This window comes from Idiomarina sp. UBA4520, assembly GCF_002388365.1.
GTDB lineage: Bacteria > Pseudomonadota > Gammaproteobacteria > Enterobacterales > Alteromonadaceae > Idiomarina > Idiomarina zobellii.
The window spans coordinates 1-53,971 of sequence record NZ_DGMK01000012.1; the positions used below are offsets into that span (position 1 = coordinate 1).

Genomic DNA, 53,971 nt, shown 5'->3' on the forward strand with positions numbered 1-53,971 from the left:
TGTGCCCTTTCAAGATCTTTTTTAAGAAAAATGATCACTTGCCTAGATCATAATCAATTTGATGACTTATTCGTCTTTATCAGACTCTTTTTTCTGTTTCTTATCAACATCGCCGTCTTGGTTAAAGTCAGCATCATCATCGTCGTCATCTCCAACGACATGCTCTAACTTCAGTTTTTTCACATTTTTAATGGTGAATACTGGCCCAGACAAGGCGTATAAAAAGAAAATAGAGAACAAAACTAAAGATGGTTGAGTAGCAACGATAACGAAAGCCAATACAATCACTAATATAACTAAGAAAGAGACTTTACCCTTCCAGTCTACATCTTTAAAAGAGTGATAACGGAAGTTTGTTACCATCAATAAGCCAGCACAAATAGTAATAATGGCTGCAATGCCGCCAATATCAGAACCTTCAATACCGTATTCAGAGCCCACCCAAACTAAGCCGGAGACTATCGCGGCCGCGCTTGGAATAGCTAACCCCTGAAAGTAACGTTTATCCGAAGAGCCTAAATTAGTATTAAACCTTGCCAACCGTAACGCACCACCAGCCACAAAGATAAATGCAGCCAACCAGCCGAGCTTACCTAAGTCAGCAAGTGCGTAGTTGTACATCACGAGTGCTGGAGCCATACCAAAGGAAACGATATCTGCCATGCTGTCGAATTCAGCACCAAAATCACTTTCGGTATTGGTCATTCTGGCTACACGTCCGTCAAGCCCATCAAAAATCATCGCAATAAAAATTGCAACGGCTGCTTCGACAAAGCGCTCATTCATCGACGCAACAATGGCATAGAAACCAGAAAATAAACCCGCCGTTGTGAATAAGTTTGGCAGTAAGTAAATACCCCGGCGTTTGCCGTTAGTATTTGAACTATCGTTACTCATGCAAAAACACTCTTAGTTATTAATAGAAAGTGAACAGGTTATCACAACAAGGCTTCGGGTAGGAAATCCCCGAGCCTTGTTGCCTCTGTTACTGACTAATCACTAGCGCTTCATTCTCAACACTGACTTTTATCGGTTTAGCAGGTTGAATCTCTCCGGATAAGATTTTCTGCGCTAACGGATTCTCAAGTTCATGTTGAATCGCTCTTTTCAGAGGTCGCGCCCCAAATACCGGATCAAACCCTGTACGAGCCAGATGCGCTAACGCATCATCATCGACTTCAATCTCAAAGTCTTTCTCTTCCAGGCGCTTAAACAGCAGCTGTAACTGGAATTGAGCAATCGAGCGTATCTCAGCTTCACCCAATGGATGGAATACCACGGTGTCATCAACCCGGTTAATAAACTCAGGTCTGAAATGACGCCCCAATACTTCCATGACTTCCGCTTTCATTTGTTCGTACGTATGCTCTTTCGCATGCTCTTGTATGAGATCAGAGCCCAAGTTCGATGTCATAATAATCACGGTATTTTTAAAATCGACCGTGCGACCCTGTCCATCTGTTAGGCGACCGTCATCCAATACCTGAAGCAATATGTTGAATACATCCGGATGGGCTTTCTCTACTTCGTCAAGCAAGATGACAGAATATGGTTTGCGACGCACCGCTTCCGTTAAATACCCCCCTTCTTCATAACCTACATAACCCGGAGGTGCACCAACTAAGCGAGCTACGGAGTGCTTCTCCATAAACTCAGACATATCAATTCGAACCATCGCATCGTCTGTATCGAACATAAAATTCGCCAACGCTTTGGACAACTCAGTTTTCCCCACACCGGTTGGACCCAGGAATAAAAATGAGCCTATAGGTCTGTTTGGATCACCCAAGCCCGCGCGCGAACGACGAATGGCATTTGCGACTGCCTCGACCGCTTCGTTTTGTCCGACAACACGATTATGCAGGTTATCTTCCATATGAATGAGTTTTTCACGCTCACCCTCAAGCATTCTTGCAACAGGAATACCGGTCCAACGCGACAGTACATCGGCAATCTCTTCGTCGGTTACGCGGTTTTTCAGCAAGCTCATGTCCTGCATTTCGGCCTGCAATGCTAAGTCTAACTGACGTTCCAGTTCAGGAATACGCCCATACTGAAGTTCCGACATACGGTTCAAGTCCCCCGCTCGACGAGCAATATCCATGTCGGTGCGCGCTTGCTCAAGCTGCGCTTTGATATGCTGGGTGCCCTGCACGGCCGCTTTTTCAGTATTCCAGACTTCCTCTAACTCTTTGTATTTGCGTTCTTGGTCGTCTAACTCATCATGCAAGGTTTCCAAACGCTTTTTACTGGCATCGTCTTTTTCTTTCTGCAGCGCCTGACGCTCCAACTTAAGCTGAATAATGCGACGCTCTAACCGATCTAAATCTTCTGGTTTAGAGTCGATCTGCATACGGATACTCGATGCTGCTTCGTCAATTAAATCAATGGCTTTATCCGGCAGCTTGCGATCACTGATATAACGATGCGATAAAGATGCTGCTGCAACTATTGCAGGGTCAGTTATCTCTACCGAATGATGCAGCTCATAACGCTCTTTCAAGCCTCGCAAAATCGCAATAGTGTCTTCTACGGTTGGCTCATCGACCAAGACTTTCTGGAAGCGACGTTCTAAAGCGGCGTCTTTCTCAATATATTGGCGGTATTCATCTAATGTTGTTGCACCGACGCAATGAAGTTCGCCACGCGCAAGCGCCGGTTTCAGCATGTTGCCTGCGTCCATTGCACCTTCAGCTTTACCAGCACCGACCATGGTATGGAGCTCGTCGATAAAGAGAATAATTCGTCCCTCTTCTTTAGAGAGTTCATTTAATACCGCTTTGAGTCGTTCTTCAAATTCCCCACGAAACTTTGCGCCAGCTAACAGAGAGCCTAAATCGAGCGATAACACTCGCTTATGTTTTAAGCCTTCAGGCACTTCCCCATTAACAATGCGTTGCGCTAACCCCTCAACAATTGCCGTTTTACCGACACCAGGTTCACCAATCAGTACCGGGTTATTCTTGGTACGACGCTGCAACACCTGGATAGTCCGGCGGATTTCTTCGTCACGACCAATAACGGGATCGAGCTTCCCTTGTTCAGCGCGCTCTGTTAAATCAATCGTATATTTATCGAGAGCCTGGCGTTGCTCTTCAGCGTTCGGATCATCTACTTTTTGACCATCTCGAATATCATTAATCGCTTTTTCCAGCGCATCTCGCTTTATGCCCTGCGCTTTAAATATTTCGCCCAACTTGCCCTTGTCTTCCGTTGCGGCTAGCAAAAAGAGTTCAGAAGAAATATAAGAATCATTACGTTTCTGTGCGTATTTGTCGCACAAATTGAGTAACTGTGCAGTCGCCTGAGAAAGCTGGACGTCCCCACCGGTACCTTCCACTTGCGGCAATGCATCCAAGGCTTTGGACAAGCTTGCTCTGAATTGTGGGATATCGATACCCAACATCGTAAATAATGGACGGACTGAGCCGCCATTCTGGTCTAGCAATGCCTGCATTAAGTGCACAGGCTCAATAAATTGGTGATCACGACCCAGCGCTATAGATTGCGCATCGGCAATCGCCATTTGAAATTTACTGGTAAATTTATCGTGTCTCATGGTACTACCTCATTTAAATCTTTCGTTGAGTTAAATGTGGGTACTTTTTGGGCGTTTTCAAGTTTTTAGCCGTTATTTTCGCCAAATAATTGACGCAAATCGGGCTGCGGCTTTTTCCTTACGCCAGGAGTACCATAATTCAGAGTGGGTCACAGTACATTCATAGCTCTGAGTAATAGCAGTAATACCAAACTGGCGGCAAATCATTTCCGCAATACCGGGCAAGTCCGCTAACCATTTTGCTCCAGTCGCCTTGAAAAACGGTTTCGCGTCAGAGTTAATCGAGACAAACGCATCGAAAACATCCTGACCAACTTCAAACGCATCTGAGCTAATCGCTGGACCTATCCAAACACTTAAACTCGATGGATCTGCAGAGAACTTTTCTAATGCCTTTTGCAACACGCCATCTGCCAAACCTCGCCATCCAGCATGAATTGCCGCTATTTCTTTGCCGTCGGATGAACAAATAAGTATAGGTAAACAGTCTGCGGTCAATACCGCGCATACACTGCCGGGCTGAGAACTATAAGCAGCATCCGCTATGCTTGTTTTAAAAGGCCATGACAATACATTGCTCGTATGTTGTTGCTGCAACCACACCGCTGAATGGGGTAACGACAATTCACGCTCTAAACGCCGTCGTCTCAACAGCACAGCAGCGGGATCATCGCCCACATGAACCGCTAGGTTGCCAAACGCCCTTGTTGTAATTGCAACACCAACATTGTCAGGCAGCGTCCAATTAGGATGAAAAACGTTTTGCGTCACGCTTCAACTCTTCAATTAAATATTCAAAATCGTCCGGACGGTCAACGTGGAATTCAAGCCATTCACCTGTAATGGGATGATGTAACCCCAGAGATGCGGCGTGCAAAGCTTGTCGATTAAAGTTTCTCAGAGTTTGTAAGAATTGATCATCGGCTTGTTTCGGCGGGCGCGGACGGCCTCCATAGGTCAAGTCACCAACCAGCGGATGTTTGATATGTGCCATGTGCACACGAATTTGATGCGTTCGTCCAGATTCCAGACGCAAGCGCAACAAGGTGTGAGCTCGATAGCGGTCTAATACTCGATAATGAGTCACTGCGGGCTTTCCGGACTGAACCACGGCCATGTGCGTGCGCTTTGTCGGGTGTCGACCAATAGGCTCATCGACCATGCCACCTGCTGTCATGACACCATTACACACAGCTTCATACTCTCGTGTGATTTCCCGAGCCTGCATCATCGACACTAACTGTGTTTGCGCAGGGACATTACGGGCAACCACCATCAGGCCGGTGGTATCTTTATCCAAACGATGAATAATGCCGGCACGTGGCACCAAGTCTAGTTGTGGGTCATAGTGCAGCAGACCATTTAACAAAGTCCGGTCCGGAGCACCAGCGCCGGGGTGAACAACCAGACCTGCTGGCTTATTAATCACCAAAATGTCATCGTCCTGATAAACAATATCCAACTCTACCGGCTGCGGAATGTGACGCTCTTCACTTTCAATTTCCGCATCCACGGCCACTAACATGCCGGTCTCGACTTTCTCGCGGGGCTTCTTCACGACCTCGGCATCAACCGAAACCTTCTCCTCGGTTATCCACCCTTTTAAACGAGAGCGAGAATAGTCCGGGAACAACTCAGCAAGTGCCTGGTCTAATCGTTTTCCTGTTAATGACTCAGGAACAATAGCTTCTAATTCAATACGTTTATTCATATATTCGGTTTCGACTGTCAAAGCCTTAAAGGCTGCGTTAGAATGCAAGAATATGCTAGTGTAACGGTTTGCCCGTGCAGCGCCAAAAAAATATAGGGAATACTGCTAAATATGTTAAGTAAACAACTCGGCCGACACATTGTATTATCCACAGCTCTTTGCTTTATGGCTGTTGGTTGTTCGAGCCAACCTGACGAAGAACAACAAGTTGCTAAAACCCAAATTGAGTCACTTTACGAGCAAGCTCGTGAAAGTATGGCGGCAGGTAACTTTAATTTAGCTCAAGAGCAGCTGTCGAATCTGAACCGACGCTTCCCGTTTGGTCCTTACGCGCACCAGGTGCAACTCGACCTTATTTACTTGCACTACAAGTTAGATAACACAGAAGAAGCACTAGCCGCGATTGATCGCTTTATTAGTCTTAATCCGAATCATAAAGACATTGATTACGCCATGTATATGCGTGGTCTGGTCAACCAGCGCGCTGAGCACAACGGTATTCATGCAATGTTTGGCGTTGACCGCTCTGACCGCGACTCTTCAATGGCTGAAGAAGCGTTTAAGGACTTTGCAGAATTAGTTCGCAAATACCCGGACAGTGAATATGCGGCCGATGCAAAAAAACGGTTAGTCGCTATAAAGAGTCGTCTGGCGAAAAAAGAATTAGCTGTTGCTCAGTATTATATGGATCGCCAAGCTTATTTAGCAGCGGCCAATCGAGGACGCTACATTCTGGAGCACTTTTCTGATACGCCAGAAGTGGAAAATGCTCTGGCAATGATGGTAGAAAGTTACGATCAGTTAGATTTACCAGAGTTACGCGAAGACGCTTTGAAAGTGTTAAGAGCTAACTTCCCGGGGAATCAGTTAGTCAGCAATTAATGAGAAAGGCGCGGTTGTTTAAACCGCGTCTTCATTTTCCTCACCGGTTCGAATGCGAATGACTCGTTCAATATCGGTAATGAAGATTTTGCCATCACCTATTTTGCCGGTTTGAGCGGTTTCCATAATGGCCTCAATACACCGTTCGACATCATCATCGCCAACGACTACTTCTAATTTTACCTTCGGCAAAAAGTCGACCATATACTCTGCACCACGATACAGCTCAGTGTGGCCTTTCTGACGACCGAAGCCTTTAACCTCAGACACAGTCATGCCGGCAATACCGACTTCTGACAATGCTTCTCTCACATCATCAAGCTTGAAAGGTTTTATAATGGCTTCAACTTTTTTCATAACGCTTCCCTATTGCCCTTGTCGTTGCAATTCATAGCGATAATGACTGGTAATAGGATAACGGCGATCTTTGCCAAAGTTTCTTGGTGTCACTTTCGGACCCACCGCTGATTGTCGCCGTTTGTATTCGTTCAGGTCGACCAATCGAACTACCCGGCGAACATCTTCTTCGCTAAACCCTGCAGCAACAATATCTGTTACTGACCAGTCTCTCTCTACATACAATGCCAGAATTCGGTCTAAATCGCCATAGTCGGGCAGCGAGTCTGAATCGACTTGGTCCGGCGCTAACTCCGCTGAAGGCGGGCGATCTATCACTCGCTGAGGAATACAGTCGCCTAATGTGTTTCGATATTCAGCCAACTGATACACCAACAATTTAGGCACATCCTTTATCGGCGCAAAGCCTCCGCACATATCGCCATAAAGCGTTGCATAACCCACAGCCATTTCACTTTTATTACCCGTTGTCAGCACCAACGACCCAGTTTTATTCGACAGCGCCATAAGCAGTACACCACGACAACGTGATTGTAAGTTTTCTTCCGTTGTGTCGGTTTCCGCACCTTTAAAAAGCGGCGTTAATTGCTGCATGAATTGGTCGAACATTGGCTCAATAGGCACAGAGTCATATTGAACGCCAAGCGTATTCGCCTGCTTTTCAGCATCTTCAAGGCTCATGTCTGAGGTATACCGGAAGGGCATCATCACGGCCTGAACTTTATCAGCACCCAACGCATCAACAGCGATAGCCAGAGTTAATGCCGAATCAATACCGCCAGATAAGCCTAACACGACACCTGGGAATCCATTTTTCGTGACATAATCTCTAACCGCTAAAACCAGAGCGTCATACACATTGGCTAAGTCATTTTGCGACTTACGTGGAGGGAAGCTCTCGCATTGAAACCTGCTGCTTTTATAGCTCAAACTTGTCAATGCTGTCTGACAATGCGGCAGCTCGGCCAGCAATTGACCATCGTCATCCATCACAAGAGAATGTCCATCGAAAACCAGCTCGTCTTGTCCACCACAGTTATTTAGGTACACAATGGGCTTAGACGACTCCGATACGCGTTGTCTCAATACACCCAAACGTTGCTCATGCTTATTCAGCTCATAAGGCGACGCGTTTATCGATAAGACAAAATCAATATCGTCTTCAGCCAATCGTTGTAATGGCTCGGGATGCCACAAATCTTCACATATTTGTAGGCCAATGCGGACGCCATGCCACTCGAACACCTGACTTTCATGACCCGGAATAAAGTAACGCTGCTCGTCAAACACACCATGATTAGGTAAGCGCTGCTTGAAATAACGTAATAGGCACTCACCGCGATGCAGTACCGACATGGCATTAAAAAGCTCGCCACCAACATGCTGTGGGTGTCCGACAATAACCACACAGTCAGACGCTGCTGCGCTAATTTGCTCCACGGCGTTGTCGACAGCCTGACTTAAATCGTTTCTTAACAGTAAGTCTTCTGGCGGGTACCCCGTAATGGCCAACTCAGGGAACACGATAATGTCGTGTTGCTGACCCTGCTCACGAATGGTTTTTAAAATTAATGCGGTATTGTTGTGAATTGCGCCAACGGTAAAGTCCAGTTGCGCCAGGCACAAATTAAGTTCAGCCATAACTGCTTCCAATTTAACCACTGCCGACATCGGCACGAATGGTGGCGAATGATATAGCAGCGCTGTTAGTAGCGCAAATCTTCGGGAATTGGTGACTCGCTGTCAGGCTTTTTCGGACGTTTCGCCTGACCTTGCTTAAACAGGCGCAACTGATACACATAGGCAAGAATTTGTGCAACAGCAACGAACAGTCCTTGCGGGATTTCTTTCTCCAGCTCCGTAGTGTGGTAAACAGAACGCGCCAATGCGGGCGACTGCACCAATGGAATGTCATACTCCAAAGCAATTTCCCGAATTTTCGCCGCCGTCTCGTCGGTTCCTTTTGCCAGTAACACGGGGGCTTGTGAGCCACCATCTTCATATTTTAACGCCACCGCATAATGGGTCGGGTTGGTCACCACGACATCTGCTTTTGGCACTTCCTGCATCATACGGCGATTAGCCATTTCCATTTGCAAGCGACGAATACGACCTTTAACTTCCGGGCTACCCTCTGTATCTTTATGTTCGTCTTTGACTTCCTGTTTCGTCATGCGTAAGTCTTTGTTGTGTTTCCATAACTGGAAAGGCGCATCGATCACCACAATCAAAAAGATTGAACAGCAAAGTAGTAAGAACATCCATAGCAGAATATCAAGCGCATTCCCTATCATATTTGGCATTTGCCCCATCGACATTTGGAGAATATCGACAAACTGCCATTTCAACAAAAAGTACGCCGAAACAGCAACAACCGAAAACTTGGCAATGGCTTTAACAAGCTCGACTAAAGCTTGAATACCAAACATGCGTTTAAAGCCGTTAAGGGGGTTCATACGACTGAATTTAGGCGCCATGGCTTTGGTCGAGAAGGAAATACCACCCAACCAGCTATTACCGAAAAAGGTGGCCACTAAAACAAAAGCGAAAATAATGAGTACTGGCCACATGATAAAGCCGAAGGCAATACCAAAAGCTTCGTAAATTTTTGTGGTATCAAAGGCTTGCTGACGGTCGATAGTAAACATCGTTTGGAACACATTGCGAGCACCCTCATACAACCAATCACCAAACCACATAAACGCAATAGCAGCGCTCACCAATACAAACGCCGTTCCCATTTCTTTGGAGCGCGCAACCTGGCCCTTCTCGCGGGCCTGCTGTTTTCGTCGCTCCGTGGGGTCTTCTGTGCGTTCCTGATCAGTCTCTGCCATTACTCTCTACCTTATCCCCGAGTCTAGCTACACTGAGAGCCAATAACTGTGCACATCACTTCAATTGCACGCTGCCATTGATTTTCAAAATGGAAAATGAAGCCGCCCATTGTCAACCAAAGTACGACCAAACCACTCACCATAGTAATTGGGAAACCTATTGCGAAAATGTTCAGTTGTGGTGCTGCTCGTGTCATTACGCCGAAACCTAAATTAATGAGTAAAATAGCAATAACACCGGAGAGCATCGCGGCTAAAGCGGCTGAGAACATCACCGCACCATATTCAGCAATCGCCATAAAAGCATCAGCATCCAGCCCGGTCATGCCAACGGGCACAGCCTCAAAACTGGCCATTATCATGTGAATCATCAATAAATGACCATCAAAGGCTAGAAATACTAAACTGGCAAGCATTAGAAAAAATTGCGCAATAACCGGTACCTGCTGGCCATTCGTGGGGTCAACCATCGACGCAAACCCCAAACCAATCTGCATAGCTATAACCTGGCCGCCAAGTACAAATATTTGTAGGAAAAGCAGCGATACCAGCCCCAAGGCTACACCAATAACCACTTGTTGCGCGGTCACTAAAAAACCACCCACTGATGTCATTTCAACACCAGTTGACACCTCAGGTAATGCAGGGGAAACCGCCAGTATGATGGCTAACGACAGGAAAACTTTAATACGCGCGTTAACTAGAGTGCCGGAAAATAGCGCCATACTGCCTATCATGGCGGAGACCCGTGTTAACGGCCAGAGATGTTGCTCTAGCCACTCCAGGACAACAGAAGTGACCAAGTCCATTAGCCAACCACTTCAGGAATCCGATTAAACATTTCGATGGTAAAGTCCATCACCGTTTCGGTCAGGAAATGCCCCCCAAGACCGATAACAGCAAGCGTCACTAATAAACGAGGTAAGAAACTTAAGGTCTGTTCGTTAATTGAGGTGGCGGCCTGAAAAACAGCAACCACTAACCCGACCAACAACCCGGGCAAAATGATGAATGCCACCATAATCACAATAGTTTTCAGCGCTTCCTGAAAAATATCCAAAAACATTTCTGGTGACATACGTCCTCCTAGACCCCGAAACTTCCGGCCAGCGTACTCATGGTCAGACTCCAGCCATCCACTAACACAAATAACATCAGCTTAAAGGGAAGTGACACAATCATTGGCGATAACATCATCATACCCATGGCCATAAGAACACTGGCGACCACTAAGTCGATGATTAGGAATGGAATAAACAGCATAAAGCCAATTTGGAAGGCCGTTTTGAGCTCTGAGGTAATAAAAGACGGGATCAAAATAGACATCGGCACGTCTTCTGGCGCTTCAATGCCCTCTTCACCAGAAATATCAATAAAGGTTTCCAGATCAGTTAACCGTGTTTGCGCCAGCATAAAGGCTTTTAACGGTGCTTTGGCTCGGTCAACGGCTTCCAGTGACTGAATTTCTTCATTCATATAGGGCTGCAAAGCTTTGTCATTAATTTCATTCAGTACCGGCGACATAATGAAAAAACTCAAAAACAATGCAATACCCAATAACACCTGATTCGACGGTGACTGCTGTAAACCTATAGCCTGGCGCAGTATCGCCAAAACAATAATAATTCGAGTGAAAGACGTCATCATAATGACCATTGCCGGTATAAAGGTCAGCGCGGTCATTATCGCGAGAATTTGCAGTGTTACTGAGTACTCTTGAGTGCCGTCAGGATTAGTTTTGACGGTCACCGCGGAAAGATCCTGCCAGGCTAAAGCTTGCTCAGGTATCAGCAAAAACGCCGTAAATAATATGAGATACCACCAGCGGTTCATTGTTCTTGTTTTCCTTCCAGGTTGATATCGGACGGTAGTTCTTTTAAACAGTCAATGCGCTGCTGGGTAACACCTAACAACAGTTTTTCGCCCCCAACATCGACAATGACCAAGCGCTCTTTGGCGCCTAAGGACACGCTACTTAGCACTTTCATACCCGAAGCGCCCTGAAATTTCAGGTTAAACCGTTTTAACAGTGACGCCAATACAACAATGACCACTAAAACGGCAAAAAGCGCCAATACCATGGCGCCTATATCATTACCGGACACTATTGCTTTTTGCTCGGTTTGGGCAAGTGCCGTCACCGGCAGCGCCAGCAAACTAACGAAGCTTGCGAATACGCTCAATTTGACTAATAACATCGGTTAATCGTATCCCGAATTTATCATTAACAACAACCACTTCGCCGTGCGCAATCAAGGTACCATTCACCAAAACATCCAAGGGTTCCCCAGCAACACGTTCTAATTCAACAACAGAGCCCTGATTCAGCTGAAGTAAGTTACGAATGCTTATTTGGCTACGCCCTACTTCCATTGAAATAGTGACCGGAATATCAAGAATTGCATCCAGTTTACGCTTCTCTTCTTCACCAACCGGCGCATCTTCGTTAAGCTCTTCCAGCTCTGCGGTTTGCACGTTGTCCATGCCTGAATGACTGGCATTACTTGGCTTTTCGCTTTCCGATGCATCGCCTTCTGAAGACTCTTCATCTTCTGCAGCTGCCTGTTCAGCCATTGCTGCTTCCCAGTCATCCATATCTTTATCGTCGTTACTCATTTTGCAACCTCACTTTCTAAGCAGCAATTATTATAAATCAATGTCTTCTTCTAACTGTTGAAGCTCAGCATCTCCGCCTATTCGGCGACCACCACGCGTCAACATGTGAATATCGGATTTGACGGTTTCCGGACGTTTAATTTTATCCGAAATTTTCAACGCCACATTGTCTCTTGAGCGCCCCATTTTCGCATGGAACGTTGGTAAGTCCTCTATCAGAACGGTTAAATCATCCGGCACTTCCAGAGGAATAACGTCGCCTTCCTGCAAGTCCATGACTTCCCGTAGCGACATTTCGGTTTCCGCAAGTTTCGCAATCATTTCAACCGGAACGTCCATAATTTCATCACGCAGCGCTTTACTCCAGCGCATATCGGTATCTTCTTTGTCTGACTGAACACCGGCGTCTAGCAGCTCTCGGATAGGCTCAAGCATGGAGTACGGTAAGGCAATATGGAAGTCACCACCGCCACCATCAAGCTCAATATGGAACGAGCTTATGACAATAACTTCTGTCGGACTCACAATGTTAGCCATAGCCGGGTTTACTTCGGAATCCAGATACTCAAAGCCGACATCCATGACCGGAGCCCAGGCTTCTTTATAGTCCTCAAAGACCAACTTCAGCAGCATTTGAATAATACGGCGTTCAGTCGGCGTAAACTCACGACCTTCTATTTTTGCATGATAACGACCATCGCCACCGAAGAAATTGTCGACCAAAATAAAGACCAGACGAGCTTCCATAGTTATCAGCGCAGTACCTTTAAGCGGACGAAAACGCACCATGTTCAAACTCGTTGGAACAAACAGTGTATGCACATACTCGCCGAATTTAATCATTTGCACACCGTTAATGGAGACCTCGGCAGTACGACGCATCATATTGAATAAGCTTACGCGCATATGACGAGCGAACCGTTCATTAACGATTTCGAGAGTTGGCATACGCCCACGAACAATTCGGTCTTGCGACGAAAAGTCATAGTCGAGCGCATCCGCCGAGGCTTCTTGCCCCTCCGAATCCTCTTCTTCTACGTCGTCAACGCCGTGTAAGAGTGCGTCAATTTCGTCTTGTGATAGTAAGTCGCTCACAGCCATAGTTGCTCACTTATTGCATTACCAAACTGGTAAATAAAACTTGTTCGACGACGGGCTTCCCGGTCACTTCCTGAAGTGCACCTCGCACTTCCGTTAACGCTAATTCGCGCAATTGTCCTTTGCCTTCCGCCGTTTTTAATCGGTCTGCCGTCGATGATGAGAACACTTCATGTAACGTGCCTTCAATCAACGGGATATGTTTTTTCGCCAGCTCTTCGTTTTCCTCACCGCGTACCATTAATTGCGCTTTTATCTGCACCGTCCGCTCTCTTGAGTCTCCCGGCACGATAAACACAAATGGACGCGGCATACCAACATACAGCGCATTGCCAATTTCAGGAGCTGACGCGTTCTCAAAATCATTACTTGTCTGCTCCGACGCGCGCTCTGGCGCTTGTTCATTCGACGAAGTTCCGCCAAAGAGCCACAGGACCAATACAACTGTAGAAATCAGTACCAAGCCTATAACGCCGAACAGTATCAGCTTTTTCTTCTTACCGCCTTTGCCTTCCTGCTCTTCGTTTTGCTCTGTATTATTGTCTTCAGCCATCTTGCTTTCCTTGGGTCAACGCTATATCGGTCTTTATGTTGTTACTATAGCCTGAATAGGCCTCCAACGTCACCGTTATACGTAAAAATCCACGCGGCCATCGGTCACAACCTGACCATCCTGCAAGGCGATTTCAGATTCCTGCGTCCAGTGTTCAGCTTCCGATCCTGAGGCATTTTCACCGTCGCCTGTATCACTACCATCCCTAGCCTGCTCACCGACCTGAGTATCCGCTAAGTTCAGGCCTTGCTGCTCCATCATTTCCCGCAAACGCGGCATTGCCGATTCTATCGCTTCTCGGGCTTGCGCATTTTGCACCTGGAACTGAACCGTTGTCTGCTCACCGCTCACGTTCACTCGTATCTGTACGTTACCAAGTTCAGGCGGGTCAAGCCGTATATCAGCCCGCTGAATGTTTTTGCTCATCATAATATTGATGCGCTCTTGCAGTTTTTGTGACGCTTCGGTCTGCTGCAAATCTAACGGTCTTTGTAGTGCCTGCAAAGTATTCGCCGAGCTGCTTTCTGATGCTGCTACAGTGCCTTGAGCCGTCGACACCATTTGACCTTGTATTGCTTTGGCGGCTCCAGCATCAGACAATGCATCGACTGTGTTTCTGAACGCTTGATTCACCTGGGCATTTTCGGCCGTTTTAGTCGCCAACTCACCATCAGGTTTCAACGCTTTGTCGCCTTTTACCTGACCGTCAGCGGCAAGCTCAGCTTTAGTATTTTTATCCGCTTTCGCTAACTGCTCGGCCCTGGGTTCGCTTTGACCTTTGTTTGAGTCTGTCGCGCTTATCGCAAATTCCGCTTTACCAGACTTCGCATCAGTCGAAGCTCCTACCGCCGATGCCTTATCACTACTTTGTTTCAGTGTTTGTCTTAAATCGGCAATCAGTTGTTCTGCTTTAGTCGCCTGTTCTTTCGTCAGTGATTCTTTATTGTCAGACGCTCCTGCCATTAACTGACGAAGCTCTGCCATTAATTGTTCCAATTTGCCACGTTCTTTGCCCGTAAGCGCCTTAGCATCCGTATTGCCGTTCTCTTTCAGCGCCGCTAACTGGGCTTCCAGTTGTTTCATTAACTGCGCAGGATCAGAACTTTTTTGTGACTCCTGCTTTGATTCAGGTGCGACGTCTCGTAGCGCCGCCAACAATGCATGTGATACCTGCTTATTAGACTCTTTACCAACCAACAATTTATCCGCATCGGACTTAGGCATCATGGGTTCAAGCAATTGCACAATGAACTTTTGATCGGCTGCATCTGCCCCCCCTTTGGCAATCGCATTTAATTGCTCCATCAACTGCTGTTTCTGCTCGTCGGTCATTTTTGCCAACATACTTTCGGCAAGACTTTGCCGCTGTTCAGCCGAGAACTCTTTTTGCTCACCTTGTTGATGACTGAGTTTATCCACAAACACAGCCAGTAATTCTTCAAGGTCAGCGTCGCTTAGCTCGATATCACCGGTTTTCTCCAGCTGCGTTTCATCAATATTGACCACCGCAGCAACCTCATCGGCCGATAACTCTGCCTCTCCCTCTTCGCTAGACACTTCGGCCATCTGCTGCTGCATTTCCTGCAGTAACTCAAACAGATTACTTTCCACCGGCCCGCCAACATTCCGACGCCCTTCATCACCAATCGCTTTCTTGATACTGGTTTGCTCCGGTGTCAGCTTTACTTGCTGGAACTCTTTGCCTTTTTCGGTTTGTTGCATCATCAAACGAGAAAACTCGCCTTCAGCGCTATCACCTGCGCCAAGCGAAAGCTCTTTACCCAAAGCTTTGCCACCCGCCTTGCCGCCGGTGCGGACAAAGTTTTCCGTTGATTCTGTTAAATTCAGCAGCTGTTGCATAGTTTCATGTCCTGAATAACTGACTTGCTCAAAATAAAGCAAGAAGCGTTCCAACTATTTGCGTCAGGCTTTTTTATCCCGAATAAAGCGTTGGCTGGAAAAGTCGTCCAAATTCTTTTGCTCTTTACGTGCTTGCACCTTTTGCTCACGCTTTTCTTTTTCTTTAATCAGGTGCTCGATAGACTCTCGTTTTCGACGCTGCGCCAACCACCGCTCTTTACGCTGAGCCAACACCTGCTGCAACTTAACAACTTCGTGGTGCAATTGTTCAACACCCTCATCGAGTTTGCCGACAAACGCATGGTATTGGCTCACCTGCATCGACTGAATGCCGCCCTGACCCCGCTGTTGTAGCTGATTCAAGTAGTCGAGTCGGTATTTTGACATGCCGTCCAGTCGCATCTGGTTATCCTGAACCTGCTGTTGCACCTCAGCAAAGTCTTTTGCGGTCTTATCTTCACGCTGTTGTTCCAAGTCCAGCAGCATTTTTAGTTGGCTTAATTCGGCCATTTATCTAGCTACCGGCTGACTGTTGCTGATTCGGATGAATTAATTGATTCAGTTCCAACAAGCTCTCATCGTAGCTAACCACCTGTTTCATTGGCTGTTGAAGAAACTGAGCAACTTTTGGCTGCATTGCAATGGCTTGATCAATAGCCGGGTCACTTCCGCGGGTATAGGCGCCAATAGAGATAAGATCTCGGTTACGACGATAATTCGAATACCACTGACGCACCTGAATAGCTTGTTTCATGTGCTCTTCAGAAACCACTTGCGGCATCACCCGGCTAATGGAAGCTTCAACATCAATGGCCGGGTAGTGACCGGAATCTGCCAGCTCACGGTTTAAAACGATGTGTCCATCAAGAATGGCTCGCGCTGAGTCCGCAATCGGATCCTGTAAGTCATCACCTTCGGTTAAAACAGTATAAAACGCCGTGACAGAGCCTTGCCCGTCGCCGCCGTTACCCGCACGCTCGACAAGTGCCGGCAATTTGGCAAATACAGACGGTGGATAGCCCTTGGTTGCCGGGGGCTCACCAACCGCCAGGGCAATTTCACGTTGCGCCATGGCGTAACGAGTGAGCGAATCCATTAGCAGCAAAACGTTTAAGCCTTGGTCACGGAAATACTCCGCTACTTGTGCTGCCGTTTCACAACCGCGCAAACGAATAAGAGGAGACTGGTCAGCCGGAGCGGCGATAACCACGGCTTTTTCCAAACCTTCCTCACCCAGTATCTCTTCAATAAACTCTTTGACCTCACGACCCCGCTCACCAATCAGGCCAACAACAATGACATCAGCGTTAGTGCCTCGGGTCATCATGCCAAGCAACACACTTTTGCCAACACCACTGCCGGCAAACAGACCCATACGCTGCCCCTGCCCGACGGTTAAGCAGGCATTAATTGCTGTCACACCAACATCCAGTGGTTGTTTTACCTGGCGGCGATTCAATGGGTTCATGGGTTTACTGCGGTAGGTTTTACCGTCAGAAAAAATAGGGCCTTTGCCGTCGAGTGGCTCTCCACGCGCGTCAATAACCCGTCCGAGTAACTCCATGCCTAACGGCAGTTGGTTCTTCCGGCTTAAGGGGCGTACGCGAGCTCCGGGAACCACACCTAACGCGTCCTCCGTTGGCATTAAATAACTAATATTACCTTCAAAGCCCACGACTTCGGCTTCAATATCGCCACTGGCTGCTTCGACAGCGACACTTGAGCCGACAGGGGCGCGACAGCCGACCGCTTCAAACATTAGGCCAACAACGCGAGTTAAATAGCCCGATACCGCCACCGACGGCTTTTCAATACGCTGGCGTTTTTTACGAAGTTCATGAATAAGGGCTTCTGGTTCGCTCATGGGTTACCCCTTAACGCGGCTGAAGACATCTTCCATACGAGTCTCTAAGCTGTAATCAATGGTCGAGCTCTCGGTGGTCACACGACAACCACCGCGCTCCAGCAATTCATCTTTGTTCAGCAACCAGCCTTTTTCTTTCAGCTCAGACTCACTGTAAACCGACTCAATAAGCTCTATGTCGTCTGGGTTTAAGTGTATAACCACTCGCTGATCGGTGACTGGTAATACCGATACTGCCTCGCGAACGGCATTGACTATCATATCTTTCGAGTGCTCAGCCGCATCCAGACAAATGACACGGGTCAGTTCGCTGACCATATCAATGAGCTCTTCCTGCACCGCTTCGGTAATACGTTCATTCGGCGTCGACAAACTTTGTAGCAAAGCATCAAGCTTTGTTCGTTGTTCTTCTATAACCTCGTTACCGGCCGCTATACCTTCTTCTTTACCGGCTGCAACACCTTCTTCTTTGCCGGCTTCATAACCTTCGTCGTAGCCTTTTTTGAGGCCGTCTGTGCGACCGTTTTCAAAACCTTCCTGATAGCCCTCATCGCGAGCTGCCTGACGAATTTCTTCCAGCTGTTCAGCGGTTAACGGCTGCAACTCTTCTTCGTCATTGTCGTCCGCTTCCGGCGGCTCATACTGCCAGCGTTTTGGTTTGTTTAACGCATTTACCTGGGACCCTTCGCGCAGTTCCTGCGAGGTCATGTCCGGTAAATCCCAGTGACTGAAATGCGTATTGTCGTCGCGGTTGTCGCTCATACAGCTTTAATCCTTATAGGAACTCTTCACCGCCGCCACCGCCAAGCATCATTTCGCCAGCGTCAGCTAATCGACGGGCCGCCGCAAGAATATCTTTCTGCGCCGCCTCTACGTCACTAATACGTATAGGGCCCATGGCTTCAAGATCATCACGCAGCATATCTCCGGCACGCTTCGACATATTCTTGAAAATTTTCTCCTGAACGGCTTCGTCTGCGCCTTTCATTGCTTTTTGCAACGTTTCGCCCTCGACCTCACGCAGCAAGGTCTGAATACCACGGTCGTCGACATCCACCAGGTTTTCGAAAACAAACATCAAGTCCTGAATGTTCTGGCTCATCTCTTCGTCCTGCTCGCGGATAGAGTCCATCAACTGGCCTTCGATATTGGTGTCCAGGTAGTTCATGATATTCGCTGCGGCTTTCAGGCCACCCATCTTCGCTGCCTGAGCGCCTGCCTGACCAGCGAACTGTTTCTCCATAATCTCGTTCAACTCTTGCAGTGCTGCTGGTTGAACTTCTTCTAAGTTGGCAATGCGCATCATTAGGTCTAAGCGAACCTTCTCCGGGAACTGCGCCATAATTTCGGCGCTTTGCTCAGGGTCAAGATACGACAGAACAATAGTCTGAATTTGCGGGTGTTCGTTACGAATAATGGTGGCAACCTGCTTCGAGTCCATCCACTTCAATGAGTCGAGACCTTTCGAGCCACCGCCCATGACAATTTGCTCAATCAGGTTGCCGGCTTTGTCTTCACCCAGCGCTGAGGTCAGTGCCTTACGCACAAACTCTTCACTCTTGAAGCCAATATTGGTGAACTTCTGAATCTCTTCCAGGAACAAATGGTGAACGGCGTTGACTTTGTCCTGGTTGAAATCTTCCAGACTTGCCATGGCCATACCCACCTTCTGTACCTGCTTAGGCTCAAGGTGCTTCAGAATTTGTGCTGCGTCTTCTTCAGAAAGACTCAGCAGCAATATAGCCGCTTTTTCAACGCCCTCAAGGGAGTTCACATCGAACTCAACCTTGCCGCGTTTAGTTTTCATATCTTGATCAGGCATCTTCGTTCAACCATGCTTTGACAACTTGCGAAGACAGTTCAGGCTCGTTGGCAACCAGCGCTCGAACCGCTTTCAACAAGTCTTCATCTTTATGCAAGTCAGGTAATTGCAGACTTCCGTCAGCACCAAACCCAACCGCACTCTCATCAAACTGCGAGGATAACAGATCAATGGTTTCATCGCCCATTTCCTCTTCATTTTCATAAAGCGCTTCTGCATCGTCCTCGACATCCGCTTCAGGATTCATCAGTTTCTTAAGCATCGGACGAACAACGGCTAATATCAAGACCATAATAACCAGTGCGCCCATGACTAAGCGGAATGCACGCCAGAACCAAGGCTCTTCCCACAAAGGCGTTTCACCGTCACCAACCTGCGGCAATTGAGCAAAGGGTACAGACACCACTTCCAATGCATCGCCACGGTTAATATTGAAACCTAAACCACCTTGCAGCAAGCGGCGAATATTGGCGAGCTCTTCCGCACTGCGCGCTTGTTGTTGTGCCTCACCACCTTCACCAGTGACTTGCTCATGGTTCACGGCAACCGAAACGCTCAAGCGCTCGATAGTACCGGTTTGGTTTCTTGTGTGTGTAATTGAATTATCCAGCTCATAGTTACGTGTCGCTTCACGGTGACTACTGCCATTCACAGAACCGCCGGCTCTGCCTGGCCCCGCCTCTTCCGGTATATCCGACTCTAGTGGAGGCTGGTTGGTTAACGCGCCCGGAATACCGCCAATAGGACTACCTGTAGAACGATTTTCTACGGTCATTTCACTGCGAATCGCCGGCATATCAGGGTTAAACTGGCGCTGCGTTGATTCACGCTGAGTGAAGTCCATAGTGACATCCACCTGCGCCGTATAGTTGTCATAACCCAGCACTGGAATCAGAATACTGTCAATTTTTTCTAAATATTCTGCTTCGCGTTTTTGTTCAATTTGATATTCGCGCGAGCTTTTAGCAGCCAGTGCACTTTGCGAACCAGAATTTAATAAACGGCCGGCCTGATCGGTAACGGTGACATGCTCGGTGCTTAAACCTGTAACCGAAGAAGCCACCATGTCGACAATCGACGCGACTTCTTCTTCGCTCAATGAAGTACCGCCACGAACATTCAGCATAACCGACGCTTTTGGCTGCTTCTCACGGCGGGCAAAAACGTTCTGCTTAGGTACAGCCAGCAGCACGCGCGCGGCTGATATCTTTTTCATCTCTTCAATAGCACGGGCTAACTGTACTTCGCGAGAGTGAATTAAGCGCTCTCTTTCCAGACGCTGACTGACACCAAAGCCCGGTTCGCTCATTAAAATTTCAGAGCCATCTGACTCAGCATTGCCATAGCTGACACCCGCACGAGTCAACTCTAACTTTATCGCATCGTATTTTTCTTCAGGCACAGAAACCGTATTGCCGTTCACTTTATAGTCAATGCCATTGGCATCCATATAGTCCAGCGTGCTGACTAACTCTTCGGTTTCCAGCTTACCCAAAGGTCGATAGGTCGGCTCTTGCGCCCACAGCATAATGAATACGGCAATAGCAACACAGATAGCCAGTGCCAGTACCACAATAACCTGGCGCAGCATGTCAAAGTTGCCCAGCATATCCATAATGCCGGATTTCTCATTGCCTTCACCCGAAGCGCCTGTGTCCGGAGAGTCCGGAAGTGCATTGTCCTGCACCATTAAGTCTGTTGATTCAGCCACAATTCAAATCTCCAGTGCTACTGCGGTTTATACCGGCATTGACATGATTTCTTTGTACGCATCGACTATCTTGTTGCGTACCTGAACGGTTGCCTCAAAGGCAATGCTTGATTTTTGACTGGCTATCATGGTTTGTTCCAACGTTACATTGGGGTCACCAAGCTCCATACGAGTTTTTAAGTCGCCCGAGGTTTGCTGCAGCTCGTTAACATTATCGATAGCGCTTTTCAGCATATTCGAGAAGTCGGCGTTCGCAGTATTTCCCGGAAGGGCATTTACATTGGTTGCCTTGTCGCTTTGAGACGCTTGTGCAGACATAGCCTGCATCTGCTGGTAGAGAGCGTTGGCTTCCACTTTCATAATTCACCCCGTCAAAAAATCATCATTAACAATTCTTAACAGATATTATGCAAGTGGAATGCCAACTTTAATTTATGGAGAGACCTTGTTCGCGGATTTTTGCTAATTTGTAACGCAGCGTGCGTGGGCTAATGCCCAGCTCATCGGCAACCGGCTTACGTTTTCCCTGGTGCCGCTGAAGTGCGTCTTTAATAATTCGATACTCTTGGTGAAACAACGAATCATCTAATTTATCGGCTGACTCCGATGCACCTTCGAGTGTGTCTTTCGTTGAGTTTTGTGAGTAACTCACTTGCTCAGGAAATACAGCTTCGCTATTGGCATCGGACTCGGTGCTTTGGTTTAACTCCAGCATTAAGTCATCAGGCTCAATCACTTCATTGCGATGCAACACCAGCGCGCGCTGAACCACATTCTCCAATTCCCTGACATTACCCGGCCAGTGATACTGGATTAAGCAATGTTTAGCATGCTCACTAAACGACACTGGCGTTTTAATGCCCGAGCGCTGTTTGTGCCGCTGCAACAGGTTTTCTGCCAACGGCAGAATATCGGCGGGACGCTCAGCCAACGGCCGCCAGTGCAGAGGAAACACATTTAAGCGATACATCAAGTCTTCACGAAACTCGCCTTCGGTCACTGCTTGCTGCAAGTCTCTATTCGATGTCGCCAGAATTCTAACATCCAATTGAATGGTCTTCCGGGAGCCTAAACGCTCTACCTGCTTTTCCTGAATCACGCGCAAAAGCTTTGCCTGTAAGTGCAACGGCATTTCCGTGACTTCATCGAGCAAAATAGTACCGCCCTGCGCCAGTTCAAACTTACCCGGCTGCGACTGTGTTGCGCCGGTAAATGCACCTTTCTCATAGCCAAACAGCATGGACTCCAGCATATTTTCAGGAATTGCTGCGCAGTTAATGGCAACAAAAGGCGCCTGTGCTCGACTGGATTGTTTATGGATATAGCGCGCCAGCACTTCTTTACCGGTGCCACTTGGGCCTGTGATCATCACACTGGCATCACTGTCTGCGACACGTTTCGCCATGGCAAACACCTGTTGACTGGACGATTCTTCCGCTACCGGACTCACGTCGTCAATAGCACCGTCCGGTAAATACCGTTGCACCAGTGTTTGTAACTTTTCGATGGAAAACGGCTTCGTCAAATAATCGACAGCGCCTTCACGCATAGCCACGACAGCGTCGTCAACTTTGGCAAAGGCTGTCATCATAATGACTGGAATATCAAACTGTTGACGATTCATGCTGCGCAGCAGCTGCAAGCCATCAACACCCGGCATTTGCACATCGCTTATTACTAACGACACTTTATTGTCTTTCAGCGCAATGAGCGCTTCTTCGCCGTTAGCCGCTTCAATACACTCACAATCAGCCAGCTCAAGTGTGTCGACAATAGCCTCGCGAAGGGAAACATCGTCTTCGACGACCAGAACATTTCGTGCATTCATAGTTTCACCGTTAGCCATAACGCACCTCGCTTACCGGTTGCTCATTAAAGCAATGAACCGGAATAGAGAGTGTGAAGCAACTGCCTTTACCCGGCTCGCTTTCCCAGTCAATGCGGCCATGATGAGCTCGTAAAACCGTTTGTACGACAGCTAAACCAAGCCCGGTGCCATTTGATTTTCCGGTAAAAAAGGGCGTAAATATTTGCGCTTGCTTTTCTTTATCAATGCCAGCACCTGCATCTATGACGGAAACACACCAGTTATTACCTTCGACATGTGTTTTGACCAGTACCTCCTGGCCCGCCTGGCTGGCATCTATGGCGTTATTAATCAAATTCTGTAATGCACCAGTTAGTGCGGTTTTATTCCCTTTCAACACAGCACTGTGCCCGCATTCAGGCATGACAATATTGACATGATGCTGTGCCGCATAAGACTCAACATTTGAAGCAACCGTACTCAATAAGCTGTCCGTTGTCAGTTCTTCCAAGACGGGCTTTTCGCCGCTTTTAGCAAACAACAGCATGTCATTGACCTGCTGTTCGAGGTTATGCAAACGAGACAGTAATTTATGGGAGAAACGTTGCTGCTTAACCGGCGATATCATGCCTTGTGATAAGTTTTGTGCGTAGAGAATCGCAGCTGACAAAGGGGTTCGTATTTGGTGCGCTAACGACGCCACCATTTTCCCCATTGATGATAAACGCTGTAAGTGAGAAATACGCTGTTGCAGTTGCCGAGTTTCGGTTAAATCAGTTAAGACAATTAGCTGGCCTGGTTTTTCATTCACCTCAGAGGTATCTATACGAACTCGTCGCCCATTTTTTAACGACACTTCGTGCCAGTCATCGGCTTTGGGAGCGAACAGTGTCGCGACAAGATCACGCCATACTTCGCCTTTGAGCGAGTGTTCCAGTAATGATTGCGCATTGTCATTGCAGTAGTCCACAACACCGTGACTGTCGAGCAAAATTACGGCATTTGGCATCGCATCAATAATTTGATGGTAGGTCGCCATACTGACATCTCCCACTTCACACTAAGTTTTAATTAGGCTTAGTAATGCAAAATGGATGCCAGCAAATTATTGTTTTATTTCAATGAGTTAAGATGTCAAAAAATCGGCGGCAGAGTTAGTCGTCTTTTTGAATACCGTACTTTTTCATTTTCTCGACCAAGGTGGTGCGCCGCATACTGAGTAGCTCAGCCGCTTTCGCCACAACCCAATCGGACTTTTCCAGTGCTTGGGCTATCATGCCGGTTTCAATCTCGCTGAGCATGTCTTTTAGGTTCACACCGTCGTCGGGTAGCTCCGAGTCTAATGAAGCGCTTGTCGACTCCTCGATATCCTCGTCGTCTTCAGAGTCTGAGAAAATAGCGTTCAGTGCTTCACGTTCAAGCACCTCTTCCGGGTAATCGGGGGTCGGACTGCTGTGATCAATATGCTGATACTTAGGAGGTAAGTCAGACACATCAACCAAGCTGTCAGGGTGCATTATGGTCAAGCGCTCAATAAGGTTGGTCAGCTCTCGCACGTTGCCCGGCCAGCGATGATAAGACAAGGATTCCAACGCTCGGTCGGTAAAACGAACTCCTACCCCCTGCTCTTTTTTAAAGCGCTGTGTCAGTTCTTGCATAAGCAGCGGTACGTCTTCCTGACGCTCACGCAGCGCCGGCATCTCAATTGGGAACACATTCAAACGGTAATACAAGTCTTCCCTGAAGTTACCGTCAATAATCATTTGTTCGAGCTCACGGTGAGTGGCTGCTACGACACGAACGTCGGCGGCAATACTTTTAGTACCACCAACCCGTTCGAACGTACGCTCTTGAAGAACACGCAGTAACTTTACCTGCATTGGCATTGGCATATCGCCAATTTCATCCAGAAACAGAGTACCGCCTTGCGCCAGCTCGAAACGTCCTTTCCGAGCGCCTATAGCCCCCGTAAAAGCGCCTTTTTCGTGACCGAATAATTCACTTTCTAACAGGTCACCAGGAATGGCACCGCAGTTCACTGGCACAAAGGGTCCTTTGTGTCGCTGCGACAAATCGTGAACGCCGCGTGCGACCACTTCTTTACCCGTTCCCGACTCGCCAAGAATCAGTACGTTTGCGTCAGAGCCCGCCACTTGCTCAATAAGCTGTCTGACATGCTTCATAGCACGCCCCTGACCAACAAGGGTTTGCTCTAAGTGAGAACGTTTCGGGTGTTCTTTCTTAATCTTACGGCCAGGCATTTGTTGATGGTAGGCCTGACAGTAATGCAGCAGGTTCGATAAACTCGAATAGTCAAAAGAGTCGTCCAGTGGGCCCAGGACGTTCGCTTTTTCCAACGCACTTTGGTGCTCGCTGGCCGCGCAAATAAAAGGCAGGTGTGGAACGTTACTGGCTAAGTCCCTAAGGTTATCAACCCCGGTTCCAGCAATAATGCAGAGCGCTTCAGTCGGGCTGAGATCCAACAATTGCGACGGCTCGACTACTTTGACAGATTCACCAATAAAGGTCAGAACCGTTTCAAAATGTTGTCGGCGCTCAGGTTGCTGCTCAACCAGATAGACTGTTCTTGTTCTTACCATAGACGAATTTACCGCAACGTCCTACTTCATACTGCCCAACACAAAGGTCTCGCCCGCACTGGAAAGAAAATATTCTTCCGCTCCATCGACTTCTCGAGTCTGTGCAATCGATACCCACTGATAAAATACATTTCGATGCACTTTCGCTTCGAGCTCTCTTGGCATCACGACGTAAGGAACACCCTCTTTAATTTGTAACGGATGTTCAGAACTCAAAACAAGAGTATCACCGATATTGGTTGTTAACAGCAAGAGGCTTTCACCATCTTCTGTGCGTTGCTCCCAATCGACCACCATAAAAGGCGCATCATCGACGGTAATTTTCACTTTTTCAGCCGGCGTGATCAAAAAGTAGTCATCGTCTTCTTTTACAAGCACCGAAGCGAAAAGTTTCACAAGCGCCTGCCGCTTAATTTCACTGCCTTGATAATACCAACAGCCGTCGCCGTCAATGCGTATTGGAATTTCTCCACAGTAGGGTGGGTCCCACTGCTCGGTGGGCGCATGTTGATGCTTTTCCAGCTCAGCAATAAGATGGTTTAACGACATACGGAGTTATCAGTCAACTAACTTCTTTTGACGCAGCAAATACCACAGTGTCGCTTCGGTGCGGTTGGACACTTTTATGGCTTTAAATATCGCAGACAAATGCACACGTATCGTGCCTTCGGTAATCCCCAAAATGTTAGCGATTTCTTTATTAGAAAGACCTTGCGCCAGTAACTGCATAATTTCCAGCTGACGTGGCGACAAAAAGCCCTCGGCGCCGCTGGACTTGTCACGAGGCTCATTCAGGTAAGGGTCATCGGGAATGTAACGATCGCCGTTTAGCAATGCGCGAACGGCTAATTTCGCCTGCTCTGCAGTACTGTCTTTCGGTAAATAGCTACGTACCCCTACCGCCAATACCTGGCGCACTTCCGAAATAGAGCGCGGGCGTGTAAATACAACCAAATGCGCCATAGGGGCTTCTTTTTTAATTTTCTGCAGTGCCGGGCGGATTTCAGCGTCCGGTAAATCCATATCCAGGAAAATAAGGTCGTATTTATCGGCCGATAAATAACTTTCAGCGACCTCAAATGAGTCGGCTTCATAAATCGAAGGCTGATTCGCATAGTTTGTTAAAAGTTGTATCAGCCCTGCACGCATAAAAAACTCAGGGTCTATAATGAGAATCTTCATTCCGACGTCCAAATCACTCGTTCTAAAATTAACTTTTAGCATACCTAAAATATAACAGACAGCAAGTATTTCGGTCGGCGATGTTGTCTATCCCAGATGAGTTGTTAGTTTCGTTAACAAAAAGTTTATTATGCTGTCTGGTTTATTCAGGGCAAAAAACGCTATAGTGTGAGTTAAATTAAAAAATAAAGAGTGTTTTGAGTATGTCTTTTTCACGTCGTTTTTCGTTAACGTCAATAGCTACAGCGACTCTTGCCAGCGCGCTTCTAAGCACGGCTGCAGGCGCTGACACCTTATATACCAATGCCAATGGTTATACATTAACCAGCCCAGCCGGAGAAAACGCCGTTTTACAGCAGTTTTCATCAATACTGGTCGACAACGGTAAAATAAAAGCTATTGGTGGTGACGAACTCAACGAACGCTACTCAAGTACGGATGATATCGTCAACTTACAAGGTAAAACCGTTCTCCCAGGACTCATTGACGCACATGGCCATGTGCTGGGCTTGGGTAACAGTTTATTACAAGTCGATTTACGCGACAGCACATCAGTTCAGGACGCGGCTCAGCGAGTTAAACGCTACGCTGACGAACAACAAGCACTGCCGTGGATCACTGGACGCAGCTGGAACCAGGAAAACTGGGAAGAGAAGCGTTTTCCGCGCGCCAGCGACCTTGACGAGTTAGTTAATGAACGCCCCGTTTGGCTAACCCGCGTAGACGGTCATGCCGGCTGGGCTAATTCAGAAGCACTGCGTTTAGCCGGTATTGATAAAGACACCGTGTCTCCTGATGGTGGCGAAATTGTTAAAGACGAAAATGGCGAGCCTACCGGTGTACTCATTGATAACGCCATGCAACTGGTCGAAAAAGTCATACCGGAAGCTAGCTTTGAGCAACAACGACAGGCGTTTCAGCTGGCCTTCGAACATTTAGTCGAGCGTGGTATTACGTCGGTTCACGACGCCGGTATAAGCGCAGATGAAGTATCGGTTTATAAAGGACTACATAATCAAGGACTAATGCCGCTGCGTATTTATGGCATGCTCGCAGCTACAGAGCCTAAACTACCGCAACTTTTGGCTGAGGGCCCTTACCATACCGACGACGACAAGCTAACAATTCGTAGTGTCAAAATATACGCAGACGGCGCTTTAGGAAGCCGCGGTGCGGCGCTTATCGAAGATTATAGCGACGACCATGGTAATCACGGTCTTATGGTGACCTCACAAGAACAAATGATGTCGCTTTACCGGTTAATTATTCCAAACGGATTCCAGGTTAATACACACGCTATCGGTGACCGTGCCAACCGAGTTGTACTGAATAATATCGAAAAAGCCTACGAAACAATGGGTGGCCGTAATTTGCGTAACCGCATTGAACATTCACAAATTGTGCACCCCGATGACCTGCACCGGTTTAAAGAATTGAACTTAGTCGCATCCATGCAGCCAACTCACGCGACCAGTGACAAGAACATGGCGGAAGATCGTTTAGGCAAAGCGCGCATGAAAGGCGCCTATGCCTGGCAGACGTTCCTGCAACAAGGCACTATCGTTGCCTCCGGCTCTGACTTCCCGGTTGAACTTGCCAACCCGTTTTATGGCTTACATGCCGCCGTGACCCGTCAGGATCGTGAAAATATGCCAGAAGGCGGTTGGTATGCCGATGAGAGCATGAGCCGTGCACAAGCACTGCGTTCTTTCACTATTGATGCCGCCTACTCTGCATGGCAGGAGCAGCAACTTGGCTCTTTAGAGCCGGGCAAATGGGCCGACTTTATTATTGTGGACCAGGACCCATTTGCAGTCGACGCTGAAGATATTTGGCGTACAAATGTGCAAGCCACCTATGTTGCCGGTGAACGTGTTTATACGAAGGGAGACAACGACTAATGAGTGATGACTTTCTATTCGCAGAAGACGAAGTAGAGTCAGTCAGCGACGAGGCCGTCGAACCGTACCATATTCTCATTGTCGATGATGATGAAGAAATTCACACGATAACCAAAATGGCACTCAGCGAGTTTCGTCTCGATGGTCGCCCGCTGGAGTTCCATTCGGTTCACTCAGGCAAGGAAGCTATCGCTTTTTTGAATAAAAATCGCGATATTGCCATGATGTTGCTCGATGTGGTTATGGAAACCGACCACGCTGGCTTAGACGTAGCCAAATGGGTGCGCGAAGAATTAAAAAACCGCTTAATACGCATTGTGCTTCGTACTGGCCAGCCGGGTCAGGCGCCAGAAGAAGATGTCATTGCCCGATTTGATATTGATGACTACAAAGAAAAAACTGAGCTGACATACCGCAAGCTGGTCACATTAATGTACTCATGCTTACGCGCTTACCGCGACTTAAACGCTATTGAGCGAAATAAACGCGGACTCGAAAAAGTCATTAATGCCTCAGCGGAAGTGTTTTCAGCGCGTTCAATGCAAGGACTCTGTCAGGGCATTTTAGAGCAGTTGGTCGCATTAATTACTCACAGCGATGACGCCATGTATTGCCGCATTGATGCACTCACCGCCAGCTCAGACACCAACGAGCCCTTTGAAATTATTGGCGGCACTGGGGACTTCGAGCAGGCTGTGGGCGACCCAGTCAATAGCGAAATTGACTGGGATATTGTGCGCCCCATGCAGCAAAGCTCAAAAAACGTCGACTTTCGCATCGTAAACAACAACTATTACGGTCTTTATAAGACCAGTAGCTCACGCCAATATTTACTGTTCATTAAGGGTGTTCGCGACTTGTCTGAGTTGGATCAAAACCTCTTAGGTCTATTTGTGAATAATAGCTCCATTGCCATTGATAACTTACAGGCTACCGAGAGCGAGCGAGAAGCGCAGCGCGAACTTCTGTACAGCGTAGGCGAAGCCATCGAGAAACGCTCTATTGATGAAGTCAGTCACCACGTGAAACGTTCGGCAGAAATGGCTGGACAGCTGGCTATTGCAGCCGGTTGTGACCACGAGCAGGCGCAAGCGTTAAAGCAAGCCGCATCGGTATATGATATTGGTAAAGTGTCGGTGCAGCTGGAGTTAGCGCAACGTGCTGACGCTCTGAGCATTCATGACTATGAAGAGATCATGCAAAAAGTCATACAAGGGCATGATTATTTGCAGCAAACGGATACTGCAGTGGCTAAAATAGCGGCCGGCATCGCGCAGGACATTCATGAACGTTGGGACGGCTCTGGCTTTCCCGCGCAGAAAACCGGCGACGCCATTAATCTCAATGCCCGTATTTTGTCAATAACCAGCCATTACGATGCACTACGCACTCAGCGCAGCTACCGTGATGCGCAGGACGCGGAAGAAGCCGCAGACTATCTGCTGAAACACAGCGGTCAGTTTTTTGACCCAGAGTTAGTCGGCCTTATGCTGGATAACCTGGATGCAATGGAAAAAATCCGCAAGCGTTATCAGGACAATCATTAAGTTATAACAGGTGTAATAAAAGGAACCACTATGGATTTACAGGCCATGCGCCGTGAATACGGTTTAGGCAGTTTGCACCGAGAGCAATTATTTGCCAGCCCGGTTGAGCAGTTCGAACACTGGATGAAACACGCCATTGATAGCGGTGTGCTGACTGACCCAACAGCGATGACGGTAGCAACGGTTAATGCAGAAGGTGTGCCAAGCCAACGCATAGTGTTGCTAAAAGGCTATAACGAGCAAGGCTTTTGCTTTTACACCAATAAAAACAGCCATAAAGGCGACGATATTCGCGGAAACAGTCAGGTTTCGCTGCATTTCGCCTGGCTTGCGCTTGAGCGACAAGTCAGCATTGCCGGTAAAGCAGTGGAATTAAGTGACGAGGAAAACGACGCCTACTTTCATTCACGCCCGAAAGAAAGCCAAGTGGCCGCCCTTGCCTCCCAGCAAAGTCGCCCGGTCGACAGTCGAGATGTGTTAGAAAGCCATTATCAAGCGCTATTAAAAGAGTACGCCGATACCGAAGTGCCACGCCCACGTCACTGGGGTGGATATCGAGTTATACCGGACACCTTTGAATTCTGGCAAGGCGGCAAACACCGCCTTCACGATCGTTATCAGTACACCCGCGATGGCGATGGTTGGCGAATTACCCGGTTGCAACCTTAGGCAGTTCAACTCCACAGAACTCGGCACAACGTTTTAACACTTTAAGTGTCGAGGGTGCGTAGATAACGCCTTTCTTGAGCTGCTCGCGCTTACGGGCAAGGGCAGCTTCGCCCGGCACACGAACCGGTGCGTCGGAGTCAGCAGGAGCGCTGTTGCGCGCATCGTCCAGCAAACTGTCAACTTGCTTCAGAAACTCGCTTTTATCACCAAAGGCTGCCGGGTCAATCACCTGAACCCATACGGTATTTGCATCGCCGTCATCAGCTCCTTGCACACGACCGTATTGTGCCAGCGCCATAGACCAGATTTCACTAAACAAGGTTAAACCGTACCCTTTATAGCCCAATTGCTCGCCACCAAGAGGCGCAATAGCACTGCCCGGCGACTCAAAGAAGCTGAGCGGGTCATCGGTCCATTCACCGTTCGGCTTTATCAATGCTTTATAAGGTAATTTCTCGCCATTGGCTTTTGCCTGGCGCACCTTACCCGCCGCTGTCATCGAAAAGCTGATATCAAACAGCATCGGATCTTTTGAGCTGGGTACCCCCACCGCAAACGGATTCGGCGAAAACACGGCCTCTTTTCCGCCAAACGGTGCCACCGCTCGTTGCCCCGGAGTCGAGCACATTAAATTCACAACCATGCCTTTATCGGTGGCAATGGTTAAATACGCCGCCAGCGAAGCGACATGTTGGCTCCGGCGCAATACCACGGTCCCTGTTCCCGCCTGTTTCGCCATATCGCACGCCGCATTAACCGCTTGCGGAACCACATAAGGTCCCGGCAGAAACTGTGCATCCCAATTTGCGACGGCTGCACGTTCACTTAATACCACAGGCTGCCCTTTTGGCAGGCTTTTTCCGTCTTGTAACCACTGGCAATTATTCAACAATCGAATTAAGCCATGCGTACTAAAACCCAGTAAATCACCTTCTAAAAGATAATAAGCCACATTACGAGCGACCTCGCCCGAAGCCCCGGAATTGGTTAAGCACGACTGCGCCCATTGCGCTAATTCAGAATAATCAAAACGTGACACGTCGGTGTTCATGAAATTTCCTCTTGGTGACGGCTGACAGGTCGTTTAAGCTACGCATAAGACATTATCAAGGAGTACAGATTGTGTCATCTGATAACACAATAAACAGAATAGCATTGATTACCAGCGGCGGTGACGCGCCAGGGATGAACGCCGCCATTCGCGCCGTGGTATTGGCCGCGGAAAATTATGGCATTGAAGTCATTGGTTTTCGCCACGGCTACGAAGGCTTACTGAGCAACGACTTCGTGCGCCTGGACAGGGAAGACGTCGAGCACATTATGCAGTATTCGGGCACCATTATTAAAAGTGCTCGAAGCGAACGCTTTAAAACCGATGAAGGCGGACGCGAAGCGGCAACGAATTTAGACGCGCACCAAATTGACGCTTTTGTCGTTATTGGTGGCGATGGCTCTTTCCGTGGTGCTGACCATTTAGCGAAATTTTGGAACGGACCAGTCATTGGTGTGCCCGGCACTATCGATAATGATCTGTACGGCACCGATCACACTATTGGATATGACACGGCCGTGGAAACCGCTATGGACGCCCTGGATAAAATTCGCGATACCGCAGAAGCCATGGATCGCGTGTTTATTGTTGAAGTAATGGGGCGTAATGCTGGCTATATTGGTATAAGCAGTGCTATGGCAAGCGGTGCAGAGCGTATGATTCTGCCGGAGCTGCAAAAAGACAAACCGTTGACGGTCGAGGCGCTGGTAAAACACATTGAGTCAGTGCAACGTGTTCGCGGAGACTCCAGCTACGTAATGGTGCTGTGTGAAAACCAGTGGCCCGGTGGCGCGGTTCGACTTGCAGAGCAGCTGGAAGATCGTCTTAACTTACCTTGTCGTCCGTGTTTATTAGGACACGTGCAACGCGGTGGTCGCCCCACTGCTATGGACAGAATTTTAGCAACACGTTTGGGCGTTCATGCGGTAGAATTAGTCCGCCAGAATCAGACCCGTGTTATGGCCGGCGTCAGCGCCAATGAGCTAAGTGCAACGCCGCTGTCAGACACCTGGACAAAACGCAAAAAACTGAGCGAAGAGCTCATTAATATTCAACAAAGTCTGTTTAACCCGATTAAGAAGAATCGGCAGAAATCGACGCAAGCCGACGACTAGAAAGAGAGGTCACCAAAGCGCATGCCCGCATTGTCATTACCCGTATCGTTGAACGATCCTATTCGCCCATATTTTGGCGCGGAACACAGTACCGAATTGCATTCGGGTCATACTCATATTTTAGGGTTCGGATTTGACGGCACCGCCTGTTTTCGCAAAGGCACCAAAGAGGGGCCGGATGGCCTGCGCTCGGTTTCTGAAGACATCGAGTCTTACTCGCCGTATTTAGATGCCGACCTTGAAGACCATACCTTTTACGATTTAGGTAATTTGCGACTGGGCTTTGACGATGACGAAGAACAGCAATGGCATCATGCACTGAGTGACTTTAACCAAATTTTTGACAACGTCGACTTAGCCAAAGAAAACATCAAGCTACTGACGTTAGGCGGCGAGCACTCCATTTCCTACGCTCCTATCGTTAAGTATTTAAAGCAATACCCCGACTTGGTTTTGCTGCATTTAGATGCTCACGCTGATTTGCGCGACGGGTTCCTCGGTTACCACTATTCACACGCGTCGATAATTCGTCGCTCGGTGGACCACTTCGGTCCCGGTCACGAGCTTATTCAGTACGGCATTCGTTCCGGCACTCGCGATGAATATCAGTGGATGAAAGAGCACAAAACCATTCGTACATCGCGTCAGGCGTTTTTAGAAAGCGTTGAAGCCATTGCGGCAGACAGACCGGTATATTTGACGTTAGATTTGGATTACTTCGACCCGTCATTTTTCCCGGGCACAGGCACGCCCGAACCAGGTGGCGAAGACTTTCATTCGTTCGTCAGCCTCATGAAAATTCTGCGTCAAAAGAACTTGGTCGGCGCCGACGCTGTTGAGCTTTCACCGCCGATAGACCCTACCGGCAACTCCAATGTATTCGCGGCCAAAGTGGTGCGCGAGCTGTTACTTGTTTTAGAGCGCTCAGGAGCCTAATTAATGTCAGACTGGAATATTGATCAAGCAGAAGAGCTGTATGGCGTTAACCGTTGGGGCGCGGGCTATTTTTCTATTGGTGAAAACGGCAATATCCAAATTCGTCCAAATCATCGACTGCCAGACTTAGCGATTGATATGCAGGAAGTGGTTGAAGAGATAAAAGCCGAAGGCATTGAGCTGCCGGCGGTTATTCGTTTTCACGACATTCTTCGCTCGCAAGTCGAAATTATTAACGAGACCTTTGCCCAGCAAATTCAGGACGCCGACTACAAAGGCAAGTATTGCGGTGTATTCCCGATTAAAGTCAACCAAATGCGTGAAGTGGTTGAAGAAATAATGGATGCTGGTGAACCGTACAACTACGGACTGGAAGCAGGTTCAAAGCCGGAACTTATGGCCGTTATGGCGTATAACGATAACCCAGATGCGCTGACCATACTGAACGGCTACAAAGACAAAGACTATCTGACACTGGCGCTGCTGGGCCGTCAGCTACGCCGTAAGATGATCATAGTCATTGAGAAGTACAGCGAGCTGGAAATGCTGATTCCGCTGGCCAAAGAATTAGGCGTTGAACCTATGATTGGTCTGCGCTCAAAAATGATGGTGAAAAGTGCCGGTAAATGGGCTGGCTCCAGCGGTGACCGCGCCAAATTTGGCCTAAGCATTGCCGAGATACTGAACGTGATTGAACGTTTGCGCCAGGAGGACATGTTGCATTGTGCCAAGCTCTTGCACTTCCATATTGGTAGCCAGCTGTCTGATATTCGTAAGATAAAAGAAGCGGTCAGCGAAGGCGCACGTTTGTACGCCAAGCTCATTCAGGAAGGCGTACCGCTCGAGTACTTAGATATTGGCGGCGGTTTGGGCATTGACTACGACGGCACCAGTACCACCAACGACTCTTCTCGTAATTATTCAACCGAAGAATACGTTGCCGACGTAGTTTGGGGCGTCAAACAGGTGTGTGACTTAGAAGAGGTTCCGCACCCGAATTTAGTCAGTGAAAGTGGCCGCGCAATGACCGCCCACCACAGCTGTGTCGTCACCAACATTGTCGGTGAAATAAAGCCAGCCAGTACCAATTTCGATGTCAGCCCTAGCGAGGACGAGCATATTTTAGTGAAGAATATGCGTGAACTGCACCAGTCGGGTGACCAGTTCCATCCGCAAGAGCGCTATAACGATGCCGCTGGCTACAAGCAGAATGCTTATGAAGCCTTTAAACTGGGTATTTTGTCGCTACAGGAAATGGCGAAGCTGGATACCATGTACTGGCAAATACTGGCAGACATTCATCAGTCGCTGGACAAAGACGCTTATGTTATTCAGGAGCTGGAAGAGCTTGAAGATATGCTCGCCAGCCAGTACTTATGTAACTTTTCTATTTTTCAGTCAGCCGCAGACACCTGGGCCATTGGTCAGGTACTGCCAATAGTGCCTATTTCGCGTTTAAACGAGAAGCCGGAAGTGCGTTGCTCTATTGCTGATATTACGTGTGACAGTGACGGTAAGCTGGGCAAATACATTGAAGGCACCGAAATTAGCGATAACATTCCAATGCACTCTTTGCGTAAGGGCGAAGATTATCATGTCGGGCTATTCTTAACGGGTGCGTATCAGGACGTGATGGGCGACATGCATAACCTCTTTGGCCGACTGACAGAAGTGCACGTATATTGTCACGATGACGAGCGTGGCGACTTCTACATTGAAGAAGTGGTGCCAGGTACTTCCGCTGAAAAAGTACTGCAAACCATGCAATACAATACAGAATACATGGCGAAAGCGGTGAAAAAGCAAATTGACCGTCAGGTTCGAAATGGTGGTCTCGCACCAAGAGCCGGTGTTCGCTGGACAAACTTTTACGAGAAGTGTTTGGCCGGCAGCACCTACTTAAGCGTTGAATAATTCACCAAAACAACCGCTTAATGTGCAATTACTGAGCAAACAGTAAAAAAGGCACGAAAAGCGGTTGACTCGAAACCGAAAAAAACGTTTAATACACGCCGTTGCCCGGATAGCTCAGTCGGTAGAGCAGAGGATTGAAAATCCTCGTGTCGGTGGTTCGATTCCGCCTCCGGGCACCAACTTCTTTCTAAAGCCCTGCACTTAGTGCGGGGCTTTTTCGTTTCTGAGCAACGGATGTAACACGCTTAGTAACACAGGCCTATAACCTGACGTTACCGCCTTCCAAAGCCAAGGCGACGTTCGCGTGAGTTGAGGCAGTTAAAGCTCGCTCATAAAAGCGTGCTCTAACTGCGCTCAATGACCTAACTCTCTATTCTTTAAAACGCTGCACTAAATAATAAAGCGCTGGAAGCACCACCAACGTCAGCAATGTTGACGATACAATACCGCCAATAACCACTGTCGCTAACGGCCGCTGCACTTCGGCACCCACACCGGTATTAAATGCCATAGGGACAAAGCCCAGGCTAGCTACGAGAGCAGTCATCAGTACAGGTCTTAACCGCTGTTGCGCGCCTTCAAACACCGCATCTTTCAATGGCAGTCCGTCGCGCAGCAGTTGCCGTATGAATGTCAGCATGACCACGCCGTTCAAAACCGCCACGCCCGACAGTGCAATGAAGCCGACTGCAGCGGAAATTGATAGCGGCATATCACGCAGCGCTAATGCGAATATCCCGCCGGTCAGCGCTAAGGGAACGCCTGTGAATATGACGAGTGCACTGCTCAGCGAATTAAACGCACTGTATAGCAGGCCAATAATTAATAGCAGCGCTAATGGCACAACCAAACTCAACCGTTGGGAAGCTGATTGCAGCTGTTCAAAGGTACCGTCGTAGTTAACCCAATAACCTGCTGGCAAATCAACCTCAGTCGTTAGCGCATCCTGAACATCTGCCACAAAAGAGCCCAAATCACGATCTTCAACATTCGCACTCACAATAACATTGCGTTTGCTGCTTTCTCGGTTAATTTGGTTCGGTCCACTTTCCAAACTCAATTCGGCGACCTCTCCCAACGGCACATAGCGCAGCTCAGGGTTGCCGGCAGGCAGATCAATAGGCAGTGATTTAAGCTGTTCAATGCTCTTACGCCATTCTTTGTCGAGACGTACCATTAGCTTGAAGCGTTTATCCCCCTCGTAAATAATCCCTGACTGAACTCCACCAACCGCAGCTTGAACTGCTCGCTGTACATCAGCGACTGTTAGGCCTAATAACGCTAAATGATCACGCTTAGGTATAACTGAGAGTGTCGATAAACCGGTCATTTGTTCAACCCGAACATCAGCAGCGCCATCAACGGTGCGAATGACTGCCGCGGCTGAGTCGCCTAACCGTTTAAGCGTTTGCAAGTCATCGCCATAAATACGAACCCCCAAGTCAGCTCGAACGCCTGCAATAAGTTCGTTAAACCGCATTTCAATCGGTTGAGTGAACTCGTACTTATTACCGGGAAGCTCTTGCACAGCAGTTCGTATTTCAGCAACCAGTTGCTCTTTGGTTTTTTCTGGGTTTAGCCAGTCCTCACGCTCCTTTAAAATAATAATGGTATCAGCGACGCTCGGTGGCATCGGGTCGGTCGCAACATCCGGGGTACCAATTTTTGAGAATACCAGTTTAACTTCGTCAAAGCGTGACACCACAGACTCGACATCTTTTTGCATTGCTATAGACTGCTGCAAGCCAGTCCCCGGAATGCGCAAGGCTTGCATGGCAATATCGCCTTCATCAAGCTGTGGCAAAAACTCAGTTCCCATGCGACTCGCCTGAAACATTGATACCGCAAACAGCCCAAAGCCAAGCAAAATAATGACAACTGGAAGCTTCAGTGTTTGCCGTAAAACCGGCTGATACACTTTGCGGGCGGCTCGCATTATTCGGTTTTCACCGTGCTTAATATTGCCACGGACAAATATTGCAATAGCAGCGGGTACAAAGGTAACGCTGAAAATCAGAGCCCCTAAAAGCGCGGCTACGACAGTAAACGCCATGGGATGAAACATTTTGCCTTCAACACCACTTAACGCAAATATGGGCAAGTACACCAGCATAATGATAAGCACACCAAATACCGCAGGGTTAAATACCTCACGAGTACTATGGGTTACTTCAATTAAGCGCTCTTTAGTGGTAAGTACCCGGCCTAAGCGTTGCTGTGCAATTCCAAGCCGTCGCAAAGCGTTTTCAACCACAATGACCGCACCATCGACGATAATACCAAAATCAATTGCGCCCAGGCTCATTAAATTACCAGACACCTTGTTGGCGACCATGCCGCTTACCGCAAACAGCATACTCAAGGGAATAACGCACGCCGTAATCAGTGCTGCACGGACATTTCCAAGCAGAATGAAAAGCACCACAATAACCAGCACCGCACCTTCAAACAGGTTTTTCTCGACCGTTGCAATAGTTTTATCAACGAGAGAAGTACGGTTATACACCGTTTCAATCACCACCCCGTCTGGCAAGCTTCGTTGCACCTCCTCAATTTTATTGGCGACATTCTGTGCAACGATGCGACTGTTTTCGCCAATAAGCATCATGGCCGTGCCCAATACCACCTCGCTCTCGCCCGAGGTTGAAGCGCCAGTGCGTAATTGTTCTCCCAGTTTGACCTCAGCCACGTCACTCACGCGCACCGGTGCATCATCACGTTTTATCACGACCACATCACGAATATCGTCAAGTGTCTTAAGCTGTCCAGGCGAACGCACCAACCATTGCTCACCATTTTTCTCGATATAACCGGCACCAGCGTTTCTATTGTTAAGATCCAATGCTGCCAAAAGGTCCTGCATGGTCACTTTATAGGCCAGCATACGACCGGGGATGGGAGCCACCTGGTATTGCTTTTCATAACCCCCCACACTATTAATCTCGGTAACACCGGGCACCTTGACCAGTTGCGGCTTAATGATCCAATCCTGGATGGTACGCAACTGCTCGGGCGTATACGCCTCGCCATCGGCATTGGTAGCCCCCTCTTTCGCGCGTACTACATAATTAACAATTTCACCAAGGCCGGAGGCTATTGGCCCCATCGTCGGCTCGATACCGTCGGGTACTTCTCCCCTTACCTTTTGCAATCGCTCACTGATTTGCTGTCTAGCCCAGTAAATATCGGTGCCCTCTTCAAACACCACGGTAACTTGCGACAACCCATAGCGTGAGATCGAGCGGGTGTAGTCCAGCTTTGGTAAACCTGCCATCGCGGTTTCCACCGGATAAGAAATACGTTGTTCGGTTTCTAATGGCGAATAGCCTGGCGCTTCTGAATTTATCTGTACCTGAACATTGGTAATATCCGGCACAGCATCGATGGGTAGCTTTAATGTGCTATAAACGCCCGCAGCTGCTACTAACAAAGTTGCGGCAAGCACCAGCCATCGACGCTCAACAGCAAAGCGAATGAGTGCATCTATCATTGTTTACTCTCCCTAATCGCTGTGGCCTGCGCCTTGTTTTAGAATGTCAGCCTTTATCAAGTAGCTGTTTTCAACGACATAACTTTCGCCATTCTCAATACCCGATAACACCTCGGTGTATTCACCGTCAGTTCGGCCTAACTCAACTTCCCTGGCTTCGAAACGATTACCCTCTTTAATAAAAACAACGGGGTTATCGTCTAAACGTTGAACAGCATCATTGTTTATCGCCAAGCTCGCGTTAAAGCTGTCTGTAACGACATCCGCTTTTACGTGCATTCCCGGTCGCCAATGCCCCGACTGATTGGGCAACTCGATACGTGCGCGTGCAATATGTCCGCCAGTCATTTGTGGCGAGATATAAGACACAGTTCCTTCGACGGTTTTATGATGATGCAAGTCGTACACATAGGTCGTTTGCTCTTCTGCTAACGACTCAATGTTCTCCGGGAACGCTGAAAGCTCTACCCAGACCGATGATGGATCCAGGACTTCAAATAATGGCTTTTGCTCAACCACTTCACCAACATTGGTAAAACGTGCAGTTACCTCTCCGCTAATTGGGCTGATGACTTCAAATGCCGTGCCTGTCGTAACATTCTCAACAACAGCCAGAGTTTGCCCGGCTTTTATGGCATCGCCGATATTGGCCTTTAGTGACGTAACAATACCTTTGTACTTCGCTCCGATATGCACAATATTGTTATTATTGGGGGCTATTACACCGAAAATTGTTTGCTTTACTCGAATGCTTTGAGCGCTCGCTGTTGCCAACGTTAATTTCGCGTTTTCTATTGCTGCATCACTTAAATTGGTATGGGGTGCTTCATGCTCTTCGTGTTCTTTCTCATAAGCCAATGCGGGCAGTGAAAAACTGGCAATGCAGATAATTGTAATCAATGTGTTGAGTTTCATTGTTGTACTCCTAAAAACGGCTGTCCGGTCATGCGCTCTAATTCGATGATGTCGCTGTAAATCGCATGTTTCCGAGAAACTTTTTCGTACTCGAGTTTGGCTAACTCCGTTTGCGCGTCTAACACTTGCAACAAAGAATGCGTTCCGCGTGCGTAACCCTGTTGAGTCTGTTCAAGTAATTGCTCAGATAATGGCATCAGTCGCTGATTTATCTTTTGCAGATAACTTTGGTGAGTTTGCAAACTGTGCACTAGCGATAAAGCCAGTGATTTTAGTTGCTGCCGAACCTGTTTTTGCTGCGCCAGGTTAGACTGATGCAGTAATCGGCTTTGTTTTATGCGACCGACGTTAGGGTCAGTGAACTGCAATGGCATCGATGCCTGGACGATTAAACCTACATCATCGAACTCATTATTGTAGCGAGCCCCGACACCAACGGTAATATCCGACTTTGAGTCCGCTGCTAACGCTCTGGCTTGCGCTTGTAGAAGTTGCTCAGAGTCCAGTAAACGCAAATACTCCGGCGCCCGATTAACAGCCGATAACACGTTGGCTTTTTCCGGGAGGCTTAGCGGAAAAGTAAAGTCTCCAGAGACGCGCGTAAAATTGAGCTCGCCTGCCCACATTGAAGCCAGTTCAGCTTGTTGCTTTTTCAGTTTACCGTTCAACTCGTCAGAGAAAGCGTATTGGCGCTCTAACTGTAATTTAATGCGAATAACCTCGGATTTAGGCACCGCGCCAGCTTCTACACGCTCCTGTGCCACTTTTATCAGTCGCTCAGTTCGCTGAATTTGACGCTCGCTGGTATGCGCGACTTGCTGAAGTTTTAAAATGTCATAGAAACGCTGTGTGGTTTCTGCCAAAACCTCAATTTGACGATACTCAAACTCTGCTCGCTGAGCTTTCTCTTTTTCGGTTGCAGCTTTAACTCGTAACTGCCGTTTGTCCCCTAACTCTATGAGCTGAGAAAAGGATACGGTCAATTCTGAGTTACTGATACCTTCTAGCCGTCCTGAGCCGGCAAAGTTTTCTATTTCCGCAGATACCCTTGGGTTCGCTGAAAACTCAGCCTGCTCTATCAGTGCTCCTGCAGCTCGTATTTTATAATCATACTCCAGTAACTCAGGGTTATTCTTGATCGTTTTTTGTAACGCTTCTTTCAGCTTTAAATCTGTCGTCGCAGCCGTCGCCACAGGCACTAGCGCACCTAAGCAAAAGGCTGCCACGAAGTATAAATACTTCATGTTGCTTCTCCATTAACTTATAGGTTTTAAAAAGTCTAAGTTAACGGTTACGCGTTTGGTGGAGGTACAGGGGGTTGGTGAGTCAGGCTTTGGTCAAAACCTACCGAGTTTGAGTTGGGTGCCAAAATAACAGGCACGGCTGAAATTAAGAGGTTATAACCAGTAATGCAACTAATATGAGGTTGTGTTTGTTGTTTACTATCATATATTGATTTATTTAAGTCTTGATTTTCACGCTCAATTTCTAAGACTAAGTCATACGCAACTCCTGCACTCTTTATTGAAGACTGACTGAAAGTACCAGCCACAGGAGCACAGGCAAAAGAGCTATGAATGAGCACAGTCAGTATTAAAAACCAAGATATTTTCATTCAATTACCCCACTCAATATAAATTCCTAATCCATCCAAAATAAGCTCGGCCATATTAATTATTATACTTACTATTTACTTAGAACCCGGTAGATTCGGTATCATTGAGACCTGCAAGTTGCTTAACAGTAATAGGATAACTCCTAGGGTAATTGCAATATCGGCAATATTAAAAACTGGCAATTGCCACGTTTGCCAACCTAGATGAAGGGAGTCGACAACATAGCCACGAAACAGTCGGTCAATGAGGTTCCCAACCGCCCCCCCAAGAATCAGCCCGTAGCTAATGCCATCCCGTTTACTTACTTTATTAAAGATCAACCTCGTTAAAGCCACAGACATTAGCAGAGCAACCCCAATAAAAAAATAGCGCTGCCAACCTCCACCATTTGAAAGCAGGCCAAATGCCGCACCAGTGTTCCAAGTGTGTACCCAATTGAAAAAAGGGGTCAATGAAATCGAATCACCGTAAGCTATTGATTGCTGCGTCTGCCACTTGATCACTTGGTCAAGGACTACAGTTAAACCAGAAATTAACAGAGAAATATAGGGCGAAAATCCTTTATCAACGCAGGACATTCAGTTCCCCTTCAGTGCAAAAATGCGTCTTGACCCGTTAAGCACGATTAAACCTGCTATGCTACCTATAATAAGATCTGGGTAATTCGACCCGGTCAACGCAACGAGGGTGCCAGCGATGATTACGCCAAGGTTAATCACTACATCATTAGCTGAAAAAATCCAACTTGCTTTCATATGCGCACCACCTCCTCTATGTTTGGAGATAAGTAGAAGACAGATGGTATTGCCAATCAACGCGACAAATGCAATCCCCATCATCGCAAGTGACTCAGGTTCACTCCCGAATACGAAGCGTCTCACAACTTCTGCAAGTACACCCAGAGCCAAAACCAGTTGTAGTACGCCAGCTAGGTGCGCAGCACGTATTTGCATATTAACACTACGCGCTACGGCATAAAGAGAAAGCCCGTAAACTGCCGCATCGGCAAAATTATCTAAAGATTCCCCAATCAAACCAGCAGACTGCCAAAGCAGTCCGGCAGTCATTTCCACCAAGAACAGAAGAGTATTGATGGTGAGCAACCAACACAAGGTGCGGGACTCCTGCTTATCCGAACTTGCCGAAAACTCCTCAGCTTTGATTGCCTCGGAGTCCGCAGCAGTGTCTCTTTCAAGCGAGGCCCCCAAACCTAGAGTCTCTAATTTAGAAGTAATAAAGGCTGTCTCACCATCATGTAATACCTTCAGCCGACGGTTTGACAAGTCGAAGGATAATGAATGAATTTCCTCAAACCCATTCAGGCCAAGCGAATCATTCGTTCTTCTGATGGGCAATCCATTTTTGCTACAGAGTAAACGATGAGCCGTTTACCTGACTCTTCGTAGGCATTTTTTGAGTCGCCATTTGTTCGAACCGTATCAAAGGAACTAGCCATCGTATTACTTACCTTAAATATATAGTTTCACAATTAAAAACTATAAAGTTACTATAAGGTCAAGAAATTACTTAACTAGATAGGAAATTTTCTTATGCGTATTGGTCAACTAGCAGACTTATTAGGAATTCAAACCCAGACAATAAGGTTCTATGAAAAAAAGGGTTTGTTACCTTTACCAGCTCGTAGTTATAACGGATATCGAGTATACACTGAAAAACATTACAAAAGACTTAAGTTTGTATGTAGCTGCAGAGCTATAGGCCTTTCATTATCTGAAACCCGCAGATTACAAGATTATCAAGACAATCCACATCAACCTTGCTCAGCCGTTAATACCCTGATTGATGAACACATAATGCACATACGCTCTCAAATTACTTCTTTGCAAGATCTTGAGAAGCAACTCACTTCAATTAGAACAAGTTGTACTGGCCAAAGCAAAGTTATTGCGTGTACAATTCTTAATAAAATTGATGAAATAGAATCTGTTAGTTGTAACCGAGACGTCTAAATTTCCGGAGGTTACACAACGTACTTACACAATTTTTTAAGGTTGTCCAGCGGAGCTTCGTTAGGCTACTGAGTGTCTAGTGAACTAGTGGCGATTCAGAATGCACTAGTTGAAAACTATTTTTAATTAATGTACCGTTAAGCTGCTTATTTAGAACTGCAGGTAATGATGCTTAGACTCGGATTTTTAATACTGGTGCTTGCTGCCGTTCTGACTCAAATCAGTCAGTCGGTTGCTGACGTGCATCAATCTCACCAATCCTCTTCTGAGCAACACCTCAATTTTGAGCATGACGAATCCCACATCGATAAGCGCAATCTCCCTAAAAGTGGCGAAATCAGCTTTGACTACCATCATTGCTGTCACTGCCATGGTTCATTTCATTTATATGCCATGAAGGCTGAAAAAACTCTCGCGTTACCACGAATGGGCACAATACGTCTTGGGTATACTGAGTTTTACACTAACCCACTATCATCGCCGCTGTTCCGGCCTCCCATCTCCTCATAGCTGCCTAATACGCTGCTTTAGCAGCGCAACTAAATCATTATTTTACGCAGTAATATGACTGAGGAGTCTATCTATGGGTCCGTTTTCGACACATAGCAAACGCTTGTTTGTTGCCGTAAGTCTGGCAATAAGTTCAAGCTACGCCAATGCACAACAGTTGCCCGAGCAATGGCAAAAAACTGTGCAGCAACACCCCAGTGTTGAAGCCGCTCAACAGCAGGCTGAAGCGCTGATCCAACAGGGCAAACAATTAAATCAGCCTTTGTACAACCCTAGCTTATCGTCACGCTTAGAGCGCGAGGGTGACATCAATAATTACGCTGTTGGTCTAAGCCAGACGCTGGACTGGAGCACTCGCAATGAAGCAAGGGCCAGTCAGAGTGACGCCATGACGGCTATGGCAGTGAGTATTTATCGCCAGTCGGCGACATCGCATGCTAAAACTTTGTTGAATGCCTATGTGCAATGGCTGGATGCAAAACAGCGTTACGCACTGGCCGAGCAACAAGAGAAAATCGTTAAACAGGCGATAAGCCTGGTTGCCGAACGACGTAAAGCCGGTGACTTAGGTGCCGTCGACGAACAACTGACGGTACTCGCACTAAGTCGGCAACTGCAACAAACGGCAGCGGCTTATCAACAGCTGCAATCCGCTGAAGCAGAGTTAAACGCTCTGCTAACCACGATTGACGTCGGTCAACTCTCCGTGAATGAGGAGCTATTTAACGTTGAACCTGCGTTAACGGCTCGCTGGCAACAACATCCGGCGTTAAAAGCTGCTTACCTGCAATGGCAATTAAAGCGCGCCGATGTCGACTGGAAACGCTCGTTAACCACCGCCAACCCAACCGTAGGCGTCGAAGCGGGCGAGAGCGATAACGAAACAGTAGTTGGCTTATCATTCAGCATTCCACTACAGATTCGCAATAACTACAGCGATGCAGTACGCGCAGCCAATAGCGAAGCTGTTGCTGAAGAAAAACGTTTGATTGCACTAAGGCAACAATGGCAAGCAGCACTGAAATCATCTCTTAACAATTATCGTTTTGTGAAAAAACAGTGGCAAAGCTGGCAAAGAGACTTTCAATCTCGGCAGGATGAGTCGATGCAGGTGATTGAACAGTCCTGGCTCGCCGGTGACCTATCCACCACCGACTACCTCACCGCTGTGCAACAGCAGCTCGATAGCCAATTTGCAGGGATAGCGCTGCAAACACAATATCGGTTGGCCGCCATTGAATGGTTGTACCGTTCAGGCGAACTCAGTAAAGCGCTGACGTTATCGCCGTTAAGCCAGCAAACAAACGCAGAGATTGGAGAGTAAACGATGTCAGTAAAACCTTTATACGCAGCAATAGCACTTGCGCTGAGCTTTTCGGTTATGGCGCAGGATGAACACGGACACGACGAAAAAGAAGATACCCACAAGGAAGAAGGCAAACACGAGCAAGGTGAACATAAGGAAAGCTCAGGCGTGGAGCTATCCAGCAAGCAGCTGTCCATGGCAGATATCACCACGCGAACCTTGCAAACTCAAGTCATTGAATATCCGGTTTATGCCCCGGGCGAGGTGGTTGCTAACGACTTTAATAGCTACATCGTGAGTCCGCGCATCGACTCGACCGTGCTCAAACGTTTTGTCAGTATTGGCGACCACGTCGAAAAAGGTGAGCCGCTGGCAACCCTCTTCAGCGCCACCATGGCGGAGGCGCAAAGTCAGTATTTGGTCACACTTAACGAATGGCAACGCGTGCAGTCACTCGGTGAGTCAACTGTTGGTGAAAAACGCTTTGTCGAAGCGAAAAACGCCTTTACCTCAGCGCAAGCGCAACTCAAAGCATTTGGTATGTCAGCCAGTGATATTAAGCGTTTAAGTAAAGCTGACTACCCTGTCGGCGAATACCAACTGACCTCAGAAATTGGCGGGATTGTGGTTAGCGATAACTTCAAGCAAGGCCAGCAAGTTAATGCCGGTAATCACTTGGTTGAAGTGCTACAAGAAGAAACCTTGTGGGTTAATGCTCGTCTACCAGGCTCAGCTGACCTTAGTGTGCAGTTTGGTGATCCTGTTACAGTGAGTGTCGACAATCAGCGCTTTGCGGCAAAAGTCATTCAGGAAGGCCACACAATCGACGATAAAACCCGCACCCGAACGGTACGACTTGCGGTAAATAACGAAAAGGACCAATTACACCCTGGTTTATTTGCGGATGTTTATTTCTCAGTCAAGTCGGATGGACCGGTGCTTGCAGTTAAGGACTCAGCCTTAATGCGGGCATCTGATGGTGACTGGCAGATATTCATTGAGCACGAACCCGGAAAGTTTGAACCGAAGAAAGTCGAATTGGTTGATGAAAAGGGTCCGTGGAAAGTCATTCGAGGCGTTAAGGAAGGCACAGAGTACGTCGATAACGGCGCGTTTTTCGTTCGCTCACAAATCGCTAAAGGCGGTTTTGACCCACATAACCACTAACAGGAGGTTGTATGTTTCAGCGCATTATTCAGTTTGCTGTCGCCAATCGCCTGTTATTGGTATTGGCTTTATTCAGCATCAGCATTGCGTCATTTTTTATTATTCCCAAACTTAATCTGGATGCCTTTCCCGATGTTACCAACGTTCAGGTAACGGTAAATACGGAAGCACCAGGATTAGCAGCGACCGAAGTCGAGCAGCTTATTACCTATCCGATAGAGTCGGTGATGTATGCCCTGCCCGACGTCAAAGAAGTTCGGTCAATCTCAAAAACAGGTTTATCGGGCATTACCGTGGTATTTGACGAGAGTGTCGATATCTACTTTGCCCGGCAACTGGTGTTTGAACGACTGCAGGCGGCAAAGGAGTTGATACCCGAAGGCGTAGGTACACCCGAAATGGGTCCTAACTCTTCCGGCCTCGGCCAGGTTTATCAGTATCTGCTACTTGCCGAACCGGGCTCCGGTGTCAGCAGTATGGAGCTACGCAGTCTTAACGACTATGTGGTTAAACTGCTACTAATGCCCGTTGAGGGAATTACCGAAGTCTTGTCCTTTGGCGGTAAGGTTAAGCAATATCAGGTTAACCTAAATCCCGCGAAGTTACTGTCTTACGAACTCACACAGCAAGATGTGATGAGCGCGGTCAACAAGAATAACGGTAACGTTGGTGGTTGGTATATGCCCCGCGGTCAGGAGCAGTTGGTTATTCGCGGCACCGGCTGGCTGGAAAGCGGTAAAAAAGGCCTGCAACAAATACGACAAATACCGCTCAAAACCGTTGACGGCGTTTCCGTAACACTGGGCCAGGTTGCCGACGTCGAAATCGGCAGTGAAATTCGCCAGGGAGCGGTCTCAATGTCGCGTAAAGTCGACGGCGAGGTCAACCAGCTGGGCGAAGTGGTGTCGGGTATTGTGCTCAAACGCATGGGCTCGAATACCAAAGCCACCATCGACGGTATTAAAAAGCGCATTCCGCTTATTCAGCAAGCATTACCCGAGGGTGTCACCTTTGAGCCGTATTATGATCAGGCCGATTTAATACAAAAAGCCGTATCTACGGTCGCATATTCACTGCTCATTGCCTTTGTCTTTATTATCGCAGTATTAGCACTGTTTTTGCTCAACATACGCGCTACTTTTTTAGTGTTACTGTCCATTCCCGTTTCTATCGCCATTGCCCTGATGGTAATGTCCGCGATGGGCATGTCAGCTAACCTGATGTCGCTGGGCGGGATTGCTGTTGCCATTGGTATGCTGGTCGACGGCTCCGTGGTGATGGTTGAAAACATCTTTAAGCACTTAAGTCGTCCGGATAGTGAACACCAAGGCGACGCCGAGCAACGCACAGAGCACCGCGACCCGGATCCTCAGGCAGCCAAACTCGATAGCCATGGTATCAAGCTGCGAGTTAAGGAAGCGGCTAACGAAGTGGCACGACCGGTATTCTTTGCCGCCATGATTATCTTGGTGGTCTTTATGCCACTGTTTAGTTTTCAGGGTGTTGAAGCTAAATTATTTGAGCCCATGGCGATCAGTATTATGTTGGCCATTATCTCCGCGGTTTTTGTGGCCATTATGGTTGTCCCGGCATTAGCCAGTTACTTTTTCAGTCGGGGTATTAAGCCTCGTGAAAATAAACTGCTTAAACCACTAGATAATGGTTATAAAAGACTATTATCGGTGGCGTTACGCAGTAAAAAGGCTGTTATTCCCCTGGCCGGTGTGCTGTTTGTCGGCGCTTTGGTGTTAGTGCCTCGTCTCGGCACAGAATTTGCGCCCGAATTGGAAGAAGGCACGATTAATATTCGCGTGACATTAGCCCCCTCCTCTAACCTTGAAACGGCCTTAGAGGTGGCTCCGAAGCTTGAAAAAATCCTGATGTCGTTCCCGGAAACCACCTACGCACTCAGCCGCATTGGACGAGCTGAAGTGGGTGGTGATCCAGAGCCTATCAGCAACATCGAGATATACGTGGGTCTCAAGCCGCAGTCTGAATGGACAACAGCATCGGATCGCTACGCCTTACAAGAAAAAATGGAGGCAAAACTCGATGCTCACCCAGGCTTGTTGTTTAATTTTTCACAACCTATCGCAACACGGGTTGATGAACTGCTATCAGGTGTAAAATCGCAGCTAGCCATCAAACTATTTGGACCCGAGCTTGACGTGTTGGCCCGTAAAGGCCAGGAAATAGAAAGTGCCGTCAAGCAAGTTGACGGGGCCGTTGCAGTAGCGATGGAGCAAATAAAAGGTGAAGCACAACTCGTGGTTTCGCCGAAACGCCAACAACTCTCACGCTACGGCTTAAATGTCTCCGATGTACTGAGCGTTGTCGACAATGGCTTGGGTGGCGCTTCGGCAGGCCAGATCATTCGCGGTAATGAGCGCTATGATATTTACGTGCGGCTGGCCAAGCAATTCCGCGATACGCCGGAGTCTATTCGCTCGTTACGCTTGTTAACTCCTTCGGGAGCCTGGGTAACCGTAGGCGAAGTCGCCCACGTCGCAATTGAATCAGGACCACCGCAAATCCGTCGTGATGATGTACAGCGTCGCGTTGTGATTCAATCGAACGTTCAGGGTCGTGACATGGGTAGCGTGGTTGCCGATATTCGGAAGGCGATTGACGAGAAGGTGGATTTACCAACCGGTTACTCAGTCGATATTGGTGGCCAGTTCGAAAGTCAACAACGAGCACAGGAGCGCTTGTCCATTGTCGTTCCCATATCGCTGGCACTCATCGCCCTGCTGCTTTATTTTGCTTTCGGCACCATGGGTCAAGCCATGTTGATTTTGGTGAATGTACCATTGGCAGTCATCGGCGGTATTGTGGCTCTCTATGTGTCAGGACAGTACTTATCGGTGCCCAGCGCCGTGGGTTTCATCACGCTGTTTGGTGTGGCGGTACTAAACGGTGTAGTTCTGGTCGAGAGTATTAACCAGAGAATAACCGATGGGCATGCGGTTAATGATGCCGTGTTTGATGGCGCATGGTCGCGACTCCGCCCAGTATTGATGACTGCAATAACCTCAGCGTTAGGACTCATTCCCATGCTGTTTGCAACCGGTGCAGGGGCTGAAATTCAACGCCCACTGGCTACCGTCATTGTTGGTGGTTTGGTATCAGCTACTCTGCTGACATTGGTTATCTTACCCGTGCTCTATCCTTGGTTTTCGAAACAAAAAATTAAGGATTTAAGCCGTTAGGGTTCAATAGCATTTAAGGGGGCGGTTATTGTCGCCCCCTTTTATTAAAAGAGGAACGTATTATGGGACATCACCATAACCATGATCACTCAAAGGACATGCCGTCCAACCGATTAGGTTGGGCATTTCTGCTTAACTTTGTTTTTACCATTATTGAGTTCATTGGTGGTTTTCTTACCAACAGTACCGCCATTTTAGCTGATGCCGTTCATGATCTTGGCGATAGCCTGTCGTTAGGTCTCGCGTGGATACTAAATAAACTTGGCAAAAAACAGGCTAACCAACACTTTACCTACGGTTATAAAAGACTGAATCTTGCCGGTGCATTTATTAATGCCGTTGTGTTAATCGCAGGCTCTGCCTGGGTACTTGTGGAAGCAATTCCCAGACTCTGGAACCCTCAGATGCCCGTCGCTGATGGCATGATTGCTTTAGCCGTCGTTGGCATTACAGTTAATGGATTTGCTGCTTACAAATTGTCAGAGGGCAAAACGTTAAACGAACGCGTTATTAACTGGCACTTGCTGGAGGATGTTCTCGGCTGGGTCGCTGTACTTATCGTTGGTATTGTTTTGCTGTTCGTAGACTGGCCGATTCTCGACCCTATATTGTCGATTGGCTTTACGCTATTTATTTTAGTGAATGTACTACGCAACCTGTGGGCAACGCTGAAGCTCTTCATACAGGCCACGCCAGACAAAAAAACCTACAAACAAGTCGCGGACGCTTTACTGGAGCTACCTCATGTTGCTGACCTACACCATTTGCATTTTTGGTCACTAGACGGCGAGGAGCATGTATTAACCGTTCATTTGGTGTTAACTGAAAATCTTGATATCGAGGCCCGTAGCGACTTAAAACAGCACATCGATAACGTCCTTGCGCCCTATGCTTTAAGCCATACAACGGTAGAACTAGAAGATCCTGATGAAGCGTGTAGGGACAACTGATAATGAGTGCATTATTTTTATTGAAAACGCTCGGGTTATTTATTGCCACCGCAATTGCCGAAATTGTCGGTTGCTATTTACCCTACCTATGGCTCAAAGAGGGCCATTCCGTTTGGTTGCTCATTCCGGCAGCAATAAGCTTAGCTTTATTTGCTTACTTATTAACACTTCATCCAGCGGAAAGCGGGCGGGTCTACGCAGCTTATGGTGGTATTTACGTGTTAACTGCCATAGTCTGGCTGCGAATTGTCGATAAATCGCCACTATCCAATTTCGACCTGATTGGCACGACGTTTGTGCTAACCGGTATGGGGATTCTTGTGTATGGCTGGCGTTAGCTATAAAGCAATTCAGTTAAAGAACTCCACTCAAAAGTTTTACACAGACTAGCGCACCTTATGTTTGTCCGTGGTAGCGTCCTCAACCCCGTCATTAAGCGACGCCATCAGTGGACAATAGACATCTCCGTGTCCGGCGCTGCATTTTTGCACCAACTCATTCAGCGCTTGTTCAATTTGCTGTAAGTGCGATATCTTTCGACGAACACTGATGAGCTTTTGCTCCCCAAGCTCCCGTGCTTCATCGCAATGAGCGCCATCTTGCAGAGTTAATAGCTCACCAATTTCATCCAGACTAAATCCAAGCCATTGAGACGCGCGAATAAAATGAAGCCGAGCAAGCGCTTGTTCGTCGTAATGTCGAATTCCCCCATACGGCTTCTCCGGCTCGCTCATTAGCCCTCGGCGCTGATAATAGCGCACCGTTTCCACGCCCACGCCGGCTGTTTTGGCCAGCGTGCCAATTGTCATTACGTTGCGTTTTTTTAACATAGCTATTGCTTCCGTAGTGAGGTACGGGTCTAAGATTAACACATTAAAGCAAAATGCCCGAAGGAGTTACTCTTATGTCAAATTCAAAATCTGGTCGGGGCTCTCTTCTCGCGGGAGGGATCGCAGCGACTCTGGCATCTGCGTGTTGTCTGGGTCCCCTCATATTACTTGCACTCGGTGTATCCGGGGCCTGGATTGGGAGCCTCACAGCACTTGAGCCTTATCGACCCATTTTTATTGCCATTGCATTGATTGCCATATTCTTTGCCTGGCGTCGAATATACCGGCGTGCTGATGACTGCAACCCTGATAACACCTGCGCAACGCCAAGTGCTCGTAAGAGCTACAAAGTGATGTTTTGGCTCGTTGCGGTGCTTACTTTAACAGCACTGGCGTACCCCTATGTTGTTCCTTTCTTTTACTAGGAGGCAATACACGATGAAAAAAGCAATGATAACAACCATTTTATTTTTACTGTTTAGCATGCCCGCATTGGCGGCTGAGAAAACCGTCACGCTATCAGTACCCGGTATGACATGCGTCACCTGCCCAATTACCGTCAAAGCTGCACTTGGCCAAGTCGCAGGTGTGAGCGCCGTCGATGTCCGTTTTGAAGAGCGGGATGCAACCGTGACATTCGACGACGAAAAAACGTCAGTTAAGCAGCTCACTGAAGCAACGACAAATGCAGGATACCCATCAACACTGAAAGCAACGGCACCAAAAAATCAGTCATGAAACATCACAATGCCTTATAGCTGCTGTAAAACTGAAAGACCAAGGAGTAACCGTTATGAGTAGTAACAATTTACACATTGCTGTCATTGGTAGCGGCGGCAGTGCGATGGCTGCGGCACTCAAAGCGACCGAGGGAGGTGCCCGAGTGACGCTCATTGAGAGAGGTACTATTGGCGGAACTTGTGTCAATATTGGCTGTGTCCCGTCTAAAATCATGATCCGAGCGGCTCATATCGCCCAACTGCGGCGAGAAAGCTCTTTTGATAAAGGCTTAAGTACTCATACTCTTAAGGTAAATCGATCAGCTCTCCTCGAGCAACAACAGGCTCGGGTAGAAGAACTCCGTGAATCCAAATACCAGAGTATTCTTAGAGAGAATTCCGCCATTACCGTTATTAACGGCGAAGCCCGCTTTATAAACGATGAAACTCTTTCCGTATCACTTCGCGATGGCGGTGAGCAAACGATTTACTTTGACCGTGCTTTTATCGGCACCGGGGCCCGACCCGCACACCCCCCCATCCCCGGCTTAGCTGAAACCCCTTACCTTACTTCGACAAGCGCATTAGAGCTAAATGACATTCCTAAGCGCCTCCTTATTATTGGAGCCTCGGTCGTTGCTCTTGAGTTAGCACAAGCCTTCGCGCGTCTCGGTAGTGAAGTTACTGTTTTGGCCCGCAATCGGGTGTTATCCCAAGACGAGCCTGCCATTGGTGAAGCAATAGCGACTGTTTTTGATCGCGAAGGCATCAATGTGCTTGAGCATACAGAAGCCAGCGAAGTGCGTTACGACGGACAACACTTCATTCTCAAAACCAATGCCGGAACATTAAAAGCAGAACAACTGCTCGTGGCCACAGGCCGTACGCCCAATACGGAAAACCTCGATTTAAAAACCATCGGTGTACAAACTGAACGCGGTACAATAACGATTAACGAGCGCATGCAAACCTCTAACTCAAGAGTATATGCGGCAGGCGACTGTACGAATCAGCCGCAGTTTGTCTATGTCGCCGCCGCAGGCGGCAGCCGAGCCGCTATTAACATGACGGGCGGTGATGCGCATCTTGATCTCAGTGCAATGCCCAAGGTTATCTTTACTGATCCACAAGTCGCCACGGTGGGTTTATCAGAAGCTGATGCTAAAACTGGTGGTTACGTCACCGAAAGCCGCACGTTGGGCCTTGAAAATGTCCCACGGGCATTGGTTAACTTCAATACCCAAGGGTTTATAAAAATTGTCGCAGAGAGTGGCAGCGGCCGACTGCTCGGTGTTCAAGTCGTCGCAGGAGAAGCCGGTGAGTTGATTCAGGCTGCTGTAATGGCGATAAGAGCAGGAATGACAGTCAATGAGTTGGCTGATGAGCTCTTCCCATACCTTACGATGGTAGAAGGCTTAAAATTATGCGCTCAAACGTTTACTAAAGATGTTAGCCAATTATCTTGCTGCGCTGGGTGAGATAACCTAGCTTAACTTCACTGGACAGTTACCAATATTTCGGATTTAGCTGCTGGTTGGTGATAGGTTAAGCTAGTTCAGGAGTGATAATAGTTGTTATAAGCACTTTTTTCTCATTCATATTAGCTCTTATTTGTCTCACTTATTTGACAATAAGTTTTCCTAGATACCTTTGCATCTGACAATGAAAATCGTATTCTCGAGAGTGTTCAATATTCTGTG

The 53,971-nt window shown here is 47.8% G+C and carries 50 protein-coding genes, 1 tRNA gene and 1 pseudogene; 17 read left to right on the plus strand and 35 right to left on the minus strand.

Annotation, left to right across the window (positions count from 1 at the left end):
- Positions 1 to 66: 66 nt before the first annotated feature.
- The 4 genes from pssA to rluD form a co-directional block, all read right to left on the minus strand.
- Positions 67 to 897 carry a CDP-diacylglycerol--serine O-phosphatidyltransferase gene (gene pssA / locus B3850_RS05320; RefSeq protein ID WP_053954014.1) on the minus strand — a complete coding sequence of 277 codons (831 nt, stop codon included), beginning with the start codon at positions 895 to 897 and terminating at the stop codon, positions 67 to 69.
- Between the two features lie 88 nt (positions 898 to 985).
- Positions 986 to 3,559, minus strand: a complete 2,574-nt coding sequence (clpB, locus tag B3850_RS05325) for an ATP-dependent chaperone ClpB (protein ID WP_286911491.1) — start codon at positions 3,557 to 3,559, stop codon at positions 986 to 988.
- A 72-nt stretch (positions 3,560 to 3,631) separates the two neighbouring features.
- Complete coding sequence (gene pgeF / locus B3850_RS05330; protein ID WP_286872468.1) at positions 3,632 to 4,330, minus strand: peptidoglycan editing factor PgeF; 699 nt, start codon at positions 4,328 to 4,330, stop codon at positions 3,632 to 3,634.
- The gene (gene rluD, locus B3850_RS05335) at positions 4,305 to 5,270 is read right to left on the minus strand and encodes a 23S rRNA pseudouridine(1911/1915/1917) synthase RluD (protein WP_286872471.1); all 966 of its coding nucleotides are present in this window, start codon (positions 5,268 to 5,270) and stop codon (positions 4,305 to 4,307) included. Before rluD ends, pgeF begins: the two co-directional genes overlap by 26 nt.
- 111 nt (positions 5,271 to 5,381) lie before the next feature.
- On the opposite strand from rluD, the gene B3850_RS05340 reads away from it, so the two are divergent.
- Positions 5,382 to 6,152, plus strand: coding sequence for an outer membrane protein assembly factor BamD (locus B3850_RS05340; protein ID WP_053954018.1), 771 nt, complete (start codon positions 5,382 to 5,384; stop codon positions 6,150 to 6,152).
- 18 nt (positions 6,153 to 6,170) lie between these two features.
- On the opposite strand, the gene glnB is transcribed toward B3850_RS05340, so the two are convergent.
- The 22 genes from glnB to B3850_RS05450 form a co-directional block, all read right to left on the minus strand.
- Positions 6,171 to 6,509 (minus strand): nitrogen regulatory protein P-II, encoded by a 339-nt coding sequence (gene glnB, locus B3850_RS05345; protein WP_053954019.1) that lies wholly within the window; start codon positions 6,507 to 6,509, stop codon positions 6,171 to 6,173.
- A 9-nt stretch (positions 6,510 to 6,518) separates the two neighbouring features.
- The gene (locus B3850_RS05350) at positions 6,519 to 8,150 is read right to left on the minus strand and encodes an NAD+ synthase (RefSeq protein ID WP_286911492.1); all 1,632 of its coding nucleotides are present in this window, start codon (positions 8,148 to 8,150) and stop codon (positions 6,519 to 6,521) included.
- A 65-nt stretch (positions 8,151 to 8,215) separates the two neighbouring features.
- Entirely contained in the window at positions 8,216 to 9,343 is a 1,128-nt protein-coding gene (gene flhB, locus B3850_RS05355) for a flagellar biosynthesis protein FlhB (protein ID WP_053954020.1), read from the minus strand.
- A gap of 23 nt (positions 9,344 to 9,366) precedes the next feature.
- Positions 9,367 to 10,152 (minus strand): flagellar biosynthetic protein FliR, encoded by a 786-nt coding sequence (gene fliR / locus B3850_RS05360; RefSeq protein ID WP_286911493.1) that lies wholly within the window; start codon positions 10,150 to 10,152, stop codon positions 9,367 to 9,369.
- The gene (fliQ, locus tag B3850_RS05365; RefSeq protein ID WP_053954022.1) at positions 10,152 to 10,421 is read right to left on the minus strand and encodes a flagellar biosynthesis protein FliQ; all 270 of its coding nucleotides are present in this window, start codon (positions 10,419 to 10,421) and stop codon (positions 10,152 to 10,154) included. The genes fliR and fliQ overlap by 1 nt, the downstream gene beginning before the upstream one ends.
- Positions 10,422 to 10,429: 8 nt before the next feature.
- Entirely contained in the window at positions 10,430 to 11,176 is a 747-nt protein-coding gene (gene fliP, locus B3850_RS05370; RefSeq protein ID WP_058577404.1) for a flagellar type III secretion system pore protein FliP, read from the minus strand.
- Entirely contained in the window at positions 11,173 to 11,541 is a 369-nt protein-coding gene (gene fliO, locus B3850_RS05375; RefSeq protein WP_286911494.1) for a flagellar biosynthetic protein FliO, read from the minus strand. The genes fliP and fliO overlap by 4 nt, the downstream gene beginning before the upstream one ends.
- A complete protein-coding gene (fliN, locus tag B3850_RS05380) occupies positions 11,501 to 11,959 on the minus strand; it encodes a flagellar motor switch protein FliN (RefSeq protein WP_053954025.1) in 459 nt (152 codons plus the stop codon). The genes fliO and fliN overlap by 41 nt, the downstream gene beginning before the upstream one ends.
- A gap of 30 nt (positions 11,960 to 11,989) precedes the next feature.
- Positions 11,990 to 13,054, minus strand: a complete 1,065-nt coding sequence (gene fliM / locus B3850_RS05385; protein ID WP_053954077.1) for a flagellar motor switch protein FliM — start codon at positions 13,052 to 13,054, stop codon at positions 11,990 to 11,992.
- 16 nt (positions 13,055 to 13,070) lie between these two features.
- Complete coding sequence (gene fliL, locus B3850_RS05390) at positions 13,071 to 13,610, minus strand: flagellar basal body-associated protein FliL (protein WP_286875741.1); 540 nt, start codon at positions 13,608 to 13,610, stop codon at positions 13,071 to 13,073.
- A 75-nt stretch (positions 13,611 to 13,685) separates the two neighbouring features.
- The gene (locus B3850_RS05395) at positions 13,686 to 15,470 is read right to left on the minus strand and encodes a flagellar hook-length control protein FliK (protein ID WP_286875739.1); all 1,785 of its coding nucleotides are present in this window, start codon (positions 15,468 to 15,470) and stop codon (positions 13,686 to 13,688) included.
- Between the two features lie 63 nt (positions 15,471 to 15,533).
- The gene (gene fliJ / locus B3850_RS05400) at positions 15,534 to 15,980 is read right to left on the minus strand and encodes a flagellar export protein FliJ (RefSeq protein ID WP_286875737.1); all 447 of its coding nucleotides are present in this window, start codon (positions 15,978 to 15,980) and stop codon (positions 15,534 to 15,536) included.
- Positions 15,981 to 15,984: 4 nt separating this feature from the next.
- A complete protein-coding gene (gene fliI, locus B3850_RS05405; protein WP_286911495.1) occupies positions 15,985 to 17,334 on the minus strand; it encodes a flagellar protein export ATPase FliI in 1,350 nt (449 codons plus the stop codon).
- A 3-nt stretch (positions 17,335 to 17,337) separates the two neighbouring features.
- Positions 17,338 to 18,096 carry a flagellar assembly protein FliH gene (gene fliH, locus B3850_RS05410; protein ID WP_286875732.1) on the minus strand — a complete coding sequence of 253 codons (759 nt, stop codon included), beginning with the start codon at positions 18,094 to 18,096 and terminating at the stop codon, positions 17,338 to 17,340.
- Positions 18,097 to 18,109: 13 nt separating this feature from the next.
- Complete coding sequence (fliG, locus tag B3850_RS05415) at positions 18,110 to 19,156, minus strand: flagellar motor switch protein FliG (RefSeq protein WP_273269435.1); 1,047 nt, start codon at positions 19,154 to 19,156, stop codon at positions 18,110 to 18,112.
- Positions 19,149 to 20,846 carry a flagellar basal-body MS-ring/collar protein FliF gene (gene fliF / locus B3850_RS05420; protein WP_414654213.1) on the minus strand — a complete coding sequence of 566 codons (1,698 nt, stop codon included), beginning with the start codon at positions 20,844 to 20,846 and terminating at the stop codon, positions 19,149 to 19,151. The genes fliG and fliF overlap by 8 nt, the downstream gene beginning before the upstream one ends.
- Positions 20,847 to 20,894: 48 nt before the next feature.
- Positions 20,895 to 21,227 (minus strand): flagellar hook-basal body complex protein FliE, encoded by a 333-nt coding sequence (gene fliE, locus B3850_RS05425; protein ID WP_053954033.1) that lies wholly within the window; start codon positions 21,225 to 21,227, stop codon positions 20,895 to 20,897.
- Between the two features lie 67 nt (positions 21,228 to 21,294).
- Positions 21,295 to 22,695 (minus strand): sigma-54-dependent transcriptional regulator, encoded by a 1,401-nt coding sequence (locus B3850_RS05430; protein ID WP_286911501.1) that lies wholly within the window; start codon positions 22,693 to 22,695, stop codon positions 21,295 to 21,297.
- Positions 22,696 to 22,705: 10 nt separating this feature from the next.
- On the minus strand, positions 22,706 to 23,713 hold the full coding sequence (locus B3850_RS05435; RefSeq protein WP_286875722.1) for a sensor histidine kinase: 1,008 nt from the start codon (positions 23,711 to 23,713) through the stop codon (positions 22,706 to 22,708).
- A 115-nt stretch (positions 23,714 to 23,828) separates the two neighbouring features.
- On the minus strand, positions 23,829 to 25,274 hold the full coding sequence (locus B3850_RS05440) for a sigma-54 dependent transcriptional regulator (RefSeq protein ID WP_053954035.1): 1,446 nt from the start codon (positions 25,272 to 25,274) through the stop codon (positions 23,829 to 23,831).
- 21 nt (positions 25,275 to 25,295) lie between these two features.
- On the minus strand, positions 25,296 to 25,823 hold the full coding sequence (locus B3850_RS05445) for a DUF1285 domain-containing protein (RefSeq protein ID WP_053954036.1): 528 nt from the start codon (positions 25,821 to 25,823) through the stop codon (positions 25,296 to 25,298).
- Positions 25,824 to 25,832: 9 nt separating this feature from the next.
- Entirely contained in the window at positions 25,833 to 26,456 is a 624-nt protein-coding gene (locus tag B3850_RS05450; RefSeq protein ID WP_053954037.1) for a LuxR C-terminal-related transcriptional regulator, read from the minus strand.
- Between the two features lie 203 nt (positions 26,457 to 26,659).
- Between B3850_RS05450 and B3850_RS05455 the strand changes: the two genes are divergently transcribed.
- From B3850_RS05455 to pdxH, 3 genes are read left to right on the plus strand one after another with little or no spacing between them, the layout of a single operon-like run.
- Positions 26,660 to 28,357 carry an amidohydrolase gene (locus B3850_RS05455; protein WP_286875753.1) on the plus strand — a complete coding sequence of 566 codons (1,698 nt, stop codon included), beginning with the start codon at positions 26,660 to 26,662 and terminating at the stop codon, positions 28,355 to 28,357.
- On the plus strand, positions 28,357 to 29,904 hold the full coding sequence (locus tag B3850_RS05460) for a response regulator (RefSeq protein ID WP_058577391.1): 1,548 nt from the start codon (positions 28,357 to 28,359) through the stop codon (positions 29,902 to 29,904). The genes B3850_RS05455 and B3850_RS05460 overlap by 1 nt, the downstream gene beginning before the upstream one ends.
- Positions 29,905 to 29,934: 30 nt before the next feature.
- Positions 29,935 to 30,573 (plus strand): pyridoxamine 5'-phosphate oxidase, encoded by a 639-nt coding sequence (gene pdxH / locus B3850_RS05465; RefSeq protein ID WP_286911497.1) that lies wholly within the window; start codon positions 29,935 to 29,937, stop codon positions 30,571 to 30,573.
- Here the strand turns inward: pdxH and B3850_RS05470 are convergent.
- On the minus strand, positions 30,554 to 31,624 hold the full coding sequence (locus B3850_RS05470) for an Ldh family oxidoreductase (RefSeq protein WP_286875715.1): 1,071 nt from the start codon (positions 31,622 to 31,624) through the stop codon (positions 30,554 to 30,556). The two genes, pdxH and B3850_RS05470, sit on opposite strands and share 20 nt — an antisense overlap.
- 71 nt (positions 31,625 to 31,695) lie before the next feature.
- Here B3850_RS05470 and B3850_RS05475 point away from each other — a divergent pair, with 71 nt between their 5' ends.
- From B3850_RS05475 to B3850_RS05490, 4 genes are all read left to right on the plus strand, one after another.
- Complete coding sequence (locus tag B3850_RS05475; protein ID WP_286875714.1) at positions 31,696 to 32,739, plus strand: ATP-dependent 6-phosphofructokinase; 1,044 nt, start codon at positions 31,696 to 31,698, stop codon at positions 32,737 to 32,739.
- 21 nt (positions 32,740 to 32,760) lie between these two features.
- A complete protein-coding gene (gene speB, locus B3850_RS05480) occupies positions 32,761 to 33,675 on the plus strand; it encodes an agmatinase (protein ID WP_286875713.1) in 915 nt (304 codons plus the stop codon).
- Between the two features lie 3 nt (positions 33,676 to 33,678).
- The gene (gene speA / locus B3850_RS05485) at positions 33,679 to 35,589 is read left to right on the plus strand and encodes a biosynthetic arginine decarboxylase (RefSeq protein ID WP_286911498.1); all 1,911 of its coding nucleotides are present in this window, start codon (positions 33,679 to 33,681) and stop codon (positions 35,587 to 35,589) included.
- A 103-nt stretch (positions 35,590 to 35,692) separates the two neighbouring features.
- A tRNA-Phe gene (locus tag B3850_RS05490) sits at positions 35,693 to 35,768 on the plus strand.
- Positions 35,769 to 35,959: 191 nt separating this feature from the next.
- Here B3850_RS05490 and B3850_RS05495 read toward each other — a convergent pair.
- From B3850_RS05495 to B3850_RS05520, 6 genes and pseudogenes are all read right to left on the minus strand, one after another.
- The gene (locus B3850_RS05495; protein ID WP_286911499.1) at positions 35,960 to 39,079 is read right to left on the minus strand and encodes an efflux RND transporter permease subunit; all 3,120 of its coding nucleotides are present in this window, start codon (positions 39,077 to 39,079) and stop codon (positions 35,960 to 35,962) included.
- Between the two features lie 12 nt (positions 39,080 to 39,091).
- Positions 39,092 to 39,994, minus strand: a complete 903-nt coding sequence (locus B3850_RS05500; protein WP_286875710.1) for an efflux RND transporter periplasmic adaptor subunit — start codon at positions 39,992 to 39,994, stop codon at positions 39,092 to 39,094.
- Complete coding sequence (locus B3850_RS05505) at positions 39,991 to 41,238, minus strand: TolC family protein (RefSeq protein ID WP_006955684.1); 1,248 nt, start codon at positions 41,236 to 41,238, stop codon at positions 39,991 to 39,993. Before B3850_RS05505 ends, B3850_RS05500 begins: the two co-directional genes overlap by 4 nt.
- A gap of 47 nt (positions 41,239 to 41,285) precedes the next feature.
- Entirely contained in the window at positions 41,286 to 41,609 is a 324-nt protein-coding gene (locus B3850_RS05510) for a hypothetical protein (protein WP_006955685.1), read from the minus strand.
- 75 nt (positions 41,610 to 41,684) lie between these two features.
- The gene (lspA, locus tag B3850_RS05515; RefSeq protein ID WP_034818150.1) at positions 41,685 to 42,188 is read right to left on the minus strand and encodes a signal peptidase II; all 504 of its coding nucleotides are present in this window, start codon (positions 42,186 to 42,188) and stop codon (positions 41,685 to 41,687) included.
- A pseudogene (locus B3850_RS05520) lies at positions 42,189 to 43,087 on the minus strand (cation transporter). It abuts the gene before it with no gap.
- Positions 43,088 to 43,160: 73 nt separating this feature from the next.
- Here B3850_RS05520 and cadR point away from each other — a divergent pair.
- Positions 43,161 to 43,580 carry a Cd(II)/Pb(II)-responsive transcriptional regulator gene (gene cadR / locus B3850_RS05525; protein ID WP_074668950.1) on the plus strand — a complete coding sequence of 140 codons (420 nt, stop codon included), beginning with the start codon at positions 43,161 to 43,163 and terminating at the stop codon, positions 43,578 to 43,580.
- A gap of 186 nt (positions 43,581 to 43,766) precedes the next feature.
- Here the strand turns inward: cadR and B3850_RS05530 are convergent, their stop codons facing one another.
- Positions 43,767 to 43,952: a hypothetical protein gene (locus B3850_RS05530; protein ID WP_058577381.1), complete on the minus strand. Its 186-nt coding sequence runs from the start codon at positions 43,950 to 43,952 to the stop codon at positions 43,767 to 43,769.
- A 211-nt stretch (positions 43,953 to 44,163) separates the two neighbouring features.
- Between B3850_RS05530 and B3850_RS05535 the strand changes: the two genes are divergently transcribed.
- The 5 genes from B3850_RS05535 to B3850_RS05555 all read left to right on the plus strand — a co-directional run bounded on the left by B3850_RS05535 (position 44,164) and on the right by B3850_RS05555 (position 51,060).
- A complete protein-coding gene (locus B3850_RS05535) occupies positions 44,164 to 45,414 on the plus strand; it encodes a TolC family protein (RefSeq protein ID WP_058577380.1) in 1,251 nt (416 codons plus the stop codon).
- Positions 45,415 to 45,417: 3 nt separating this feature from the next.
- Positions 45,418 to 46,563: an efflux RND transporter periplasmic adaptor subunit gene (locus tag B3850_RS05540; protein WP_286911500.1), complete on the plus strand. Its 1,146-nt coding sequence runs from the start codon at positions 45,418 to 45,420 to the stop codon at positions 46,561 to 46,563.
- An 11-nt stretch (positions 46,564 to 46,574) separates the two neighbouring features.
- Entirely contained in the window at positions 46,575 to 49,772 is a 3,198-nt protein-coding gene (locus tag B3850_RS05545; protein ID WP_286874247.1) for an efflux RND transporter permease subunit, read from the plus strand.
- Positions 49,773 to 49,834: 62 nt separating this feature from the next.
- Positions 49,835 to 50,722: a cation diffusion facilitator family transporter gene (locus B3850_RS05550; protein ID WP_034818164.1), complete on the plus strand. Its 888-nt coding sequence runs from the start codon at positions 49,835 to 49,837 to the stop codon at positions 50,720 to 50,722.
- Between the two features lie 2 nt (positions 50,723 to 50,724).
- A complete protein-coding gene (locus tag B3850_RS05555; protein WP_006956209.1) occupies positions 50,725 to 51,060 on the plus strand; it encodes a YnfA family protein in 336 nt (111 codons plus the stop codon).
- A 48-nt stretch (positions 51,061 to 51,108) separates the two neighbouring features.
- Here the strand turns inward: B3850_RS05555 and merR are convergent, their stop codons facing one another.
- Positions 51,109 to 51,552: an Hg(II)-responsive transcriptional regulator gene (gene merR / locus B3850_RS05560; RefSeq protein WP_034818168.1), complete on the minus strand. Its 444-nt coding sequence runs from the start codon at positions 51,550 to 51,552 to the stop codon at positions 51,109 to 51,111.
- A gap of 74 nt (positions 51,553 to 51,626) precedes the next feature.
- On the opposite strand from merR, the gene merT reads away from it, so the two are divergent.
- Genes merT through merA form a run of 3 tightly spaced genes read left to right on the plus strand, consistent with a single transcriptional unit; the run spans position 51,627 to position 53,749 of the window.
- Entirely contained in the window at positions 51,627 to 51,977 is a 351-nt protein-coding gene (gene merT / locus B3850_RS05565) for a mercuric ion transporter MerT (RefSeq protein ID WP_273024510.1), read from the plus strand.
- Between the two features lie 13 nt (positions 51,978 to 51,990).
- Positions 51,991 to 52,290 carry a mercury resistance system periplasmic binding protein MerP gene (merP, locus tag B3850_RS05570; RefSeq protein WP_006956212.1) on the plus strand — a complete coding sequence of 100 codons (300 nt, stop codon included), beginning with the start codon at positions 51,991 to 51,993 and terminating at the stop codon, positions 52,288 to 52,290.
- 55 nt (positions 52,291 to 52,345) lie between these two features.
- The gene (merA, locus tag B3850_RS05575; protein ID WP_058577375.1) at positions 52,346 to 53,749 is read left to right on the plus strand and encodes a mercury(II) reductase; all 1,404 of its coding nucleotides are present in this window, start codon (positions 52,346 to 52,348) and stop codon (positions 53,747 to 53,749) included.
- The last annotated feature ends 222 nt before the right edge of the window (positions 53,750 to 53,971 follow it).

Excerpts from the sequence above, each read along its gene's own strand:
- pssA (WP_053954014.1), bottom strand. The coding sequence starts at position 897 with ATGAGTAACGATAGTTCAAATACTAACGGCAAACGCCGGGGTATTTAC.
- clpB (WP_286911491.1), bottom strand. The coding sequence starts at position 3,559 with ATGAGACACGATAAATTTACCAGTAAATTTCAAATGGCGATTGCCGAT.
- rluD (WP_286872471.1), bottom strand. The coding sequence starts at position 5,270 with ATGAATAAACGTATTGAATTAGAAGCTATTGTTCCTGAGTCATTAACA.
- B3850_RS05340 (WP_053954018.1), top strand. The coding sequence starts at position 5,382 with ATGTTAAGTAAACAACTCGGCCGACACATTGTATTATCCACAGCTCTT.
- glnB (WP_053954019.1), bottom strand. The coding sequence starts at position 6,509 with ATGAAAAAAGTTGAAGCCATTATAAAACCTTTCAAGCTTGATGATGTG.
- B3850_RS05350 (WP_286911492.1), bottom strand. The coding sequence starts at position 8,150 with ATGGCTGAACTTAATTTGTGCCTGGCGCAACTGGACTTTACCGTTGGC.
- flhB (WP_053954020.1), bottom strand. The coding sequence starts at position 9,343 with ATGGCAGAGACTGATCAGGAACGCACAGAAGACCCCACGGAGCGACGA.
- fliR (WP_286911493.1), bottom strand. The coding sequence starts at position 10,152 with ATGGACTTGGTCACTTCTGTTGTCCTGGAGTGGCTAGAGCAACATCTC.
- fliQ (WP_053954022.1), bottom strand. The coding sequence starts at position 10,421 with ATGTCACCAGAAATGTTTTTGGATATTTTTCAGGAAGCGCTGAAAACT.
- fliP (WP_058577404.1), bottom strand. The coding sequence starts at position 11,176 with ATGAACCGCTGGTGGTATCTCATATTATTTACGGCGTTTTTGCTGATA.
- fliO (WP_286911494.1), bottom strand. The coding sequence starts at position 11,541 with ATGTTATTAGTCAAATTGAGCGTATTCGCAAGCTTCGTTAGTTTGCTG.
- fliN (WP_053954025.1), bottom strand. The coding sequence starts at position 11,959 with ATGAGTAACGACGATAAAGATATGGATGACTGGGAAGCAGCAATGGCT.
- fliL (WP_286875741.1), bottom strand. The coding sequence starts at position 13,610 with ATGGCTGAAGACAATAATACAGAGCAAAACGAAGAGCAGGAAGGCAAA.
- B3850_RS05395 (WP_286875739.1), bottom strand. The coding sequence starts at position 15,470 with ATGCAACAGCTGCTGAATTTAACAGAATCAACGGAAAACTTTGTCCGC.
- fliJ (WP_286875737.1), bottom strand. The coding sequence starts at position 15,980 with ATGGCCGAATTAAGCCAACTAAAAATGCTGCTGGACTTGGAACAACAG.
- fliI (WP_286911495.1), bottom strand. The coding sequence starts at position 17,334 with ATGAGCGAACCAGAAGCCCTTATTCATGAACTTCGTAAAAAACGCCAG.
- fliH (WP_286875732.1), bottom strand. The coding sequence starts at position 18,096 with ATGAGCGACAACCGCGACGACAATACGCATTTCAGTCACTGGGATTTA.
- fliG (WP_273269435.1), bottom strand. The coding sequence starts at position 19,156 with ATGCCTGATCAAGATATGAAAACTAAACGCGGCAAGGTTGAGTTCGAT.
- fliF (WP_414654213.1), bottom strand. The coding sequence starts at position 20,846 with ATGGTGCAGGACAATGCACTTCCGGACTCTCCGGACACAGGCGCTTCG.
- fliE (WP_053954033.1), bottom strand. The coding sequence starts at position 21,227 with ATGAAAGTGGAAGCCAACGCTCTCTACCAGCAGATGCAGGCTATGTCT.
- B3850_RS05430 (WP_286911501.1), bottom strand. The coding sequence starts at position 22,695 with ATGAATGCACGAAATGTTCTGGTCGTCGAAGACGATGTTTCCCTTCGC.
- B3850_RS05435 (WP_286875722.1), bottom strand. The coding sequence starts at position 23,713 with ATGGCGACCTACCATCAAATTATTGATGCGATGCCAAATGCCGTAATT.
- B3850_RS05440 (WP_053954035.1), bottom strand. The coding sequence starts at position 25,274 with ATGGTAAGAACAAGAACAGTCTATCTGGTTGAGCAGCAACCTGAGCGC.
- B3850_RS05445 (WP_053954036.1), bottom strand. The coding sequence starts at position 25,823 with ATGTCGTTAAACCATCTTATTGCTGAGCTGGAAAAGCATCAACATGCG.
- B3850_RS05450 (WP_053954037.1), bottom strand. The coding sequence starts at position 26,456 with ATGAAGATTCTCATTATAGACCCTGAGTTTTTTATGCGTGCAGGGCTG.
- B3850_RS05455 (WP_286875753.1), top strand. The coding sequence starts at position 26,660 with ATGTCTTTTTCACGTCGTTTTTCGTTAACGTCAATAGCTACAGCGACT.
- B3850_RS05460 (WP_058577391.1), top strand. The coding sequence starts at position 28,357 with ATGAGTGATGACTTTCTATTCGCAGAAGACGAAGTAGAGTCAGTCAGC.
- pdxH (WP_286911497.1), top strand. The coding sequence starts at position 29,935 with ATGGATTTACAGGCCATGCGCCGTGAATACGGTTTAGGCAGTTTGCAC.
- B3850_RS05470 (WP_286875715.1), bottom strand. The coding sequence starts at position 31,624 with ATGAACACCGACGTGTCACGTTTTGATTATTCTGAATTAGCGCAATGG.
- speB (WP_286875713.1), top strand. The coding sequence starts at position 32,761 with ATGCCCGCATTGTCATTACCCGTATCGTTGAACGATCCTATTCGCCCA.
- speA (WP_286911498.1), top strand. The coding sequence starts at position 33,679 with ATGTCAGACTGGAATATTGATCAAGCAGAAGAGCTGTATGGCGTTAAC.
- B3850_RS05495 (WP_286911499.1), bottom strand. The coding sequence starts at position 39,079 with ATGATAGATGCACTCATTCGCTTTGCTGTTGAGCGTCGATGGCTGGTG.
- B3850_RS05500 (WP_286875710.1), bottom strand. The coding sequence starts at position 39,994 with ATGAAACTCAACACATTGATTACAATTATCTGCATTGCCAGTTTTTCA.
- B3850_RS05505 (WP_006955684.1), bottom strand. The coding sequence starts at position 41,238 with ATGAAGTATTTATACTTCGTGGCAGCCTTTTGCTTAGGTGCGCTAGTG.
- B3850_RS05510 (WP_006955685.1), bottom strand. The coding sequence starts at position 41,609 with ATGAAAATATCTTGGTTTTTAATACTGACTGTGCTCATTCATAGCTCT.
- lspA (WP_034818150.1), bottom strand. The coding sequence starts at position 42,188 with ATGTCCTGCGTTGATAAAGGATTTTCGCCCTATATTTCTCTGTTAATT.
- cadR (WP_074668950.1), top strand. The coding sequence starts at position 43,161 with ATGCGTATTGGTCAACTAGCAGACTTATTAGGAATTCAAACCCAGACA.
- B3850_RS05530 (WP_058577381.1), bottom strand. The coding sequence starts at position 43,952 with ATGGCAGTGACAGCAATGATGGTAGTCAAAGCTGATTTCGCCACTTTT.
- B3850_RS05535 (WP_058577380.1), top strand. The coding sequence starts at position 44,164 with ATGGGTCCGTTTTCGACACATAGCAAACGCTTGTTTGTTGCCGTAAGT.
- B3850_RS05540 (WP_286911500.1), top strand. The coding sequence starts at position 45,418 with ATGTCAGTAAAACCTTTATACGCAGCAATAGCACTTGCGCTGAGCTTT.
- B3850_RS05545 (WP_286874247.1), top strand. The coding sequence starts at position 46,575 with ATGTTTCAGCGCATTATTCAGTTTGCTGTCGCCAATCGCCTGTTATTG.
- B3850_RS05550 (WP_034818164.1), top strand. The coding sequence starts at position 49,835 with ATGGGACATCACCATAACCATGATCACTCAAAGGACATGCCGTCCAAC.
- B3850_RS05555 (WP_006956209.1), top strand. The coding sequence starts at position 50,725 with ATGAGTGCATTATTTTTATTGAAAACGCTCGGGTTATTTATTGCCACC.
- merR (WP_034818168.1), bottom strand. The coding sequence starts at position 51,552 with ATGTTAAAAAAACGCAACGTAATGACAATTGGCACGCTGGCCAAAACA.
- merT (WP_273024510.1), top strand. The coding sequence starts at position 51,627 with ATGTCAAATTCAAAATCTGGTCGGGGCTCTCTTCTCGCGGGAGGGATC.
- merP (WP_006956212.1), top strand. The coding sequence starts at position 51,991 with ATGAAAAAAGCAATGATAACAACCATTTTATTTTTACTGTTTAGCATG.
- merA (WP_058577375.1), top strand. The coding sequence starts at position 52,346 with ATGAGTAGTAACAATTTACACATTGCTGTCATTGGTAGCGGCGGCAGT.